The following is a 57,671-nucleotide window of genomic DNA, read 5'->3' on the forward strand; positions in this document are numbered from 1 at the left end:
AACAAGATTCAGGATCTGATCCAGGCAGGGATTGATGAGGGCGCGCTGTTGGTGACCGGCGGCGTTGGGCGTCCGGCGGGGTTGAATAAGGGGTATTATGTCCGCCCCACGGTGTTTGCTGATGTGACGCCTGAAATGCGCATTGCACGTGAGGAAATTTTCGGGCCGGTTCTCTCGATTCTGTTCTACGACAGTGAGGAGGAAGTGGTGCGGTTGGCAAATGACACGGTGTATGGGCTTGCCGCCTATATCCAGTCCGGTAACCAGGCGCGGGCGCAAAAACTTTCCCGCCGTTTGCGGGCGGGGAATGTATATATCAATAATCCCAAGCTCGACCTGAATGCGCCGTTTGGTGGCTATAAGCAATCCGGCAATGGCCGTGAATGGGGCGTTTGGGGGCTTGAGGAGTTCCTGGAAATCAAAGGCGTGGTTGGGTTCGAAGCCTGAGTTTCCGTAGCTAATCGCGCGGGCTTGTCGTGATACGTCACGATAGGCCCGCGCTGCGTTTGGGCGCTTCTTAAGCCGTTTGCGCGAGGGTTTTTTGCGCCAGGGCGATGGCGCCTTCGCGGGTTTTGGCGCCGCCGACGAAGCGGCGCACATGTACGAACACCGCATCTTCCACCCCGCTGGCGGCGGCGAGCTCGGTGCCTTGCAGCCCGGCCCAGCCTTCCGGCAATGGCAAGCGCTGGGCGAAGGAGCCGGGTTCCGGCGGCACGGTATCGACCATCCAGTTGCCGTTGGAGGCCGGGGAGATGGCGAGTAGTACCGGTAAGTCATGGCTGAACACCACGTTTTTCCAAGGCATGCCATTTTCCAGCACCAGCAGGCGTTTATCCTCGGCTGCCTCATGCGCGGCCAGAACCAATGCTTCCGCCTGGAGCTTGGAGCGTTGGATTTCTACTTGGCGGGCGAGCACACCGGAGACCATGGCAGTGGCATGCTCGAAGGCGGCGTCTCCGGCGGTAGGGCCAACGGCTTCCGGGCTGTCCCAGGGTGGGTTGAAGTCCCCCACCAGTCCGGCGAGGTCCAGAGAATTACGCATCACGGGGCCAGTGGCGGACACGCCGTTATCAATCTCATCGATGCGCTTCACCAGCTTGCCGTCCAGCACGGCGGCGATGGCAGGGGCGAATTCCACGGCTTCTGGCGAGAGCAGGGCGGCAACGGCGCGCGCGCCATAGACCTGCCAGACGAGTCCGGCAGAGGAGAAAGGCGTGCCGTCCTCCCGCGTGGGGGCGCCGATCTGGTGATGGTCAAAGCGGTTGTTCGCGGCATCTGACACTAGGCCGACATCGAAAACGATATCACCGGTTTCGATCAGGTCCGGCTTGCGGGTGCGCAGCAGGATATGGTCCTCGCCGGTTTTGGAGACGCCGAGGGCCAGGCGCAGTACGGCGTAGGCGAACACCTCGTCGCAATGGAACTTGCCGCTATGGGTGACGAGCAGCGGGATTTTCTTGTCGGTCATGGGTGTCCTTAGCTATGCAGGCCGGGCGCTTCCTGGCCCGTGCGTGCGACATATTCGGTATAGCCGCCATCATATTGATGGATGCCCTCGGGGGTGAGTTCCAGCACGCGGTTGGAGAGGGCAGCGAGGAAATGCCGGTCATGCGAGACGAACAGCATGGTGCCGTCGTAATTTGAAAGCGCTTTGATGAGCATTTCCTTTGTGGCGAGGTCGAGATGGTTGGTGGGTTCGTCCAGCACCAGGAAGTTTGGTGGGTCAAATAGCATCAAGGCCATCACCAACCTGGCCTTTTCGCCGCCGGAAAGCACGCGTACGCGCTTTTCCACCTCGTCGCTCGAGAAACCGAACGCGCCCGCGAGGTTGCGCAGCACGCCCTGGCCAGCGTGGGGGAAGGCGTTGTCCAGCGTTTCGAACACCGTGGCCTCGCCATCCAGCAGATCCATGGCGTGCTGGGCGAAATAGCCCAATTTCACGCTGCCGCCGAGTGTAACGGTACCAGAATCCGGCACGGCGGTACCGGTGACGAGCTTCAGCAATGTGGACTTGCCGGCTCCGTTGATGCCGAGCACACAGGCCCGCTCCTTACGGCGGATGAGAAGGTCCAGTTCGTCATAGATGGTTTTGCTGCCATAGGTTTTAGAAACGCCACGCAGATTTGCTACGTCATCACCCGAGCGTGGGGCGGGCTTGAAGTCGAATTCGATGGTCTGGCGTCGCTTGGGCGGTTCCAGGCGCTCGATCTTGTCCAGCTTTTTTACCCGGCTTTGCACTTGGGCGGCGTGGGAGGCGCGCGCTTTGAAGCGCTCGATAAAGGCGATTTCCTTGGCCAGCATGGCCTGCTGGCGCTCGAACTGAGCTTGTTGCTGCTTCTCGTTCAGAGCTGCCTGGCAGGCATAGAATTCGTAGTCGCCAGAATAGCTGTTGAGATTGCCTGCATCGATCTCAATCACTTTATTGATGATGCGGTTCATGAATTCACGGTCGTGCGAGGTCATCAATAGCGCACCATCGTACCCGGCCAGGAATTGCTCCAGCCAGATCAGGCTTTCGAGGTCGAGATGGTTGGAAGGTTCGTCCAGCAGCATTACATCCGGGCGCATAAGTAGGATGCGGGCCAGGGCAACACGCATTTTCCACCCCCCGGAGAGGCGCCCGACGTCGCTTTCCATCATTTCCTGGGAGAAGCCGAGCCCATGCAAAACCTCGCGGGCCTTGGCATCCAGCGCGTAGCCTCCCAGCTCCTCAAATCGGGCTTGGACTTCGCCGAAGCGTTCCAGGATGTCTTCCATCTGGTCGAATTTGTCGGGGTCGGCGAGGGCGGTTTCCAGCTGGGTCAGTTCGGCGGCGGTCTCGCTCACCGGCCCGGCGCCGTTCATGACCTCGGCTACGGCGTTATGGCCGGACATTTCACCCACATCCTGGCTAAACAGGCCAATGGTAATGCCTTTGTCGGTCAGGATCTGGCCTTCATCAGGTTCCTCCTGCCCGGTGATTAGGCGGAAAAGCGTGGATTTACCCGCGCCGTTAGGGCCGACCAAGCCGATTTTCTCGCCCTTCTGCAAGGCGGCCGATGCCTCGATGAAAATAAGGCGGGGACCGTTTTGCTTGCTGATATTGTCTAGGCGGATCACTTAAAAACCTCGGCGGTGGGAAACTGCGAGGGTCTTAGAGCAAGTTACGCGGTGCGTGAACCGGTGGAGCGCGCGGTTGAGTAGACATACGGCCTTCCATGGGGCAGGCTTCAGATTCCGGCGCCATTCAGCATAAAAAATGTGGCGCGGCTGCAGTTTTGGGGGAGTCCCCAGGTTGAGGGGAAAGGGCTGAGATTGTTACGATCGTTGCCGTGTTTGGAGGCCCTGGAAATATAATTTAATTGAGATCAAGGCGATTTTGCGGTCAAAAGTGGGGTTTGCTTCGCATCAGAACACCGTTCCTCTCATAGTCGATATGCAGATCGAAAATTCTAGTGAGGAGGCGATTGGCACCAGCGGTGTTGACCCTCAAGGCCAGCCTTGCCTTCATATCCTCCCAGATCTGGCGGATTGACCGGCTGGCACCCGGGGTTTTTGCTGCATATTAACGACCGTTCGGCGGATTTTAATGGCGGTATGCTAGCCGCGTTGAACGAGGCGCTGTGGGGCGCGAGATACGGTTCCCTCTTTCCGTGGCATGAGAGGGGGTGGCGGCTGCGAGTTTTGAGGTTGAGTGCCTGCCGCGGCTGCTGGAGGCGTTTTATATGCGAAATTGCCCAGCGATTGACCGGATTCTCAAGACTGCCTCGGAGATATTACGCACGGCGGGCAAGGTTTGTGAAATTAGCGGCTATAATCGTTCTCCTCAGGATGTCTGGGTGCTGGTCTCCGCCATTTGGGCCGCGATCTGTTGGTTGAATCTCAGCTATGCGCTTCCGCCGGCGAGTTTCGAGGTAGAGGGACAAAAAATCCATGCGTCGGAAGCAATTTGGGGGACCGGGGTAACGAACTGCTTGGATACATCCTTGCTATTCGTGACCTGTTTGGAGCAGGCGCAGTTGCATCCGGTTATTGCGCTGACGGAAAATCACGCGTTTTGTGGTATATGGCTGTGTAAGGTCACGCTGTCGGCTTTAATAGCCGAGGAAGCGGAACTGCTCCGTAAGCATGCGGTATTGAGTGATTTATGGGCTTCGCGCAAGACATGCGACGGCAAAAATAAAGAGACGGCGGATTAAGCCGCCATCTCTTTATAGGACTTCCTGAAAGGTTGGAATTATCGGGAATTAGAAAACCACACCGGCGGAGAGAATGCCCATGACCTGATTGCGGTCGGTACCGCTTGTACCGAAACCACCGCCAGTGGATGGTGTGCCAAGATCAGTCATATGCAGCATACCGACTTCACCGCGGGCAAAGATGTTTCCAACCATCCAGGACGGCGTTACGCCGAAGCCAACGCCTCCGGAGTTGGCGTTCAGATACCAAGCCTGGGGACCGATATTTTTGTAGTAGAACACCATACTACCCACGGACCAAGGCGAATTACCAAACTGATAATTGCCGATCAGTTCAGCGCCGAAATTGCTAGTAAACTTATCCAGCCCCATCGCATGGTTTGGCTTGGAGTAAACGTACTGGACTTCAGGAACGAGATTCAGGTTGCCATTTATGTAGTCGTAATAGGCGCCATACATATCGGAATTGACGTAAGCTGCGTAGTAGCTGGGATAGCCCGAGCCCGTGGTGCCGCCGCCATAAGCAAAGGTGTTGGGGCCAGTATGGCCAAGATTTTGTGTACCATAGACTGAAAGCGTGTTGTTCTTGTTGAAGCTGTAAGACACTAGCTCCTGCGTTACATTGAAGACGCCAGAGTCAAAACCATCGCCAAAGCTGACAGTTGCGGAGAAGTTTCCCTTTGAATAGGAGGCAGAAACGCTTCGGCTGGAGGAGTTCTGCACATAGTAAAGCGGCGAGTCGATGAGGTTGGCGTTTTTCCAATCGTCAGACGATTCCCAGCCTTCCAGTGAGTAGATCTGGCCTGCGGAAATGCTGAAATTCTTGGATGGGGCCAAGGTTATAAAAGCGGCATAAATTGGACCAAGTGTGAACTCGTTGGTGCTCATCTTGGAGGGTTGAACGCCGAAATAAACTGAGTCATAAGTTTTGAGTTCCAGCGTATATTGCAGCAGGCCAGTTGGTTTTTGAACCTTCAAATCAACAATGCGGACCTGGGAGCCGGCGGATTTATTGTCGCCCAATACGCTTTTCGTGCCGTTTCCGGATAGGGCGTACAGATATCCTTCAAAGCCACCACTTAAGGAAAGCTCGCCCAACGGTCCTGCATTGATCTTCTGAGATGAAGGCAGGTTCATTGCCGTTGCAGGTGTAATTCCAACCGCCAGGGCCAAGAAACTCAGCCCGAGGGCTCTCTTGGGGCGGGTGTTTTGTTTCATAAACAAAGAATTCTCCTGTTGACTTTTATGAATCTTGAAGTTCTCGGATTTTGTCAGAAAACTGTTTTCTCTAGTGCATCAAATCACGCGCATTTTGCATGATGACTTTTGCAATGTGCCAAGGCACGCAAAGGCAAAAGAGAGACAATCAGTTTTTTTGAAAGCTGAAGCTTGGCGAGATCAGAAGCAACCAAACACCAACATCCCGCTATTAAGCGGGATGCGACTTATGCGTGTCAAACTAAAAGGCGCTTAAAATAGCTTGCTTCTGTCAGCCCAAATGGCCGACCGAGAAAGTCTTGGCGTTTTGTAGAGCTTTTAGGCCGTCCATGCCGCAACTTCGGCCGAATGAGCTTTGATCCAGCCAGCGGTTACCTGGCTTAGTGCTTCCCCATTATTCAGCTTTACCATCATGGCTTCGATATCTTCCAGTGGCAGCTTGAAGTCGCGCAGGAAGGAAACAACCTTGGGCGCACGCTTTTGTAGCGACGGGTTTATAATTGTATCGATATGACCAGCCTTGCCATAGATATCCTTGGGATCTTCGAGAGTCTTCAGCTTGAAGCGTGACCATATGCCCAGGGGCTTCCACGCCGTGACGACAATCCACTCCTTGCGTTCCACAGCGCGCGTCAGCTGAGCTTGCATGGCGGCGGTTGAGCTAGTTAGAAGATGCATGTCATGCATATCGTAGGCTTTAATGGCCTTGCCCGTATTGAGCATGATGCCGGCCCCAGCTTCAATGCCGGTAATCTTGTTGTGAAACTTTGCGTGATTCGCTTCGATCTGGGTCAGCGAGTCGATGGTTACATAATCAGGCACCGCCAAGCCCAGCCATGTACCGGAGGTGACTTGGCCAAGGTCAATGACTTTTTGTTTGTAACGCTGCCAATAAATCTGATGGGTGTAGGGCAACCAAGCAGTCAGCAGGGCATCTGCGTGACCTTCCGCAACAGCAGCCCACATCGGCCCAGCCGAAGTGCTGATCAGTTCAACAGGCATATTCAGGCGGGTTTTAATAATCTCAGCAGCAATGTGCGTCGTCAGATTGCTGCTTGGCCAGGCTTGAACATAGGTAAGGCGCAGAGGTGTTGTTTCCGCCAAGGCGGGCATGGCAAGTGAGGAGGTTGCCAAAGCCGTACCCGCAATAAAGTGGCGTCTTTGCATTATCGTTTCTCCTTAATAGTTGGCCCCAGGGCTTGGGTCATGCGGTCCAACAGAACCGCTAGAATTACCACGCACAAACCGCCAACAAAGCCTTTGCCGACATCAAGTTGCGTGATTCCTTGTAACACGACATTTCCTAGACCGCCCGCACCGATCATCGCGGAGATAACAACCATCGAAAGGCCAAGCATGATCGATTGGTTGATGCCAGCCATAATCGATGGCAGAGCGCTGGGAAGCTGAACTTTTACCAGGAGCTGCCAAGATGTGGCACCAAATGAGTGCGTTGCTTCAACCAACTCTCCCGGCACTTGCCGGATGCCAAGAGCAGTCAGACGAATGAGCGGCGGCAGCGCGAAAATGGTGGTTGAGATAACACCAGGAACAAGCCCCAAGCCAAAGAAGATCACGGCCGGGACAAGATATACGAAGGCGGGCATGGTCTGCATGACGTCCAGAACAGGACGCAGCATCCGTTCGAACATCCGCGAGTTTGCGCTAGCGATGCCAAGCGGGATACCAATAATCAGCACCAGAAATTCAGCGGCAAGAACCAGCGCCAGCGTCTCAATCAGCGCATGCCAATAGCTGAGATTCCAGACCAGGGCCAAACCGATAATGGCGAATAGCGCCATCCCCCATCCCGATGCTTTACGCGGACTAAAGGCAAGCAAAGCCAGAAGAGCGACAATTACAATGAAAATGGCTGGTGGAATCCAAAGCAACCCAGATTGCAGCGCACCGATCAACTGCTGGATGGTATTGGAAATAGAGTCGAAAACACCGCCATAGCTCTGGGTCAGTGCGTTTACGCCGTTACTAACCCAATGCCCGATTGGTAATGGCTTGTCGAATTGCATCGCAGTCATCCTTTCGGCAGGCGCCTACCGCCTATAGAAAATATTTACCTCCACCGAAGCCGCATTATAGGGCTGAACGGTTGATCTACCTAATTATAATAGACACCTAATTGAATTTGCTTGAGATCTGCGAGGTAAAGCAAATGTGGCCAGATTGTTTTCGGCTTACCCAGGAGATGGTTCGCTGGATGAAAGATCGCTTGCTAATGCTGGTTCTGAATCAGCAATTTGCGCTTCACCCTGGGCCAGAACGGCGAGAACAGTGCTTTTATCAACCACGCCAGTGACGCGCTGTCGAGAATCGAGAATAACCAGCGGCGAGCCTTCTGCGTTGATACGTTGGATAACATCAGCCAAAGTCATATCTGGCGTGCCGGTTGGCAAAGGAATGAAGCTATTCGGATCAAGCTGATTATTATCGCGCTGCACGCTAATGTCAGCGAGGCGGACATAGCCGGACAAATGCCTGGCATTATCAACGACTAGCAGCCCACCAAAGCCGCTGCGTTCCATTTTACGCAGCACGGCGCGGGCGGAGTCCTTTGGATTTGCGGCGACACGCAAAGGCTGCATGATCTGTGCGGCCGTTAACACGCGGGTACGGTCAGCCCCTTCAACAAACGCGGAAACGTAGTCATCAGCCGGGTTTGCGAGAATTTCCTGAGGTGTACCGACCTGAACAAGGCGGCCGTCACGCAAAATAGCAATCCGCGTGCCAATTTTGATGGCTTCATCAAGGTCATGAGAGACAAAGACAATGGTTTTACCTAGCTTGTCTTGAATCTCAAGCAAATCATCCTGAAGCTGACTACGAATCAGCGGATCAAGCGCGCTGAATGCTTCGTCCATCAGCAGAATTTCCGGGTCTGCTGCCAATGCACGCGCCAAGCCGACGCGCTGCTGCATACCGCCTGACAACTCGAAAGCATGTTTTTGCTCGTAGCCAGATAAGCCAACCGTTTCAATGACTTGCATCGCACGGGCTTCTCGTTCCGATTTAGATACGCCTTGGATTTCAAGCCCGAATGCCACATTCCCAAGAACGGTGCGGTGGGGCAAGAGAGCGAAGCTTTGGAAAACCATACCGAACTTACGCCGCCGCAAGGAACGGAGCTGTCCCGCGCCCATTGCGGTAACATCTTCACCGTCGATAAAGACACGGCCGGAATTAGGTTCAAGCAAGCGATTAATCAGGCGCAGCAACGTGGACTTGCCGCTGCCTGACAGCCCCATAATGACAAAAATCTCACCAGCATGAATATCAAGCGACACGTCATGAACGCCGACGACAACGCCGGTGTCCTGCTGCACTTGTTGTTTGCCGATTCCGGCTTCAAGCTGCCTTAAAGCCTTGGTCGAATTTTTTCCAAAAATACGACTGACTTTTTCAAGGCGGATTCTGGGTGAGTTTTCGTTACTGCGATGCATCCTTGCTACTGCTAAAATTAAAAATTTTTTTATAATTATGATTTGTGATGCGACTTGTCAACCGCTGTTTAAAATTTTCTAAAAAAATTAAACGCTTTCTTTTGTTTTGTAGTATTTTTTGATTACTATTATGCACAGATCAAAAACGAACAACAATGATTTTATGGTAGGAAATTTCGATGTGAATATATAATGTATATTTTCGTCTGCTGGGCGCGCCAAATGTTGTTGCGTTGTGTTGTGTTAATGAAATGGCGAAAATTCTGGATAGCGAATTGTATGTTGTTTAAGTATGTCATGACAATTTCACATGGTGTTTGACTTCAGATTCGTGGAGCCATGATGAATCCAGGAGGGCCTGTTGGCATTTGTACTCGTGCTAGGATACTTTTGACTCTGTCTGGATAGTTGGAAGGTAAGCTATTGACGCGGAACTCGATCATACGAGAGTGTCGGTGACCTCTTTCATCGTTCAAGTGATTATCCTTAGGTCCGCCTTTTTTTCTTCCGGTGCATCCGCTTCTTGCAGTGTTTCATGCGATGGTACGCAAAATGGTCGCGCCTCTGCTAGCTACGATAAGGGGTATATTCGGGAGAATGTCGGTGAAGAACTTCGATAAATCGGTTTTACCGAGTCAAATTTCATAATTTACGGTGGTTTCCGGATCGGTTAGGAGACCGTCTCGCAAGTTTGGTTTTATCGCCATGACAGAAACCAAAACGCTCCAATCAAAAGAATAGTGGAATGTCTTTACTACGGTGTTGGCGTTTTCCAGCGTGCGAGAAGCTTTTTGGCGGAAGCAAGGCTTCCCGGATATTTGGAAGATTCCCGAGTTCAAAGAGGATATCGAGAGGTGATCGGCATTCCATGACAGCAGGAAAAATTGGAATTCTTGCCCCGTTTTTCGCTTGTTACGCCATATAGCGTGTCGTGTAGCTGGACACAGGACGAAGCCTGCCGACATTATAAGATAAGGCTCGCTTCTAGGTCGGGTTTTTAATCAGAGGTGCATTCTTGCCAACATAAGCGCCTTTTGAATCTCGGACGGCATCTGGATTAAGCCGAGGATCGTGGTGTACGATAACGATGCCACCAGCTGTGATGGCGATGTCAAATTCAACGCTTGTCAGACCAAGGTATTGCATGAAGGTAAAGGCTGGCAGCGTGCTCTCAGGCCGTCTTCCACGCGCGCCACGGTGTTCAAAGGCTGCGATCATAAAATATATTCCTGGATCTGCCTCTGATATAATATATCAGTGCCACAAGAAAACGGATATTCTATGGTTTCTATCTCGGTTTTGTAAGATAGTGTTCACCAAGAAAAACTGTCTTGGCGAGAGCGGCTTCCTTTCGGATAAAATTAAGTGCAAGCCGAACATTTCTGCTGGCGGCAATATCCGTATGCACGGCTGTCCAGTAGGTACGCCGCAGGGACAGGCTATGCGGCAAAATAGGCACAAGTTCTTTTCTATGACAGGCGATAAAAGCCGGGAGAATACATAATCCGTATCCGGCGCAAGCGGCTTCCATTTGTGCATGCAGGCTGGAACATTGCAGGCGGGCGCGCAGGTTTGGCTCCACTTCATTCAAATAGTCCAGCCCGCGCGTGAAAACGAGTTCGTCGATATAGCCGGTGAAATCGTGCTTCTTCAGGTCCTGAGCGGAATTTATAAGCGGCTTCGAGCGGAGATATGTTTCGGTACCGAACACGAAGAGTCGGTAGTCCGTTAGTTTTTCCAGCACGAGTTTCCGGGTGTCTGGTGGGGATAATGTAATGATGATGTCAGTGTCCCGTCGGGACATTGCAATCACCTGCTGAATGGTCAGCAATTCGACAGACAAGCGGGGGTGTTTGACAGCAAAATGGCTCAACCGCTTGGCTAGAAAAAAATTGCCAATTCCCTCCAGCGCGCTGATCTTAACAATGCCGCTGGCCCCTTGATTGCGGCCCCCGAGTTGTTCTTCCAGCTTCCCGGCCTCTGCTTCTATTCGTCCCGCATTTTCCAGCAGCCGCTCACCTTGGCGGGTGAGGCTGTAGCCGCGCGCGTTGCGGACAAAGAGCTGGGTATCCAAAGCCACCTCCAGGGCGCTGATGCGCCTTGCTACGGTTGCGTGATCGGCAGCCGTCATGCGTCCCGCCTGAGAGATGGTCCCAGCCCGCGCCACCGCCAGAAAATAGCGTAAGTCATTCCAATCAAAAGAATTTTTCATATGTGCAATCCTGCACAGAGTATGCTCGACATTTCCTGTACTCTCGCAAAGATGTTCGGGGTAAGACAAGGGCAACAAAACACTGAAAAAGGAGGAAAAATGTCAGCGCTTACCCTCCCTCGGATGATTCGTGTTGGCGGTGGCGTTCTTGCTGAGGCGGGACAGGCTGTTGCGTTGCTGTCAATCAAGCGTCTGGCGATTATTACGGACAAATATCTCTTAACCACCGGAGCCGTTGACCGGCTGCAAGGTGTGCTGGCGGCCCAGGGCATTGAAACACTTGTGTTTTCCGACACAGTACCGGACCCAACCAGCGATTGCGTGGATGCGGCGACCTGTTTTGTGCGCGCAGGCGGCTGTGATGGCGTGATTGGGTTTGGCGGCGGAAGTCCCATTGATACGGCCAAGGCAGCGGCGGTTTTGGCAGTGCGCCAAGGCAAAATGCGCGATTTAAAGGCGCCTCACCAAGAAGATAACCCGGCTTTGCCCATCATAGCGATTCCCACAACGGCGGGCACGGGCTCTGAAGCCACGCGCTTCACAATTGTCACGGATACTGAAACTGACGAAAAAATGCTTTGTGCCGGGCTGGCGTATCTGCCGGTTCTGTCGATTGTGGATTACGAACTGACTTTGACCATGCCCCCCCGCCTGACGGCTGACACGGGGATTGATGCGTTGACGCACGCAATCGAGGCTTATGTCTCCCGCTTAGCGAATCCTTTTTCAGACGCGATGGCTCTTTCGGCCATGCGGGCAATCTGGCCGTGGCTACCGAAAGCCTATCATGAGCCCGGAAACCGCACCGCGCGTGAACATGTTATGTTTGGCGCCCTGCAGGCCGGGATTGCTTTCTCCAATGCCTCGGTCGGTCTGGTGCATGGCATGAGCCGCCCAATTGGCGCGCATTTTCATGTTGCGCATGGGCTCTCCAATGCGATGCTGCTGCCGGCTGTCACGCGCTGGTCCATTAAAGGGCATGAGGCGCGCTATGCGGATTGTGCCAGGACCATGGGAATCGCCACTGCTGATGCTGAGAACGCTCAAGCGGCCGCATGGCTTGTGGAGGCCTTGCGGGCTTTGAACCAGGAGCTCGCCGTGCCGGGGCCGCGCCAATATGGCCTTGATGGGGAACGCTGGCGGAGCTTGCGGCCGTTAATGGCGGAACAGGCACTGGCTTCGGGCTCGCCGGGCAATAACCCTCGCGTGCCTGATGCGGCGCAAATTATTGCGATCTATGATGAGGTATGGGGGTAGAAACTGTCTCTCCGGCAAATGCCGGTAAATGGTCCTTTGAGGATGTTCACAAGGGTTTCATTAGTTGTTTCCTTTGTTTTGCTGGAGAGTTGTTGACAAGGCTGAGTGATCAGAAGAACATCTCACAGAGGGCCGACGACCAAAGATAACAATGGCTTGCAGAAAAATGGAGGACGAACCTTATGGTTTTCAAGAATACCGCGTCCCTGAATCGACGGAACCTTTTGCGCGCGGGGGCAGCTGCAGGGGTTTCCAGCCTAGCCATGCCGGAAGTGAGCTGGGCGCAAAGTGAAAAAACGGTTAAAATCGGCAACATAGACCCCCGTACCGGCACTTATGCCGCGTTGGGCGGCAACCAGATTCGCGGCGCCACTATGGCCGTTGATGAAATTAACAAGAAAGGCGGTATTCTCGGCCGCCCCGTGCAGCTTCTTGTTGAGGACTCGCAAGGTCTGCCGGGCCCGGCGGTTAGTAAGGCACAAAAGCTGGTCAATCAGGACAAGGTGAATTTCCTGATGGGGTCGGTGAGTTCCGCCGTTTCGGGGTCTCTCAGCCAGTTTGCCAATCAGCATGATCTGGTTTTTGTTGATTCGGGCGGACACGCTGATGCGATCACCGGCAAGAAATGCACCTGGAACACCTTCCGCACCTGCTCCACAACCTGGATGCTCACGGCAGGCGATTTTGAGCCGTTGTTCAAAAAATTCGGCAAGAAGTGGTTTTTTATCACGCCGGATTATGCGTTTGGCCACGCGCTCTACACTGACTATGTCGCGCAGCTTACCAAGGCGGGTGGCACGGCATTGGGCAATGCGCTGGCGCCGCTAGGCACTACGGACTTCTCCTCTTACCTGATCCAGGCGCGCGCCGCGAAACCTGACGTGCTGATCTGTTTGCAGGCGGGTGACGATCTCGTGAATCTGCTGAAGCAGACGGTACAGTTCGGCATGAATACGCAGATGACCGTCGCTGGCGCAATGCAGGAGATGGAAGTTCTGGAGGCTCTGCCGCCTGCCGCCTTGCTTGGCTGGTGGACGTTTGAGTGGTATTGGAACCAGCCCAACGTGCCGCATGTCGCGGATTTCGTGAAGGCTTACAAGTCGCGCTACAATAACAAGGTGCCGACGGCGCGGTCTTGGTTCGGCTACGCCACCGCTCATGCGCTGGCGCTTGCCGCCAATCAGGCGAAGTCGCTTGATGCCTTGAAGGTAGTGCGCGCGTTGGAAGGACTGGAGCTGCCGCCTGAAGTCGCGCTGCAGCCGGGCAAGTGCTATTACCGGGCGCAAGATCACCAGATGATTGCCAATATGTTCCCTGGCTATGTGCCCAAGGATGCATCTTACCCGAACCTCTTTGACGTATCCCAGACAATTCCGGGCGGTGACATCGCTAAATCGCCGGAAGAGGCAGGTTGTAAGATGGCCTATCCGAGCTGATCTGTTTGCTCCAACGGATGGAGCTGGCCGTGGCGAAGCCATTGCCAGCTCCATCCGTATCGCACGGTCCTATCGTAAACCAGCGCTGTGAGCGCTCAAGAAAAGTGAAGAAAAACCGTGGAATCCCTGCTTTTATACAGCGTGTTCAACGGGTTGGTTGTCGGCATTTTCTATGCGCTCATGGCGCTGGGGTTGTCGCTGATCCTCGGGTTGAATGGCGTCATCAATTTTGCCCATGGCACGTTCATGGCATTGGGCGGTTATATCGCTTTCACCATTGAGCCTTATGTCGGGTTTTGGGGAAGTCTTATTGTCGCGCCGCTCTTAACCGTTATCCTAGGGCTCGCGGTTGAGCGTGTGCTGATCCGGCCGCTTTATGGCCGTGACCCGCTTTTCTCATTGTTGCTGACATTTGGTCTGGCAATGATTATGGAAGATCTGATCCGCACCATCTGGGGCGCTGTTGGGCGGCCGTTTGTTTTGCCGGGCTATCTTAATGCGCCCTTGAGCAACACGTTCTTCTTTCTCACCGGTTATCGCGTGGTACTGATCCTGATCACCATTGTGGTCACCGGAGCTTTGTTCGCGGTATTGCGTTACAGCCGCATCGGCATCCGTATCCGCGCTGGCAATGCTGATCTTGAGACGATTTCTGCCATGGGCGTGAACATCTTCTTCTTGCGCGCGGCGAATTTCGGCATTGGCATCTTCCTGGCCGGTGTGGCGGGCATTCTGGCGGCGGGGCAGTTGGGTCTGTCGCCCTCCATCGGGTCTTCGCTGATCATGCCGTCTTTCGTGGCGATCATTGTGGGCGGTGTGGGCAGCTTGGTCGGCAGTGTGCTTGGCGGGCTGATCATCGGCATTGCTTCTGGCATCACCGCCGCGTTTTTCCCTGTCGCACAGGAGGTCGTGATTTATGTGATCATGGCGATTGTGCTGGTCATCCGGCCTCGCGGCCTGCTGGGTCAAGAAGGATTGTTTGAATGAGCACTTCAATTGACGCCAAGCTTGCCTTGAACCGAAAATCCGGCGGCCGTGTTGTCGCCGCCATGGTCATCTGGGTTGTGCTGCTGTTTGTGCCGTTCTGGCTGCCTATGATTGGTGGCTATACGGATCTGGCCACACGCGCTTTGATCTACGCCATTGCCGCCTCCGGGCTGAACTTGTTGCTGGGCTATACGGGCGGCCTGTCCTTTGGCCATGCGGCCTATTTCGGGTTGGGGGCGTATGGCGCGGGGCTCTGTCTTATCCACATCGCGCCCTCCGTGCCCCTGGCCATTCTTGGCGGCACGGTGCTGGGTGGCATTGCCGGCATTCTCGTCGGCCCGATGGCTATGAAGCGCAAGGGCATCTATTTCGCCATGATCACCATTGCATTTGGCCAGATGTTCTATTTCATCGCGGTCCGCTGGAACAGCCTAACCGGCGGTGAGGACGGCCTGACCGGCTTCTCCCGCGTGCCGCTGCATATTGGCGGCGAGGCCATCAAGCTTGGCCCGGAGCGGTTCTATTATCTGGTGCTGGTGCTGTTTGCACTGGTGATGGCGATTATCTGGCAGATTTTGCGCTCACCGCTGGGCCACAGCTTTGTGGCGGTGCGTGAAAACACAACCCGTCTGCGTTTTCTGGGCGTCGCGGTGGATAAGCAAATCTGGGTGGCCTTTGCCATCTCCACTTTTATTGTGGCGTTGGCAGGCACACTGAACGCGCTGCTCACGGGCTTTGCCTCGCCTGATAACCTCGGCTGGCAGCTTTCCGGGTCTTTCGTGGTGATTTGCGTGCTGGGGGGGATGCGCAGCTTCTGGGGACCGTTTCTGGGGGCGGTGATCTTCATTGTTGCGCAGGATTATCTCTCCAGCGTCACGCAGAACTGGATGAGCTTCATCGGACTTATCTTCGTGCTCGCGGTGCTGTTCTTCCCGCAAGGGCTGCTCGGCTTCATTAAGGGGAGGGGACGCTAATGAGCTTCCTGAAGCTGGACAATGTCGGCCGCCGCTTCGGCGCCTTGCAGGCGTTGAAGGATATCTCGATCTCAGTCGAGCAGGGTGAGTTGCGTGCGGTTATCGGTCCCAACGGGGCAGGCAAAACCACGCTGTTCAATCTAATCAGCGGGTTCTTCCCGCCCACTGAAGGGTCCATCAGCTTTGCCGGCCAGCCCATTACGGCCGTCAGCCCCAACGCGTTGGTCAGGCGCGGTATCATCCGGACCTTCCAGATCACGCAGGTTTTCCTCTCGCTCACGGTTTATGAAAATCTGCGCGTTGCGGTGGAAACAGCGATGGGGTTGCAGCTCCGCCCCTGGATCTCACGCGCAACACGTGCCCAGGTGGAAGCCAAGGTGGAGGAGTTGGCGGACATCATCCGCATCACCCCGAAGCTCGACCGCATTGTGGGGGAGATGTCACACGGGGATCAGCGCGTGGTGGAGGTGGGTATTGCTCTCTCCCGGCATCCCAAGCTTCTGCTGCTGGATGAACCCACGGCTGGTATGGGAGACCAGGAAACTCATCACATGACTGACCTGATCCGCCGCCTGAACAAGGAGCAGGGCATCACCATCCTGTTCGTGGAGCATGATATGGCGATCGTCTTCGGGATCGCAGATAAGATCACCGTGCTTGATAACGGCACCATGCTGGCGGAAGGCACTGCGGCTGAAATCTCAGCCAATCCGCGTGTTCAGTCCGCTTATCTTGGTAACGCGCTTGAGGAGACTGCCGTATGAGCGCTGTTCTCAATGTTGAAGGCCTCCATACCTACTATGGAAAGAGCCATATTCTGCATGGTGTTTCACTGAAGGTGGAGGAGGGCGAGTTGGTTGCCCTTCTAGGGCGTAACGGGGCGGGTAAAACCACCACCATGCGCAGCGTCATGAGCCTGACCCCTCCAAAATCCGGCAGTGTGAAGCTGTTTGGCAAGGATCTCACCCGCGCCTCGCCGCATAAAATCGCCGTGTCCGGAGTGGGGTATGTGCCGGAGGGGCGTAAGATTTTCGGCCACATGACCGTGCATGAAAATCTGCAGGTCCCGCCTGATACCAGCGGCCCGTGGACGATCGAGACGATCTACGAGCTGTTTCCCCGCTTGTATGAACGCCGCACCAGCAAAGGCGGGCGTCTTTCCGGCGGCGAGCAGGAGATGCTGGCGATCGCCCGCGCCCTGCTGCTGAACCCGAAGCTGCTGATCCTAGACGAACCTTCGCAAGGGCTTGCCCCGGTGATCGTGCAGGAGGTGATGCGCACCATTGCCCGCATGAAGAAAGAGGGCATGTCCGTGCTGTTGGTGGAGCAAAACGCCATGCTGGCGCTGCAACTTGCCGACCGTGCTTATGTGCTTTCCGATGGCGAAATGGTATATGATGGCTCTGCTGATGAACTGAGAGCTGACAAGGCGCGTATGGAGGCTTTGGCGGGCGTCAGTCACACCGCTTAGCCTTGGCTTTGGAGACGTTGGAATGTCCTTGAAAATGCCCCTGCCGGACCAGAGGGTGCTCGCCCGGCGGGATGAAATTATAACCACCCTGCGCCGGATCGTGCCGGGTGAAGGTGTTATCGATCAGCCGCATGAACTGCGGCCTTTTGAGTCAGACGGCCTCACCGCTTATCGCCAGCCGCCAATGGTGGTGGTGTTGCCTGAAACGGTGGAGCAGGTGGCGACGATTTTGGCGTATTGCCACAAAAACAACGTTAAGGTGGTGCCGCGCGGGTCCGGCACCTCGCTCTCCGGCGGGGCGCTGCCTTTGGCGGATGCCGTTTTGCTCGGAATGGGCAAGTTCAACCGTGTGCTGGAAGTTGATTATGAGGACCGGCTGGCCGTGGTGCAGCCGGGCGTGACCAACCTTGCCATCACCAAGGCTGTGGAGGGGGAGGGGTTTTATTACGCCCCTGACCCGTCTAGCCAGATTGCATGTTCCATCGGCGGCAATGTCGCGGAAAATTCCGGCGGGGTGCACTGCCTGAAATACGGCCTCACCACCAATAATGTCCTCGGCGTGGAGTTTGTGACGATGGAGGGCGAGATTCTGCGTATCGGTGGCAAGGCGCTGGATGCGCCGGGGCTGGACCTGCTGGGGATTATTGTCGGATCCGAGGGGCTGCTGGGCGTGGTAACAGAAGTCACCGTGCGGATTTTGCCCAAGCCCGAGACCGCGCGCGCCTTGCTCATCGGTTTTCCTACTGTGGAATCAGCAGGACAATGCGTGGCGGATACCATCGCGGCGGGCATCATTCCGGCGGGGATGGAGATGATGGACAGGCCCGCCATTCACGCGGCTGAAGCCTTCGTGAAAGTTGGCTACCCGCTGGATGTCGAGGCGCTGCTCATCGTTGAGCTGGACGGTCCAGGGGCGGAGTGCGATCATCTCATCGGAGAAGTTGAGGCCATTGCCCGCAAAAATGGCGCGGTCACGTTGCGCGCCTCGCGGGATGAGGCGGAGCGTCTTGCCTTCTGGGCCGGGCGTAAGGCGGCCTTCCCGGCGGTGGGGCGGCTTTCGCCAGATTATTACTGTATGGACGGCACAATCCCGCGCGGCAAATTGCCGCGTGTGCTGCAGCGTATGAATGAGCTGTCCGCGCACTATGGCCTCGGCGTGGCCAATGTGTTCCACGCAGGAGATGGCAATTTACACCCGTTGATTCTCTACGATGCCAATAAGCCCGGCGAGTTAGAACGTGCCGAGGATTTCGGCGCTGACATTCTGCGCCTTTGTGTGGAGGTGGGTGGCGTGCTCACCGGTGAACATGGGGTAGGGGTGGAGAAACGGGATCTGATGCCGGATATGTTTTCTGAAGGTGATTTACGTCAGCAGCAACGGTTGAAATGCGCGTTTGACCCTGAATTGCTGCTCAACCCCGGCAAGGTGTTCCCCAGCCTGCATCGCTGCGCCGAGCTTGGGCGCATGCATGTGCATCGCGGTCAGTTGCCGTTTCCTGAATTGCCGCGTTTCTAAGCCATGGCCCAGCATCAACCACAAAATACCGATGAGATCTGTGGCATTGTCTCCGACGCCCTGACAAGTGGGGGCAAGCTGGAAATTATTGGCGGCGGCACTCGCGTTGATTTCGGCGCGCCTGAGCGCATGGCGGATCATCTCAGCCTGCGGGCACTTTCCGGCATCCTGGAATATGACCCGGCGGAGCTGGTGGTCACGGCCCGCGCCGGTACGCCATTGGCTGAGTTGAACGAGGTTGTGGCGGCACGTGGCCAGGCTTTTGCGTTTGAACCCTGGGGTGATGCGACATCCACCATTGGCGGCGTAATCGCGGCGGGCGTGGCGGGCCCGCGTCGAGTGTCGGCCGGAAGCGTGCGCGATCATCTCTTGGGGTTCGAGGCTGTTTCCGGCCGGGGCGAAGCATTCCGGGCTGGGGCCAAGGTGGTGAAGAATGTCACCGGCTACGACCTGCCAAAATTGCTCTGCGGTTCCTGGGGGCGGTTGGCGGTGTTGACGGAAGTGACGTTGAAAGTCCTGCCGTGCCCGCCTGAGCGCCTAACCTTGCTCTGGCACGGGCTGGAGGACGAAGCGGCTTTCGCATTGATGCGTGAAGCCTTGCGTCAACCCGCTGATGTCGCGGCGGCCGCGCATCGCCCAGGCGAATATACGCTTATCCGTCTGGATGGCTTCGGCCCCTCCATTGCCGCGCGCAAGGCGCATCTCATCGCCGCACTGGCGCAGCATGGCCCGCCCGAAGCCTTGCATGAAGCTGATGCGGCAACGCTCTGGGCCAGCCTGCAAGCCGGTGGAGCTTTACCGCGGGATTTGCCCCTTTGGCGCCTCAGTCTGCCGCCGCGTCAGGCGTTTGCAGCCATCGCGCCCTTATGTGCCCTAGGCGGGCGTTACCTCGCGGATTGGGCGGGCGGTTTGGTTTGGCTGAGCCTCGCGGGCCATGATGCGGAAATACGCAAACAGGCGGCGGAGGCAGGCGGTCACGCAGCCTTGTTCCGGGCATCGGCTAATTTACGCGCCCGCATCCCCGCGCTGCACCCGCAATCGCCCGGTATTGAAGCGCTGTCCCGCCGTGTGCGCCGCGCCTTCGACCCTCTGGGGGTGTTCGAGACCAACCGCTTCTTGGACGAACCAAATGCAGACTGATTTCACTCCCGCCCAGCTTGCGGACCCGAATATGGCGGCCTCTGAGGCCGTTATCCGCAAATGTGTCCATTGTGGCTTCTGCACCGCCACTTGCCCGACCTACACGCTGTTGGGCAATGAGCTGGATTCCCCGCGCGGGCGCATCTACCTCATCAAGGACATGCTGGAGAATGAGCGCACCCCGAGTGAGGAGGTAGTGAAGCATATCGATCGTTGCCTCTCTTGCCTCTCCTGCATGACCACGTGTCCCTCCGGCGTAAACTATATGCATTTGGTGGACCATGCGCGTGCTTATATCGAGACACGTTACCGCCGCCCCTGGCCTGAGCGGGTTTTGCGCGCCACCGTAGCGGCGATCTTGCCGAAGCCTGAACGCTTCCGCGCAGCCCTGAAAGTGGCGCGTCTGGCGCAACCTGTCGCGCCACTTCTGCAAGGGGTGAAGCCCCTGCGCGCCGCTGCTGCCATGCTGAAGCTGGCGCCCGCCACTCTGCCCCCCAAGGCCGCGGTGACCACGGCCAACGCATCAGGAGAACGCGGGCGGGTGGTGCTAATGCAAGGCTGTGCCGAGCCGGTGCTACGCCCAGAGATCCGCGCCGCCACGGTGCGGCTGCTGGAGCGGTGCGGCTATCAGGTCAGCTTCGCGGCGGGTGAGGAATGTTGCGGCGCGTTAACGCATCATATGGGCAAGGAGAAAGCGGCACTTCAATCAGTCCGCCGCAATGTGGAAGCCTGGACGCGTGAGATTGAAAAGGGCCTTGAAGCCATTGTCATCACCGCATCCGGCTGTGGCACCACTGTCAAGGATTACGGCTACATGCTGCGGGACGATCCGACCTATGCTGACAAGGCCGCGAAAGTTTCCGCGCTCGCCAAGGACATAAGCGAAGTTCTGGAAGCCGCGGGCCTGCCGGAACGCGCAGGACATAAGACGCTTACTGTTGCGTATCATCCGCCTTGTTCCATCCAGCACGGGCAGAAACTCACCACCGGGCCGCAGAATTTGCTGCGCGCGGCTGGATTTAATGTGCGTTTGCCGATGGACGCGCATCTCTGCTGTGGGTCAGCAGGTACCTACAATATTTTCCAGCCTGAGATTGCCACCCAGCTCGGCACCCGCAAAGCGGAGACCTTGGCCAACTTGAGCCCGGATGTGATCGCCACCGGCAATATCGGCTGCGCGGTGCAGATCAGCCAGCATACGGGGGTGCCGGTGGTGCATATCGTTGAACTTTTGGATTGGGCGACCGGTGGCCCGGCTCCTGCGGCACTAGAGTCTCAGCCGGGATAACCGGCCCTGATTCCCGCTAATTTGCAGTGATGCTAAAATCGTCAGGCGTCGCCATACAGAAGTTTAGCAGGGGAAGCGCCCAAGTCTGAGGATGAAATGTCAGGCTTGGGCGGATGATTCAGAGCTTTATGAGCCGTGGTAAACGTTGCCGTAGCTGGTCATGCACTGCACATAATTGATATTATATTGCTGTTGCATGTTTTGTTCAGACTTGTTGCTTCCCAGAGCAGCGGCGCCGCCGCCCAGCAACAAGCCGGACCCAGCGCCAATGGCCGCGCCCATGCCTGCATTGCCCGCTGCTGCCCCCAGCAACGCTCCTGCCGCGGTGCCGATCACGGTGCCGCCAACCGCCTTGGTGGTGGCGGAGCTCTTGGCCTGCTGGGCCGCGCTGTTCAGGTTCTGGCTGGCGATCTGGCGGCAATAGGCATCCTGCTGCTGGAATTCGGCTGGCGTTACTTTCTTGCCGGGCGTGACAAGAACGGTCGGCCCGGTTGGAGTCGGTACAGCGCAACCCGCCAAGGCCAGGGAAGCAACCAGCGCGCTACCGATGGCCGTGCCACGTACAAAACGGCGCGACTTGTTCATGCTCATATCCATGATAACTCCTCCTTAAACCCCAAGGCGGGGTTAAAAAATTCTGCCAGACCGGTTCGTGTCCGGCAACAGGGGGTGCACGGTCTCCACGGGCTGTAAGGCGCGTGAAAGCGCCATGATAACAGCTTTCTGCGAGAAATGCTCGCGCAACAAGGCACGGCCCTCGGTCACATGAACAGCGCTTTGCGGGGTATTGTTGTAAAGGGCCAGAATTTTATCCGCGAATGAGCGGGCTTCTCCGCCGATGGCCTCAGCCAGAACGGGCGTACAGGGCAGCCCTTCCGCCGCAACTGGGCTCATCACGCAAGGCACCCCGTATGCCCACGCCTCAAGTACTTTCCCTTTGATGCCAGCGCCGAACCGTAGCGGCGCCACGGCCAGTCGGGCTTGGGTATAGAGCGGGTCAAGATCCGCGACATAGCCGCGCAAATCTACGCCGCGATCCTTCAAACGCGCGGTGATGCCGGACGGAATGCCTGCTCCCACCACAGTGAGTTGAATACCGGGCTGCTCTGCCTGGACAAGTGGCATGACCTGTTCCACCAGCCAGATCAGCCCGTCAAGATTTGGTTCATGCGCAAAATGTCCAACAAAGATTAGTCCGGACCTGCCGCGCGCCGGGGCTGCCTTCGATTGCACCCGCACCCCCCAGGGCGCCACATGGATCAAGTGTTCATTAAGCCCAGCTTGGGCCAGAAAGGCGGCCTCGGCGTTGGAATGGGTGATGACGGCGCTGGCCTGTGCCATTGCCGCTAGTTCCTGCTGGCGCATATGCCGTGCCGCGCGGCTGACCTCCGGCCTGTTTTGTACCTTGGCCTGCCGTGCCAGACGCAAATGGTGTAGGTCCGCGACGCTATAGAGAATTTTAGCGCGCGGCTGATAATGACCGGCCAGAGCAATATAAGGAGCCGCCACGGAGATGCGGTGCAGATAAATCAACTCGAACTGCCCGGCCTGACGGGCCAGCGCTTCTTCGATCGAGGTAATTGCGGGAGAGGTCAGGCAGGTAATGTCAAGCGCTTCCGGCTGGGCGATGGCGGCTGAATCTGTCATGGCGCCGGTTTTCGCGATGAAAGACACATGCCAGCCGAGCTTCTGCAAAGCCCGCATGTGCGAGACAATGGCCTGTGCGCCCGCATTGCGGTCTGGGCGTGGCCAGGCGTCGTCAATCACCAAAGCGCGCCGGGCTGGTTGTCTGGAGGTCTGGCCGCGCTGTTTACGCATGGGGCCGGCTTGTGCCAGCAGGCTGGCATGGCGTTGCTTGGTCTGCTCTGTTTCCTCTGTCAGCATGGCGAGCAGGTTCTGCGTCTGGGCCGCATTGCCAGCCCGGGAGGTGGCAATGCGTAATTGGGCCTGCAAGCTGTGTAAGGCGGCCTCATCCGCGCCAGTGACGGGCATGATACGCGAGGGCGCGCTGGAAAGCAGCATGCCGTTGCTTTTAGCGCGGACCGTGATGGCATGGGGCAGATGTGCCTCCAGCGGGCGGGCGAAAGGCAGATGGAAGCCGTGCCAGCCGTTGCCAATTCCCGCTTCAGCCAGATCCGCGCGGAATTCATTGGCCAGAACCGTGCCGATGAGCGCGCCGTTATCTAGTATCTCCAGCTCCACGGGCGTCTGGCTGTCACCTCTAATCCAGGCCCAGCCTCGAACTCCAACCAAAGAGGCGTCGTCGATCACGCCATGCATTTCAGCCATGGGAGACATAACGGCTTGCGGCGCACGCGCCAAAATGCGCCGTTGAATGGCGGTAAGGCGGCGTCCACCTTCAAGCATGGGGGCGCAGAACGCCCATTGTGCGCGCCTATCTTGCGGGTAAAGTGTCGAGAATTCCTCTGCGTTGTGGAACATGCTCCGGTTGCCGCAATCAACGAAGCTTTCAGTCGCGGTCCCCTCCGCGAAGATGATATCGTGGGTTTCGAGTTCGACATGGAAATAGTCGATCCGTTCCCGCCCTTCCACGACGGCGACATTGCGGCCATTGACCAGATGTTTCGCCTGAACCAGCCGCCGGTCGAGATACATGGCGTGTTCTGGCGACACATAAAGGTCGCGTTCCGGCATGTTCTCGCCCAGGGCTCCGGCGCTAATGCGGATGGGCCAGACATTACGGTTGACCGCCGCGAAGGCACCCAGATAGCTGCGTTTACCAATCCATTTAATAGGTCTGAACACGCCAGAAAGCGTCTTGACCCGGTCGCCGATCCGCAATGTTTCAACACGCATCGCGCCCGTATCAGTCAAAATGCGAGTGCCGGGGCAAAAGCAGGGTGTGCCGGTTTCTATCAGTGTCAGCACGTTACTTTGCTGGCTTAATTGAGCCCCAAGGCTGACCGTGCCGGCACTGGTATTCGTGACGGCCTGATAATCCTGCATCGTGATATTGTAGGTACCGGGATTTAGGTTGAGCGACGTATTGGTTTGCCATTCACCGTCGATGTTGGCCGTAGCGGTTGTGGTGGTTACCACCGTGTTGTTGCTGGAAATTGTAATGACAACAAAATCCTCGCCATTCACCAGATTGGTGTTGCTGGAAATCCAGGACGCTACGCTGGTTGTCGTGCTGTTTTCGCCTGTCCAGGCAAAGGCCAGATTTTCCGCAGAGGATGTAATGGTATTGGAGACTAGGCTGGTCTGGCCCGCCAGCGCGGAGAACGTACCGTTCATTATCGTTCCCGCCACGGGAGCTGTTAGCACAGCCGCGCTCGACAGGCCGCTTGAAGCGACATTCTCAACCATCAGGGCGGGGTTGCTGGCCATGCCGTCAGAGCCGGCCATGTTATAGGTCAGATAGCTCGTATATTGCGGCGCCGTTGTGCCACTTTCACCGTTCACTGTGCCCAGCCCATCAATCCCGGCAGCGTTTGACTGGTTGGTATAGCTGGGGTTTTCAATCAGCACCTGGCTGGTGGCGGTGCCGTATGAAACATCAGAGCCAGGCAAGGAAGAAATTGAAATATCGCCGCTGTTGACGGAGGCGCCTGTCACGATACCGCCTGTCAAGGTCACATCCGTCAGCGTCGCACCGACGATTGAGCTGCTTGAGACGGTTGTGCCGCCGGTAATCTGAGTCGAGCCATTGGTAACAATCATTCCTGCCGTGACAGTTCCAGTCGTGATGCTGCCCGAAGACAAGGAGAAGCCATCCAATGAAGAGCCGGAGATCGTGCCGTCGGTCAGTGTGCCGCCATTCACGGTCTGGTTATCGATCGTGAAATTATAGAGGGAACCGTCGATCAGGCCGGTAGTGGCTGAGGTGCCGCTGCTGAGCGTGACATCGTTGATTATGACGCCATTGACCTCGACGGAGCTGATAGTGCCGCCCAATACAGTCCAGGTGCCGCCGGAGCCGCCCGCCAGTGTCGCATTGGTGATGGTGCCGGTGATTGTTCCGCTTTCGACCGAGGCGTTGACACTTGTATTAATGAGAGTGGGGGCGTTGATGCTGGCGCCCGTATAGCTACTGATCGTGGTTGAGGAGACATAGTTCGAGGTCAGATACAGATTGTAGGTTTTACTGGCACCGCTTAGCTCTTCCGTGACCTTGTACCAGGAGACCGCGCTGTTGCCGGTGTCCGCGGCAATGGGCAGGCCGCTGATTGTCAGTTGCCCGGTGGCCCCGGCCGTGCCCGCGGCCGTTGCCTCGAAGGAGATTGTGCCGTTCGTGGTGGTTTTGCTAATGTCCCAAACATGCCAGAGGCCGCCGTTGCTGGCGCCGTCCAGCGTGACATTGGTGAAGGTTGGCGTACCGAGGCCATCCGAGGTCATGATGCCGAGCACGATGGTGGCGTCCGGGTTTAGCACCACGCCTGGATTTTTGCCGCCGCCAGTTACAAAATCCAATGCGATCGATGCGTTGCCGATCACCGTGTCCGATGCATAAGTCCCGCTGGCAGGCACCACAACATTGTTGATCGTGGGGGTGGTGTAGCCGGTTGGGGTATCACTCGCGCCAAAAACGGTCAGGCCAATCGTCGAGACATCAGTGCTGGTCCCTGGTTCCGCCAAAGAAAGGAGCGGTCCGCCAGCAGTATAGGCAGCGGTTTGGGCGTCGGAATAGCCGTAGCCGTAGGAGTTGGAGTTATTGCCTATGACCGCTGCGTAACCATTATAAGTGTAACCGCTCACCACTGTGCCAGTTAAATGCTGGCCAAAACCGTAAGTGGGATCCCAGTTATAGCTGTCGTTCAGATTAACGCTGGATGCGGTGATCTGATTGTTCACCGGCGTGCCGGAGGTGCCGTAATAACCGGCATTGAAACCAACGACCATTTGCCGCAGCACCGTTCCCCATTGGTCGTTTGCGCCGGTATTGATGGAGGTATAGATTGTGCCGTTTTCCCAGATCGTTGCGTTTCCGTTGGTCTGGTAAATGCTGTTTTCAAGGTCCGTGGCGCTGATCTCGATGGTGCCGCGAATTTGGCTGCTGGATACGGGGTCTAACCAGAATGTGCCGCCATTGGTGCCGGACGCCCAGTTGACCGTGTACGCAAAATAACCGGCATTATGATAAACGTTATTGGCGTCAGTGGCGCCATTGAAAAAACCAGAGATCTCGATGCTGCCTGAGAGAGAACTGACAGCGGCGACGTAAGAGTCCCAGTTGCTGGCGGAGGTGGGTGGCTCCACGCTGGAGATGGAGTTGGCTAGTGGCCCCGATGTGTAAGTGGTGATGGTGCCGCCGGCGGTGCTGAGCTGGCTGATCAGGCTGTCACCGCTGATATTATAACCAACCGAGGCGCTTGAGCCGTTGGCATAGGTCACCCCCATGCCCATGGTCAGCCCGTATTCAACCACTGAGGTCAGGTTACCCGCATCCGTTGCGGTACCGCTTAGATTCAACTCGGCGGAATCATACCCAAAATCATAGGTCGCGGCATTGGTGGCGTTAATATCGCTTTGGGTGCTGATAATGCTGGGCAATGATGTGGTGCTGCTGCCATTCGCCTCGCTCTGGACCAGAATATACACTTTGCCGCTGACCATTGTATCGGGCAATGTGATGGGAATGCTCTCTCCTCCCAACGAGGAGGATATGGTCACGGAGGCGCCGTTATTCACCGTGCCGTTGGCAAGCAGCGTGGTCCAGGTGCCGACGGTGGAAGCGCTGTCAAAATAAACCGCATAGACTGAGGACGCGGTATCTCCCCCCTGCGTTAAGCTGTCGATCAGCGTATTGCTGAGCGTGACATCCAACGTGGTGGCCATGAGCGTTTTCTCCTGGTTTTACCCGGTTTCCCAGATGAGACTTGGTTTGTATCTCTTAATGGAAAATTTCTTGTAATGTAATGGTTTGGAAAGCCTGAACGGTCAACGAATTTATCTGTTTGCCCGAAGCCTTGCGGTCAGGGTCGGATCAGGCAGCTTCCAGCGCGCGGCGGCGTTCCGCGGTTGCGATGGCCAGAGACATGGCCAGTCCCATGGTGCCTGAAAGTGTACGAAAAGCTCCCAGATCAGCCTCCACCACTTCCAGCCAGGCTTGCGAGACGCTGGCAATGGGTGAGAATGCGGAATCCGTAATGGCCACAATCGGCACGCCCCTGTCTGCCGCCTTGGTGGCGATTTGCACGGTGGCGGGGGCGTAGGGTGTGAAGGTAATGGCCAGCAACGCATCCTGCGGCCCGGCGCTGCTGGCCTGCACGTCGATCATTCCGCCGACATTGTCGAGCAGCAGGTGCGGCATTCCGAGATTTCCGAACATATAGGAAAGATATGCCGAAACCGGAAACGCGCGTCGTTGCGCTAGCAGATAAATCATTCGTGCGCCGGCCAGAGTTGTGACGGCGTGGTCAAAGGCCGCAGGGGTCACGCTGCTGGTCAGTCTTGTGAGAGAATGCACGGAGATTTCAATCAGCCGTGTCAGCACCGGGGTGGAATCAGCGCCCTGGCCGGTTTCATCCTGAACCTTGGCCAGCCGTTCCTGATAATCGGGCCAACGTTCCCGTAAGCGTGCCCGCAACACTTGTTGAAGCTCCGAAAAGCCTGAATAGCCGAAGGTCTGGGCAAAGCGGACCAGGGCGGATGGCTGCACCCCTGCGGCGGCGGCCAGTTCCGCGATCGTGCCCAGAGCCATTTCATCCGGCCGGTCGAGCGTGAACTTCGCCACCTGGGCGAGACGCTTAGGCAGGTTGGCTTGGCGTTCGATCAACAGATCACGCAGGGAAGCGAAGCTGCTGGGGGCTTGGGGGGCGGTCGAGGCGGCGGTTTGCATGAGCAAGAGTGTAGAGGAGTTATGCTGGAAATAATAGAATAAAATTTCTAATTTTAGAATAAAAAGATAAGTGATCGGATATAAAACAGAATTTAAATTCTGCTATTGCAGTTAAAATGGAATTGGTGTTTCGTGCTGCCGCCGAATACGAAGTTCAGGGCGGTGCTGGTTCGTACTGCCCATTCATGGCTTGTGAGGATAGGAACGCCGCATGGAAACTCTTGGTCATTTTATAAACGGCAAGGCCGTGCCGGGTGCCGGTACGCGCACATTGGCCGTGTTCAACCCCGCCACAGGTGCGCAGAGCAAGCAGGTGGCAGTTGCCACGGCGGATGAGGTGAACAGCGCCATTGAAGCCGCCGCCGCGGCTTTCCCGGACTGGGCCGCCACCCCGCCGCTGCGCCGTGCGCGCGTGATGTTCCGCTTCAAGGACCTGCTTGAGCAACATGCTGATGAACTCGCTTCGCTCATTTCCTCCGAGCATGGCAAAGTGCATTCCGATGCCAAGGGGGAGGTCACTCGTGGGCTTGAGGTGGTGGAATTTGCCTGCGGTATCCCTGAGCTATTGAAGGGTGAGTTCACTGAGAATGTCGGCACCAATATCGACAGCTACAGCGTCCGTCAGGCCCTGGGGGTGTGCGCGGGTATTACCCCGTTCAACTTTCCGGCCATGGTGCCGATGTGGATGTTTCCCATGGCCATCGCCTGCGGCAATACCTTCATTCTGAAAATTTCTGAGAAAGTGCCTTCCGCCGCGCTACGTATGGCCGAACTGTTGAAGCAGGCCGGGCTGCCTGATGGCGTGTTTAACGTCGTGAATGGCGACAAGGATGTTGTGGACCAACTGCTGCATGACCCGCGCATCGCCGCCGTCAGCTTCGTCGGTTCCACGCCGATTGCCGAGTATGTTTACTCCACCGGCACTAAGGCGGGTAAGCGCGTGCAGGCGCTGGGCGGAGCCAAGAACCATCTGGTGATCATGCCGGATGCGAATCTGGACCAAGCCGTGGATGCGCTGATGGGCGCCGCATACGGTTCCGCCGGTGAGCGTTGCATGGCCGTTTCCGTTGCCGTGCCCATCGGGCCGATCGCCGAGCCGCTGATCGAGCGCATTACCGAGCGCGCGCGCGCCCTGAAGATCGGCCCGGGCACGGACAAAGAAGCGGAAATGGGCCCGCTGGTCACCGCGCAGCATAAGGCGAAGGTGGAAGGCTATATTGCCAAGGGCGTTGAGGAAGGCGCCACGCTGGTGCTGGATGGGCGCGGGCTGAAGCTCCAGGGCAATGAAGATGGCTATTTCACTGGCCCGACCTTGTTCGACAATGTCACGCCGGACATGAGCATCTACAAAGAGGAAATCTTTGGCCCGGTGCTGAGCGTTGTCCGCCAGAACAGCTTTGATGACGCGCTGGCGCTGGTGAACAAGCATGAATTTGGTAATGGCGCGGTGATCTACACCTCCGATGGCGACACTGCCCGCGCTTTCTCCAACGGTGTGCTGGCTGGCATGGTGGGCGTGAACGTGCCTATTCCGGTGCCGATGGCGTTCCATTCCTTCGGCGGTTGGAAGCGTTCCATTTTTGGTGACCATGCCATCCATGGGCGCGAGGGGGTGCGCTTCTATACCCGCATCAAGACTATCACCTCCCGTTGGCCGACCGGCATCCGCAAGGGCGCCGAGTTCGCCATGCCGACGATGAAGTAAGCTGTAAGATTTTAAACGTTATAAGAGGCGGTGCCGTTGGCGCCGCCTCTTTCTTTTTGTAAGCAAATTTGCCACGAGAACAGGGCATACCCTTGGAGGAACAATGCGCCTGATTCTTGCCTTGCTGCTGCCCTGGCTTCAGTTTTTCACGATTGGCCGGCCTTTTGCCGGGCTGATCTGCCTCATCTTGCAGGTTACGCTAATCGGCTGGATTCCCGCGGCCATCTGGTCCGTCTATGCGCTCAGCCAATACAAGACGGATCAGAAGATCGAAAAAGCGTTCGGTGGGCGGTAAGGCCTTAGCCGCGTTCGGGAAGCATCCGCCGCAGCACTCCGTCTTTCAGGACATAATGGTGAAATAAGGCTGCGGCGGCATGCAGGCCCGCCAGTATGATAATCCCCCAGGCCACGAAGTCATGCACCTGGTCTGTGTAGTAGCCCGTCGCCTTGGAGAATGCTCCAAAGGGGGAAGGGATCGTGAGGCCAAAAAAGCTGAGAGCCTGATTGTCTGTCCAGCGCGTGAAGAAACCAAGCGGAATTTCAGCGGCCAGCAGCACATACAGTAAATGATGCATCATCTTTGCAATGCGGCTCATATACCCATCCCCGTCATCAAAATGCGTGCGGCCAGGGCGCATGCGCCAGAACAGCCGCAGCACCAGCACGGCTGCGAGAATCAGTCCAAAGGACATATGCGACACGATCATCAGATGGCGCGTCGGGCGGGGGAAAAACCCCCAGAATTCAGCCAGGAGAAATTGTACGACCACGAGAAGTGCGGTCGCCCAGTGCAGGATAATGGTCAGCCTGTCATGCTGGCTATCCAGGGCCGATATGTCAGGCGCGGTATTTTGCTGCAAAACCAAGTCTCCAAACCTCGTGTGATGAGCGGCTTTTAAACCGCAAGCTGTTTGACCGGAACATGACGGCATCCTTACATGCGGCGACTAAAGCGGCTTGAGTTGATTGATAACAAAAATTTAATGTTTTTGTGAGGACGATGTCGCTCCCAAAGGCCATATCAAAAAGATGGATCCTCATAAGCCTCTCCCCGCGTTAACGCGGGACTGTGCTCTGTTCCTTGATATAGATGGAACGTTGCTGGATTTTTCCTTGTCTCCCGACCGCGTTAGGATACCGGAAGGGTTGCCTGCTCTGTTGGCGGCTCTCAAATCCCGGTTGAATGGCGCCTTGGCGTTGCTATCGGGGCGGACCTTGCCGGATATCGAGCGGTTTTTCGGTTGTGGTCTAGCCACTGGCGCGGAGCATGGCGCCTTATTGCGCGCTGCTGATGGCCGCCTGATCTCCGTGATCACGCCGGACCCCGCTCTGAAAACGCTGATCCCCCTTCTGCGTGCCGCCACTGAGGCCCGCCCAGGCACATTGCTGGAGACAAAGAGCTTTGGCCTAGCCCTCCATTGGCGCATGGTACCGCAGATGGGCGCAGAACTGACCGCCCTGGCGGAAAAGCTGGCTGCGTCTCATTCAGGATTGATGCTGATGCCCGCGCATGAGGCGTTGGAGATTCGCCAACGCGGCACGGATAAAGGTGCAGCGCTTAGCCAGTTCATGGCGTTGCCACCTTTTGCCGGACGGCGGCCGATTTTCATCGGCGATGATGTAACGGATGAACCCGCGATTGCCCGTGCGCGTGAGATGGGCGGGGTGGGCCTGCATGTCGGGCGTGATTTTGGAGGGCGAACACAGGCGGTGCGCACTTGGCTGGCCACAGGATTGGAAGGAGACGATGTGAATGCAATCAAGGCCTGACTTGAATCTTGCCGTGATTGGCAACGGCGCCATTGCTTCATTGATCGATCGCCAGGGCACGCATGTCTGGTGCTGTTGGCCCCGGCTGGATGGTGACCCGGTCTTTCATGCCTTATTGGGCGATGGCGGCGGCAAGGGCGAGTTCAGCATTGAATTGGCGGGACAGACAGAAAGCAGCCAGGCATATCTGGGAAATAACGCGGTGCTGGAGACTATTCTGCGGGATGATCAAGGCAACGCCTTGCGGATTTTGGATTTTTGTCCACGCTTCAATCTTTATGGCCGAATTTTTCACCCGCCCATGCTGATCCGGCGGCTGGAGCCGCTCTCTGGCCGTCCCCGTGTCACCGTGCGGCTGCGCCCGGGTTTTTCTTATGGCGAGCAACATCCGGCCCCCGCGCTGGGCAGCAACCACCTGCGGTTTGCAGGGCCGGATTTTACCCTGCGCGCTACGACGGATATGCCGATTTCTCATATTTTATATGAGACCTCGTTTACACTGGGCCGTCCCGGCACGCTGGTTTTGAGCGCGGATGAGCCGCTGAACCAAGCGCCCGGCCCGCTTTCCACCCATTTTCTTGGAGAAACGCAGGGTTATTGGGAAAGTTGGGTCGCCAATCTCAACATTCCATTTGACTGGCAGGATGCCGTGATCCGCGCCGCGATCACGCTGAAACTTTGCTCTTTTGACGACACGGGCGGGATTGTCGCGGCGCTGACCACCTCCATCCCCGAGGCGCCGGGCTCGGGGCGCAACTGGGATTACCGTTTCTGCTGGCTGCGTGATTCAATGTTCACCATCGCTTCGCTCAACCAGCTCTGCGCGACCCGAACGATGGAGACCTATCTCAGCTTCGTGCTGGATAATGTCACTGCCGCCGGGCCGCGTGAGCTGCCGCCACTTTTCCCCATTGCACCGGGTATGTCGCTGGAGGAGCGGATCGCCAGCGGTTTGTCCGGTTACGGTGATGGCGATGGGCCGGTGCGTATCGGCAATGGCGCGGCCTCGCAGCGGCAGAATGACGCGTACGGTGCCATTATTCTCAGTCTGACGCAGCTTTTCTTTGACCGCCGTTTGCAGGTGCGCGGGGATGATTCGCTCTATGAGCAGCTTTGTCCACTGGGCGAAATGGCTGAGCGTGTGGCTCTGGAGCCTGACGCGGGGCCGTGGGAGTTCCGGGGCATGGCGCGGGTGCATAGTTTTTCCGCCGCCATGTGTTGGGCGGCTCTGTCGCGCCTGGCGATGATGGCCGGTGCGGTGGGCCGCGAGGCCGAGGCCGAACAATGGAGCATCCGCGCGCAAGCCTTACGCAATGAGATCATGCAACGGATCGTCACGCCGGAGGGATGGCTATCTGGTGTTTTGGATCAGGAGGTTGCGGACGCTTCAGTGCTGGTTTTCCCGAATATCGGCTTTATCGACGCGAAAGCGCCGGAATTCAGCGCCACGCTGGATATGGTGGAACGCAAGCTGCTGAATGGCGGCTTTGTGATGCGTTACGATGACCCGGACGATTTTGGCCTGCCGGAAACCGCCTTTCTACTATGCAGCTTCTGGTATGTCAGCGCCCTGGCACTGGCTGGGCGGAGGACGCAGGCGCTGGAGTTGTTTGAGCGGATTTTGGCGATCCGCAACCATGTCGGCCTGCTTTCAGAGGATGTAGAGCCCGCCCAGGACGGCACGCATGGCCGGTTGTGGGGCAATTTCCCGCAGACTTATTCTCACGTTGGTCTGATTTTATGCGCCATGCAGCTTTCGCGTGGCTGGGAGGAGGGGCTGTGGCGCGCCTCGTAATCGTTTCCAACCGTGTGCCAGATGTATCAGACGGCTCGGCGCCACGCGCGGGTGGATTAGTGGTGGGTTTGGCGGACGCGCTCAAGCCCGGCTCATTGTGGTTTGGGTGGTCAGGGCGGCAGAACCAGGGGCGTTCAGAGACGGTTCATAGCATGGAGGCTGCGGGCGTCACTTACGCCACCATCGATCTCGCTGAGCCAGATTATCGCGCTTACTATCTGGGGTTTTCCAACAGCACGCTCTGGCCGCTGTTCCACATGATGCCAAGTTACGTGACCTTCGACCGGGCGGAGTACGCCGCGTACAAGGCCGTGAATGAGCAGTTTGCCCAGGCCCTGACCTGCCTGTTGCAACCGGATGATTTAGTTTGGATTCACGACTACCAACTGCTGGGCGTCGCCGCCGCGTTGCGCAAGCTGGGGGTGCGTAACCGCATTGGCTTCTTTCTGCATATTCCTTTTCCGGCCCCGGCTTTATTCGCGCTGCTGCCCCCAGCCGATGAGCTTCTGGAGGCACTGCTGGCCCATGACCTTTTGGGCTTCCAGACGGCGCAGGACCAGGAGCATTTCCTGGCGGCTTTGCTGGCGCATGGCATTGCGGCGCAGGATGGTGAAGTGCGGCGTGGCGGGAGTGTGACCCGGTCCATCGTGGTGCCGGTGGGGATTGATGTGGAGGAATTTCGTCGCCTTGCTGGTCGCGCGGTGAGGCGTGTGGAGGCGCGGCGCATGGTAGAAAGCCTCGCCGGGCGCGCTTTAATGATCAGCGCCGACCGGGCGGATTATACCAAAGGCCTGCCCGCCCGGTTTGATGCTTATGAACGGTTCCTGGCCAGCTACCCAGAGCAAAGGCGGAGGATCAGCTTTTTACAGGTGGCCGCCCCCTCGCGTGAGGAAGTGGAGAAATACAAGATCCTGCGCGATGAGCTGGACTACAAGGCAGGCGCGATCAACGGAAAATTCTCGGATTTCGATTGGGTGCCGTTGCGTTACATCACCCGTGCGGCGGGGCGGGGGCTGTTGGCCGGGTTGTTCCGCGTTTCCCGTATCGGGCTGGTGACGCCGCTGCGGGACGGGATGAACCTTGTCGGCATGGAATATATCGCCGCGCAGGAGGAAGTAGACCCAGGCGTGCTGATTCTCTCGCGCTTCGCGGGGGCGGCGGGCTTGCTGCCGGAAGCTTTGCAGGTGAATCCCTATGACATCGACATGGTCGCCGCGGCCATCAATACAGCCATGTCGATGAGCCTTGAGGAGCGCAAAGAGCGCCACGCCGCGCTGCTGGCGCATGCCCGCACTCATGATGCCAGCGCCTATAGCCGCAGTTTCATCGCAGAGCTGAACCGGGCCTTGTAACCTCGACGCGCCTGGGCTGGGTTGATAAGCCCATACCGGCGGAAGGAGGCATAGACTCGGGCATGACGGTTGCGATTGAGATGGGGCATGGGCCGGGCGGCGGTCCGGAATCAATGGATCTGGAGGAGCTGCTGGCCACGCGTCTGCTGGTGCAGGGCAATTCCGGTTCGGGCAAATCCCATTTGCTTCGCCGGCTTCTGGAGCAAAGCGCACCTTGGGTGCAGCAGGCGATCATCGACCCCGAAGGTGATTTCGTAACCCTGGCCGAACGCTTTGGCCATCTTGTCATTGATGCCGAGGCGCATAGTGAGCAAGGGCTGCAACTGGCGGGGGAGCGTGCGCGCATCCATCGTGTTTCCACCGTGCTGAACCTCGAAGGGCTGGATGCCGAACACCAGATGCGCCGCGCGGCGGCCTTTCTGGGCGGCATGTTCGAAGTGTCGCGTGACCATTGGTACCCGGTGTTGGTGGTAGTGGATGAGGCGCAGCTTTTTGCTCCTGCGGCGGGTGGTGAGGTGCCAGACGAAGCCCGCAAACTCTCCCTGGGAGCCATGACCAACCTGATGTGCCGTGGGCGTAAGCGCGGTCTGGCGGGAGTAATTGCTACCCAGCGCCTGGCCAAGCTGGCTAAGAACGTCGCGGCGGAAGCCTCCAACTTTCTGATGGGCCGGACCTTTCTGGACATCGACATGATGCGCGCCGCTGAGTTGCTGGGCATGGAACGCCGTCAGGCGGAGTCCTTCCGGGACCTAGAGCGGGGTCACTTCATGGCGCTCGGCCCGGCTTTATCTCGCCGCCCGCTGAGCATCCGTATCGGCGTGACCGAAACGGCGCCGCGCACCGCTCCGCCTAAGCTGATGCCCTTGCCCGGTGCGCTGGAGGATGCGCAAGCGGTGATCCTGGCCGCTCCGCCGCCTGACACACCTCGGCCGGCTCGCCGCGCGCCCGCCCCGCCGCCGCCGGACCTGATCAGCCAACTCATGGCCGCCGCTCCGGTGGTTGAGGAAACGCCGGAGGAAGCTCCGGAGCCGCCGAGCCCCGAGAAGCTTGCTGAACGCCGCACCAAGCTGGATAAAATTCTCGCCGCTATTCTGGCTGATCCGGAAGCCGGATTCCGCACTGTCGGCGTATTATACCAAGACTTCCTTGTCCGTTGCCGGATTGAGGGCATGGGTACCGGCGCGCCGGACCTTGCCGCTTTCCGACGTATGCTCACCCGCGCGCGGGCTGGCATTTCCACGGACATGGCGGAAGAAGCGGTCTGGCAGGATATTGCCTCCCGCGCCGCTTTTCTGCCGGAAGATATGCAGGGGATTTATATGATGATCGCCCGCGCTGCGAAGGATGGCGCGCCGTGCCCCTCAGACCCCGCCATTGCCCGGGCTTATGGCACGCGCTCCATGGGCCGGGCGCGCCGCCTGCTCACTTATATGGAGGAGCAGGGGCTGGTTGTTTGCCAGCAGGACGGCGCCGGGCGGCGTATCGTCACGCTAGTGGAACTCGCCTGGGCCACCGCGCCGGGTGACCCAAATGAGGATGAAGCGAAACTGGCGGGTTAAGCCGCCAGTTTGGCCAGAGCCGTCAAGGTTTCCTCCGCCGCGCGCGAGCCGCTATCGTGTGCGCCGTGAGCGGTGGTGTAGTCCAGAGGGCTGGTGGCCTCACCTGCGAAGAAAATCCGGTCCTCGAAAGGCAGTGCCAGACGTTGCCGCGCGCTAGCCTGGCCGGGACGGGCGTAGCTGTAAGAGCCCTGAATATGGGTGGTGCGCGTCCAGCTTGAGGTGATCAGCGGCCGCAGGCAACGCCGCACATCCGTGCCGAACAGATTTGCCAGCCCGTCTATCACATGGGCAAAAGCCGCCGCCGGGCCTTGCTCGGACACAATCGCGGCGCTGTCATTGCCCAGATAACATTCGATCAAGGGCAGTCCCATTGAGCGGATATTGTAGCTGGCCGAAAGCAGGTCATGTGGATTGCCCATCACATGCGTTTCGGGCTCAAAGGGGCTGTTGCCGACAACTTCCAGAACCACCTTTTCATCCCGTCCCAGCGGCAGCTGTGCTGCGGCCTCTTGCCAGAGCTGCATCGACGCGGGCAGCTTGATCGCCCCTCTGGCCAAAATCGCGGTGGAAACGGTTAGAATCACCGCCCGGGCGCGTAATGTGCCGGACAGCGTTTCCAATGTCACCCCATTGCCTCTCAGGCTGATGGCGTTCACCGGGGTTGACAGGCGCAGGCTTGTTTCGGTGGGCAGGTGCGAGGTGATGAGGGTTCCATAACCTCCGGGCAGGCGCCAATTCTCGTCCGTGGCAGCGGTTTCGTAGGCTGCATAATCCTGGGCGGACATATCCTCCAGTACCCCGCCGCTGATATAGCCGACCTTGGTGCGGATGGAATTGTTCCATTCGTCCCCAGGCTTCAGTGCGTCGGCGGCAATGTCGCTCGCGGGGGGAGTATCGATCAACCTCTGGGTGAAATCTTCGAAGCTTTGCCGAGCAGCCTCCTGCTCCGCCTTGGTAAAACCAAGATCACGATGTTGGGTACGCCAGGCAGATTCCCGCCGGTCGATCTTTACCCCCGCTTTTTCAGCCAGCCCGGTCCAGACATTGCGGCTGGCCGAATGCAGCCACGCGCAGCCCATATCCACCGGAATGCCCGCTATATCCAATGTCCAGGCCCGCCCGCCAATGCGTGGCGCGGCCTCAAGCATCATAACTTTGAGCTTGCTGCCTTTGAGCCGCCTTGCCGCGCCAATCCCCGCAGCCCCAGCCCCTATAATTGCGACGTCCATATCCATGCGCACACTCCTTCCCGTCCTGATCATATTTAGGCGCGGGAGTAATTCGATTAATATGATAGAATTGAAACACGCTATTCGAATTTGGAGATATAATGCGTGGAAGTGAGTTTGCCCGGCTGCGTGCTTTTGCAGCGGTGGTAGAAGAGCAGAATTTCGCCCGTGCTGCGGCGCGTCTGCGGATTGCTCCGCCGACATTGAGCCAGATGATCCGTGAATTGGAAGAAGCGCTTGGTGTGCGTCTGCTCAACCGCACAACGCGCAGCCTCTCTTTAACCGCGCCCGGGCAGAAATTGCTGGTGCGACTTAAACCTGCGATGGCCGAGATGCAGGCTGCCATGGAGGATGCCGCCAGCCTGAGCGACAAACCGGCAGGGCTGGTCAAGCTGCATACGCCTGCCCAGCCCTGCGCCATGTTGATTGAACCGCTGCTGGGGGCGTTTCATGCGGCCTATCCGGATATCGTGCTAGATATCACCGTGGATGATGCGGTGACCAACATTGTCGAAGGCGGGTTTGATGCCGGGATCAGGATTGGTGAATTGCTGGAGCAGGATATGGTGGCCATTCGCCTGACCGGCGACATGCGCCAGATCGCCGTGGCGGCGCCTGCTTATCTCGCTCGCCATGGTGTGCCTGAAACGCCGGGTGATTTGCTCGCGCATCGTTGCATTAACTGGCGCCCGCCGGGGCGCAGCGGCATTTATAACTGGGAATTCGGTAAAGAGGGGCGCTGGTTTGCCGTGGCGGTGGGGGGACCCTTGCTGGTGTCTCACCGGGAGGTCGCATTGCAGGCCGCCCTGCAGGGGGTGGGCATCGCCTTCTGGAGCGAGCATATCTTGCGCCCGTATATTCAGGCGGGCCAGCTGGTACCCTTGCTGGAAGAGTTTTCCCCATCTTTTCCGGGGTGGCATTTATATTATCCCAGCCAGCGTTATTTACCTGGCGCGGTGCGGGCGTTTGTGGATTTTTGCCGGGATCATGCCGTCATCTGACCAAGGGCGTGCAAGATTGAAACGGGTGCCCCAAAAGAGTGACTACCTTGCCCTGCCGTGCCGGGTAACGTTCATCTGCTCGGGAGGCGGCTTATAAACAAAGCCCAAGAACGGGCCGAACCAGGGGATAGCCAAATGCGGTTGAATAGGGAAGGGCAGGGTGGCCATGGCTGATACGGGGCCCAAAAAAGCAATGAACCCGCTTATGAGGGAATGGAAGAGCCTGCTCAGGGTACTGCGCGAGGCCTCGCCTTTTGAGAGTTTCGAGCATGTCATTCTGCTGACCCTCTCCGTGCTGATCATCGTCATTACCTTCGTGGCGACGCTGACATTGGTGCGCGATGTATGGGACCTTGTCTGGACCAACCAGATCAACCCGAACGACCCCGCCGAATTTCAAAGCGTATTCGGCAACATCTTCACCGTCATCATCGCGCTGGAGTTTAAAAGCTCCCTGCGGCTGAGCTTTTTTGACCGCAAGGAGGTCGTGCGCGGCCGGACTATCATGCTAATCGCGCTGCTGGCGGTGGCGCGAAAATTCATCATTCTGGATTTACAGAAAACCGCCCCGCTAGAGCTGCTGGCGCTGTCTGGCGCGTCGCTGGCGTTGGGGGTGATTTATTGGCTGATCCGGGAGCAGGATTCGCATATCATGATGCGGAAAGCGATGTCGGAAAGTGTGGGCGCTAACGATTGAGAGGGCCGCCATTAGGTAGTCTGGTGCCGGCTGAGGGATTTGAACCCCCGACCTTCGGTTTACAAAACCGCTGCACTACCACTGTGCTAAGCCGGCCTGGGTTGCAGCCTGTACTGGAAAAAAACCAAGGCAGCAACCGTTTAGGCGTTATAGCTTGAGCCAATCCCTGAAACGGTACCACCAGGATCCGGCAACCGTGAGCGGCACCCGGAAATTACGGCCGCCAGGGAAGGGGAAATAAGGCAGCCCGGCGAAAACGTCGAAACGCTGCGTATCGCCGGTGACGGCTTCGGCTAGCAAACGGGCCAAAAGATGCGTCGTGGTCACGCCATGGCCGCTATCGCCATGCGAGAAAAACACGTTCGGGGCCAGCTTGCCGATTTGCGGGAAACGCGTGAGGGTGAGGGCAAAATTGCCGCTCCAGGCAAAGTCGATTCGCGCTTCCTTGAGGCTGGGAAAGGTCTTGTGCAACAGGGGCAGAATCTTCGCGCGCACGCTTTCCGGATCCTGTCCGCCATAGACAATCCCACCGCCATACAAAATGCGGTTATCCGCGGTGCGGCGGAAGTAATCGAGGATGTAGTTACAATCCTCCACGCACATATCGGTGGGCAGCAGGGCTGCGGCTTCTTCGCCCAACGGTTCGGTGGCCAGAACCTGGGTGGAGACGGGCATCACCCGTCCCTCAAGGTCCGGCAGCACATTATGCAGATAGGCATTGCCGCAGACCAGGACGTTTTTCGCCGTGACTTCGCCCTGAGCGGTTTTCACAGTGACTGTCTCACCGAATTTCACTTCGGTCACGGCTGATTCTTCGTAAATCACCCCGCCCAGTGCTTCAAAAGCAGCCGCTTCGCCTTGCACGAGGTTGAGCGGATGCAGATGCCCGCCATGGTGGTCGATCAGCCCGCCAACATAACGCTCTGTTTTTACGTGTTTTTGCAGGGCGGTTTTGTCCAACGGCTCAAACCCCTCGGAGAAACCGAATTCCCGCCAGACCTTCATGTGGTGCGTGAGGCCACGCATCTGGGAATGGGTGAGTGCTGCGAAAATGCCGCCCGGCTTCAGGTCGCACTGAATATTATAGTCCGCCACGCGCTCACGAATGATGTTTCCGCCTTCACGGGCCAGCCCACCGATCACCTGCCCGGCTGCTTTGCCGTAACGTGAGGCGATCACGTCGAGGTCCCTTGAATAGCCATTGACGATCTGTCCGCCATTACGGCCGGACGCGCCGAAGCCGATCTTCACGGCCTCTAGCAGCATCACCTGGCGGCCTCTTTGGGTCAGCTCCAGTGCCGCGTTCACGCCGGTAAACCCGCCGCCGATCACGCATACATCAGCTGTGACGCTGCCGCTGAGCGGGGGGCGTGCATCCTTTTTGTTGGCGGTTGCGGCGTAATAGGAATTGATATGATCAGTCATTTTTGTCCGGTCCCATCAACATGACGCCAAAAATTGCGCTGAGTATTGTCATGGTAATCACCATTAATCTGATTTTGTAAGCCTCCGCCCGTGCTTGTGCCACGGCCTCGTGCCGCATATTGCGGCTCGCCGCCGCCACCCTTTGGGCAAGTGGGGCCGTGCCGTTGATCACAAGGGCCGCCGTGTCCGCATCCACTCTTGCCGGCAATGCGGCCATGGCGGCTTGCCGTGCGGCTGGTGTGGGGGCGCTCAGCACCGCATCCAACGCATCTTGCTGGTGCATCGCATCCACCACTGGGGCGGGGATGGAGAAGCTGGCAAAGGTGCCAATTAGCCCCGGCAACAGGAAGCAGCACAGCATGAAGCCGATGCGGGAAGGTGAAACCTGACGAGGCATAGAGCCTCGCATCGGATTAAAATGGCTTCATGTCAAATGACGGACTCGTGGCGGCGTGTCAGGCCGCCGCAGCGGACTGCCTGGACGATGTGTCCAGGGGCGGCGGGTCCTCCAGATTTGCCTTCAGCGCTTCCAGCAGGGCGCGGCGGAGTTGGCTGAGCTTACGCTCATTTTCCACCTTCATGCCGAACACATCCTTTACATAGAACACGTCCACGGCGCGCACGCCGTATGTGGTGACGTGCGCGGAGGCAATTTGCAGCCCTTGCGCGGAGATGGCAGCGGTAACGTCATGCAGTAGGCCAGGACGGTCGCGCCCATTAACCTCGATAACGGTGTGGCGGTTGGAGGCGCGGTTATCCACCACCACGCGCGGTGGCACATGGATGGCACGTGTCCGGCCAGGGATCAGGCTCTTGGCCGCCTTACGGATTTCTGTCGCCAGCCTGATCCGCCCGGTCAGTGCTTGTTCAATCATGGCGGAGAGCCGCGCCAGACGGTGGGAGGATTCGAACGGCCCGCCATTGGCATCCTGAATCCAGAATGTATCCAGCGCCATGCCGTCGGTGAGGGTATGGATACGCGCATCCACGATCGAAGCGCCCGCGATGGCCAACGCCCCGGCGATCCGGCTGAACAGCCCGGCATGGTCGGCGGTATAAACTACCACTTCCGTGACCGAGCGGGCGGGCAGGGGTTCGGTCTGGATGGTTAAAGGCGCGTTGCGGGCCTTGGCATCGCGGATCATGCGTCCATGACGCTCAATGCTCTCTGGATCGAAGCCGAGCCAATAGCTGGGGTAACCGAGAGAGAGAAAATCCTCCCGTTCCTGCGCCGGCCAGTCCGTGATCAAAGTTGTCACGACTTCTTTCACCCTTGCGATACGCGTATCGCGCTCAGTAGTGGAAAGCCCGCCCTCAAGCACTTCTGCGACGCGGGTGTAAAGTTCGCGTAGCAGCGTGGCTTTCCAGCCGTTCCAGACTTTCGGGGAGACGGCCCGGATGTCTGACACGGTAAGTATTTGCAGCAATCGCAGCCGCTCAGGCGACTGGATGGAATCCGCCAGGTCGAGAATTGTCTTAGGGTCGTCGATATCGCGGGAGAACGCGGTCTGGCTGAGCAGCAGATGGTGCAACACCAGCCAGGAGACCATCTCGGTTTCTTCCTGGTCCAGCCCCAATGCGGGGCAAATGGTCAAGGCCAGCTCCGCCCCCAGCACGGAATGGTCTCCGCCACGGCCCTTGGCGATGTCATGCAGCAGCAGCGCCACATAAAGCGCGCGGCGGGACTGGATTTGGCCGACAAGCTCCGTCGAAAGCGGCGCGATGTCTTTCAGCTTGCCCGCTTCCAGGCTGTTGAGGTTACGGATTGCCTGTACGGTGTGAACATCGACCGTGTAAACATGGTAGGTGTCGAACTGCATCTGCCCGACAATGCGCCGCCAGTCCGGCAGATAGCGGCCGAGTATCCCGCTATCGTTGAGAATGGCCAGCCATTCGGCGGAATCGCATTCCTTGTCCGGTATTTCCTCACTGTCCCCGCAGAGCAGATTGAGAAACAGGCCAGCCGCCTTCTTGTTGCCGCGCAGCTTAGCCCCAAGCCCGGCATGGCGGATGAGGGTGCGTTTGGCTAGCGGGTGTAGCTTGAGCCCCCGGTCCCGCGCCGCGATGAGGATGCGGAAGATACTCGTCGGGTCCGTTGCCGGATCATGCCCGGGCGCAAACAGAATCTGCCCATCCGCCAGCACAAACCCCGCGGCGATCAGTGAGGCGTCCGTGGCGGGGGCGATGGCAGGCGGCCCGAGGGCGGTGCGGATGAGAGCGGGTTCCAGCACGCCGGTAACGCGTGCAACCTCACGCACCACCAGGAAGTAATGACGCATGAAACGCTCCACCCCGTCCTGGCGGCCATGGCGGGTATAGCCCATGCGCGCGCCCACCACGGGCTGCAGGTCGAAGGTCAGCCGTTCCTCAGCCCGGCCTGCGACGTAATGCAGATGGAAGCGCACCGTCCAGAGATATTCCCAGGCACGCTTGCAGGCACGGGCCTCAGTTTCGGTGAGGATACCGCCGCCGGGCGAGTCTTTGCCCACCAGTTCCGTCATGGCGAAGGTGTTGAAAACGTAGCGGGAGAGCCAATAAAGCGTCTGCAGGTCGCGTAGGCCGCCTTTGCCTTCCTTCACGTTAGGCTCGACCATGAAGGGCGTTTCGCCAAAACGTTTATGGCGTGCGGCGCGTTCGGCCTGTTTCTCCTGAATATAGCCGCTGGGTCCGGCGGCGGCGCAATCGGACCGGAACGCGGTCTGGAAATCCGCGAACAGACTACGGTCTCCCGCCAAGCAGCGTGCGTCCAGCATGGAGGTGCGAATGGTCACATCGCCTTTGGCCTCGCGCAAACATTCTGCCACGGTGCGGGTGGCGTGGCCAACTTTCAGCCCAAGATCCCACAACATGTAAAGGATAAACTCCACCGCTTTATTAAGCGCGGCGGAGGGAGAGGGGCCGGTGACGAACAGCAGGTCGATATCAGAGAATGGCGCCAGCGTGGCGCGGCCATAGCCACCCGTTGCCGCCATGGCCAGCTTGTCTTTCGGGCCTAGCGGAATCGCCCTTAAAGTAAACGTGAACAGCACACCGGCCAACTCATCCATGAGCCGCGCATGCAGCCGGGAGGCTTGCAGCCCGTTCAATCCGTCCTGCTCAAAGCAGGTCTGAACATGCGTTTGCAACCGTCCCAGTTGGCGGCGGAGGGCGGCCAGCGCCTCGTCCCGTGCTGGTGTGGCTTCGGCCTCGAGCAATTCAGCGAGGGCGGCGGCGATATCGGGCTGTTTCCTGGCGGCGGGCATGTCGGTCAAGCTAGATCAAACCCCTGGAAGTTGGAATTCATCAGACACGGATCAGGCCCCATTTTCCATGGAGCCGGTGCGAATTTGCCGCACTTGCTCACGCAACCGGTAGAGCTGGGCCAGAGCTTCTCGCGGAGAAAGTGTATCCGGGTCTAGCACGGCCAGATCGTCCAGTAGCGCTTCGTGCTCTGGCGCGTGCGCGGGCGGTGCCACGGCAGCGAACAAAGGCAAGGGTGCGGCGGCGTTTTGCTGACGTTCGGCGGCTTTCAGCAGAGCGTCCGCACGGCGCAGCACCGCCTCGGGCACCCCCGCCAGACGGGCCACATGCACCCCCCAACTTTTCTGAGCGGCACCCTGCACCACTTCATGCATAAACACGACCTCGCCCCGGAATTCCTTAACCCGCATCGTGTAAGCCTTGAGGCGCGGCAATGTTTCCGTGAGCTGCACTAACTCATGGAAATGTGTAGCAAATATGGCGCGGCAGCGGTTTTGGTTGTGCAAGCTCTCCAGCACTGCCTGGGCAATGGCCAGCCCATCCCTCGTGCCGGTGCCGCGCCCGATCTCATCCACAATAACAAAGCTTTTTGGCCCAGCCTGATGCAGGATGGCAGCGGTTTCAGTCATTTCTACCATGAAGGTGGAGCGGCCGGAGGCAAGATCGTCCGCCGCCCCCACGCGGGAGAACAGCCGGTCAACCAGTCCAAGTTGCATGTTTTCTGCCGGAACCGGCAGGCCCGCCTGGGCCAGCACCACCAAAAGCGCGTTTTGGCGCAGGAAGGTGGATTTGCCCGCCATGTTGGGGCCGGTGAGCAGCATCAGCCGTTGGCTGGGGGACAATTCGCCGCCGTTAGGAATGAAGCCGGTGCCCGGTGGCAAGGCCGCCTCCACCACCGGGTGGCGGCCGGCTGTGATCGAAAAAGCCTCGTCATCTGAAAGTTCAGGAGAGCAATAACGGCCAGACAACGAAAGATGTGCCGCGTTTTGCAACACATCCACTAGCGCCAGCGCGTCCGCGCAGGCTGCCAGCTGTTCGGCGATCTCTAAAACCTGCTTGACCAGCCAGGAGAAAACCAGCCTTTCTCGGGCGCTGGTGCGCGCGGCGGCCTCGGTGATGCGGCGGTCAAGATCCGAGAGCTCCGGGTGGGTAAAACGTGACCCGTTGGCCATGCCCTGGCGCAGCTGCAATTCAGGATAGGCGCGCAACCCTTCCACTGCCGTAGCGGGAGCCTCCAGCACGTAGCCAAGCTGGGCGTGGTGGCGGATTTTTAAGCTGGCGATGCCGTAACGCTGTGTAAGTTCGGTCTGAAACGCCGCAATCACCTGCCGGGTATCGTCACGCAGGGCGCGTTCGGCATCCAGCTCCGCATCGAAATCGGGGGCGATGGCGTTCCCCTCATCAAGCCGCAGCGGTGCAGGTTCGGCCAGGGCGTTCTGCAAGGTGACGAGCAAAGCTGGAGCCGGGGTGAGCGCGGTCGCTGCTTCATCCAGCAATTTCGCACCCGCTGGCAGTAGCGGCGCCAGCGCACTGCCCGCCTGCAGCCCGCCGCGTATGGCGGCAAGGTCGCGCGGGCTGGCGCGGCCAAGCGCGATACGGCCCAAGGCCCGGGCCATGTCAGGCGTGCCGCGCAAGGCGTCGCGGACGGCCTCCGCCTGGCCTGACTCGCATAACGCCATCCAGGCTTGCTGCCTGTCCTGCAATGGCGACAGCGTACAGAGCGGCGCGGTGATCCAGCTTGCCAGCTTCCGTGCTCCGGCGGGGCTGACTGTCCGCTTCACGGCTCCAAGCAGGCTGCCCGCTTCCATTCCGTCGCGCGCGCTGGCGAGTTCCAGGCTGGCGCGGGTGGCGGCATCCATGGCAAGCTGCCCGGCAAGGCCCGCGCTGGTTGGGCGTGAAAGCCGGGGCAGGGTGCCCATTTGCGTGGCCTCTATATAAGCCAACATAAAACACGCGGCAAACACCTCCGCCCCGGAGAAATCGCCAAAAGCCTCAAGGCTGGCGGCACCGAATCTTTGTGCCAGATCACGCCGCGCGCCTTCCGCGTTGGCGGGCAAAGACAGCGCCATGCGTTGTGTGTCCACCCGCCGGGCCGTGTATGTGCCGAGCGGGATTTCCGCCGAAGCGAGAATTTCTGATGGGTCGAGCCGCCCCAAAATCGCCGCCAGCCCGTCCAGGGCTGTCTGCTCCGTTTCAAACTGTCCGGTTGAGATATCTGCCCAGGCAAGGCCTAACTTGCCCTCATGCGCCGTGATGGCCAAGCAGAAATTGGCCCGTCCGGCCTCCAGCAGCGCTTCCTCGGTCAGTGTGCCGGGGGTTACAAGCCGCACTACGCCGCGCTTCAACGGACCTTTGGCGCCGCGTGCCTTGGCGGCGGCCGGGTCTTCAAGCTGCTCCACAATGGCCACCCGGAATCCGCGCCGGATCAGCCGGGCCAGATACATCTCCGCCTGGGAAACCGGGACGCCGCACATTGGGATGGGTTGGCCCTGATGCTGGCCGCGCGCGGTAAGCGCGATGTCCAGCGCCGCGCTGGCGGCCTGTGCATCGGCAAAAAATAGCTCGTAAAAATCGCCCATACGGAAGAAGAGGAGGGCATCCTCATGCTCTGCTTTGATGGCGAACCATTGCGCCATCGCCGGCGACGCACCTTTAGCTTCCTTCATAGGCGTCTATTAAGCCATCCTAGGCGCTTCAGGCCAAGAGGCGCCAGAGCAAAACAGATATCTACAGAACCCTGGGCAAAGCCCGCTCAGACCCGGCCTGTTGGGCCGTTAGCAATTTGGCGAGCTCTGTGCCCTCCATGGGCTCATGGAACAAGAAACCTTGGGCTTGTGGGCAGCCATAGGCCCGCAGCAGGTTGGCTTGTGTTTGCGTTTCAACACCTTCGGCCGTGACTTGCATGTTCATTGTCTCGGCAATGCCGATGATAGCGAGAATAATGGAACTGTCCGCCTTCTCGTACCCCAGATCGCAGACAAAAGAACGGTCGATCTTTACTTTGCTGAACGGAAAGCGGCGCAGATAGGAAAGGGAGGAGTAGCCGGTGCCGAAATCATCAAGCACGATTTTAACGCCCTGGCGGTGCAACTGCCACAGCACGTCCTCGGTCGGGCTGCCGGTTTCGAGCATCGTGGTTTCCACAATTTCCAGTTCCAGTCGGTCTGGCGGCAGTTCCGTGGTGGCCAGAATATCCGCGATGATGTGGACAAGCTGCGTGTCATTGCTCTGCTGGGGTGAAAGGTTGATGGCGATGCTGGTGTCGCCGGGCCAACTGGCGGCCTCTGCGCAGGCGGTACGCAGTACAAACGTCCCGATTTTTTCGATCAGTCCGCATTCCTCCGCAAGCGGGATGAATTGCGCGGGCGGGATAAAACCGTGTTCTGGGTGGCGCCAGCGCACAAGCGCCTCCGCCCCGATGATGTGCTGGCTGGTCAGGTTGACGATCGGCTGATAGGCGACGGATAGCTCTCCGCGTGTAATGGCTTGACGAAGAGCCGCCTGCAGGCTCCGCCGGGCTTGCATGGCCTCGTCCATCTCCTGATCATAAACGCGGACGATCCCGCGCCCGTCTGACTTGGCCCGGTAGAGGGCTAGGTCGGCGCTTTTCATGAGCTGGGCGGGGGTGTTGCCGTCCTCCGGCGCCATGGCGATGCCGATGGAAACACCAGTTTGCAGCATTTGTCCGTCAAACTGGAAAGGCCGCAGGATGCGGTCGACAATCCGCTTGGCAATCGCCTCCGCTTCCTTCCTTTCATTTGTAATGACGATGATTGCGAACTCATCCCCGCCCAGCCGCGCGGCAATATCAAATTCCCGGATGGAACCGCGCAGACGCTCCGCCACGGCCACCAGCACCGCATCTCCCGTGGCGTGGCCAAGTGTGTCGTTGATGATTTTGAAATTGTCCAAGTCAAGGCAGAGCAGGGCGAAGCCAGTTGACGCGGAATTATCGCAACATTGATGCAGCACTTCCGAGAACAGCATACGGTTGGCCAGCTTGGTCAGGCTGTCATGCCGCGCCAAGAACGAGATATGCTCCTGCTGGCGTCGCTGGCCGGTAATGTCTGAGCCAACACCATGATACCCGCTAAAATTGCCATGTTTATCCACAATGGGCTTGCCGGTAAGAGACCAGTACCGTTGCTCGCCTTCAATAACCAGCGGGATTACCAGATCCCGGAAGGGAGAACGCTCGGTGATGGCGCGTTGCAGCTTGTCGATCGTGGAGCCCGGCGGCGCGTTGTCTAAAGCCGTTTTGCCTAACAGAACTGCGGGAAATGGACCTTTCAGGCTTTCAGCCGGGCGCCGGGAGACCTGGGCCAAGCGTTGGCTGACCTGTTGCAGTTCCATGTCGGCATTGGTTTCCCACAACCAGTCTGACGCGTTCTCCTCAAAGTCGCGTAACAGCAGGCGGATCACCTCGGCAGTTTCTTCCAGCTTGATGGCATTGACGGCGCGCTCATTCATGCGGCGGTTGAGATAAAGAATGCAAAAGCCGGTGAGGCCGATGAACGAGAGCAGGTCCAACACCGCGAACAGGTCCGCCTGATGGGAGGCAATGACCGCCAAACAGATGCCTGCGGACACAGGCATCCAGAAGGCAAAGGCGCAGAGGGCTGGGGAGACCATCACCGGCGTCGCTAGGCAGCCGGCCATGATGCCGTAAAGCAGGTTGAGCTGCCCAGGATTAGCCTGTTTGACGGTGATGACCAGAAGGCAGGACCAGAAGATCCCGAGAAAGCTCAGGATGCGCGACATGGTGGCGATATAGGTTCGCGCTTCCTCCTGGGTGGAGACCGGACGACGCAGCCAACGGTAGGCGTTGAACAGGATGGCGAAATAGCAAAGACAGACGGCAAAAATTGCCGTCACACGCTCAGCGGGTGCGGGAGAGGATGAGAAGTCAAAAAAAATCAAAGCGATCGTGCTCATCCCCAGGACGGCGATGGCGCTGATAACGTAACTGAAGTCTGTCGCCTGATCGAGCAGTAGCCGCTCACTCAGGTCTGGCGGCATCTGTAAGGCCGTGCTGAGGCTATGAACCGCTTGGCGCAGCTTGGCGGTCAATCGTGACAGGTTTGGCTGGGGAGAGGTTGGTTCGGAAGAGGCGGGGTGCGAGTCGGTCATAACCGGAAAAGATTTGCCTTTCACATGGCGAAAAAAACAGAAAACGCCACCTCGGATGGATACAACCTTACGTACTTTCTTTTTTTAGAAAACGCTATCTTTAATTGATTGATAGGGTTGTTGACCAAAAGGCCATCGAAAAGTTTTAAAGAAACGACCAAAAATTGCAAAAATTCAAAAAATCAATCCTCAAGGTAGAATAGAAAAAATGCAATGAAATAACCATAACAGCCTAGTGTTTTAAAAAGTTAAGATTTTGAAAGAAGAGAACCAGAATGTCTACGCTTCTGGTCGTGAGTCAAAAAGTACGTGATTCTGACTTAGAAACGAATAATTGACCTACATCTTTGGGGGGATTTCGTTTCTAATCTTTCTTGTTTTGGTTGCAAATCAAGGAAGATTTACCATGAGCTCACTAAAATATCAGACAACTGGTCTTGTCCGCGGTCGGGTTCTCGACCATCCAAAAGGGCTAACCGCGAAGTTGGCCCTGGATGAGCAGACGAAGGCGGATGCTTTTTCTATCCGCCATGCCAGCTATCTTTCTGGTGGATATATCGATCCCATGCCTGGCGGGCAGTTTTCGGACACGGATGATCTTCTGCCCAACAGCCGGTCTGTGGTGATTTATAAGCATGGGCGGCCAGCGGCGTCCGTGCGGCTGTGCACACTGGTTAACGACCCCGCGCTGAGCGGATGGGGCGATATTCCGGCTAGGCGCATCTTTCCAGAAGAGGTGATGGCCCTGGCTGACGGGGTGCGGACCGGGCGCCCGGCGAAACTCACTGAGATCAACCGCCTCGTACGCCATCCCGATTATGCCAATGACTTCATGCTGGTGTTTGTTCTGTACCGCTTTGTCTCGTTCCTGGTGATTGAGGAGGGGGCGGACATGATGCTGAACTGCGTGCGCCGTAACCACACGACTTTCTATAAACGCATGCATTTTGAGTATGTCGCTGGACCGCGCCGCTATGCCGGCGTGAAGTTCGAGACGAATCTGATGTTCTGCCCCAACGCACGTTACGACAGACTGATGTCGGACATCCCTTTCGTCGCCACGGACGCGTCCACCAAGCAGGCCTATGGCAGCCTGCTTGAAGGTGAGGTTGTGAAGGTTTTCGCAGACTGATTCCTACCCAGCGTTCCACCATTCAAAAAATCCTGAAGGATTCTTCAAATGCACATCGTTTACAACGCCATTACCGGTTTTGACGCCACCATCTGCTTTGCCGCCTTCTCCTGGGGTGTGAAAAAGCATTTCCGCTCGACTGGCGCGATGCCACTGGGCATGAAGGTGACTAGCTTGCTCAGCCTAGTACTGTTTGCGGCTTTCGTATGGCGTATCGCGCAGGGGACGTCTGGGTTGTGGCTGGTTGCGCTGGGGCTGTTCACCGCCTCGCTCGCCGTGTTCGCCGCGGCCGTGGCCGCCAGCCATCGCACCCCGCCAACCCTGGCCTTCGATACGGATGCCCCGAACTTCCTGCTCCAGGACGGCCCGTACCGCTATGTGCGTCACCCGTTCTATCTGGCTTATGTGCTGTTCTGGCTGGGAACTGCCGTGGCCGTGCAGGGGATGCTAGGCTGGATCGCCCCGGCGGTGATGATGGCACTCTATATCGAGGCGGCTTCCCGCGAAGAACGTAAATTTGCCAATTCCAGCCTAGCGGATGCCTATAAAGCCTACCGTGCGCGCGCCGGGATGTTCTGGCCCCGCCCGATTGCTTTGCTAGTTGGTTAAGTAGGGCCGATAAACAGACAGTCAGGGGCTTATGGGTTCCTGACTGCCGGATAGGGGCGGGTGCAAAGCAAAAAGCCCGGCAAATTGCCGGGCTGCTTGCCGTCGCATAAAAGCGAAAGCTTTTAGCCCTGGCGGGCCTTCATGCGCGGGTTCTTTTTATTGATCACGTATACCCGGCCGTGGCGGCGGACAACGCGGCAGTTCTTGTCGCGAAGCTTCGCGGACTTAAGGGAATTGCGGATCTTCATCACATATCTCGGCTAGAAATGGAACAATTGGAGGCGCGATATGCCGTCCTGACACGCAGATGTCAACCGTTACTGGCTGATACCGGTGCCGCCAGCCCGGCAAGAGGCCGAAAATTGATGAAAAAGGCCGTTCATTCCGGGTTTCATCAAAAGGTCATTCGCCTTTGCCGACGCTCCTCTGTTGATAGAGGTTTAAGGTGCCCCGTGCCCCCGAGTCTCAGGAGCTTTTGCGTAATGAAGATCAGTTTCGTTGTTCCGGCCTATAATGAGCAAACATTGCTCATCGGCTCCCTGACCGCAATCCGCGAGGAAATCGACCGCACGGGGCTGAAATTGGGTGAGGAAGCGGAGATTATCGTCGTGAATAATGCCAGCACGGATAATACCCGCCAAGTGGCGCTCGCGGTTGAAGGGGTGAGAGTAGTCGATGAACCGCGCAAGGGGCTGGTACAGGCCAGATGGAGCGGCTTTGAAAACTCAACTGGAGCGTTGATTGCCAATATCGATGCTGACACAGTGATTCCGCCAGGCTGGCTGGCGGAGGTGCTGCGGCAGTTCGGCCGGTCAACGGCGTTGGTCGGGCTATCTGGGCCTTATGTTTATTATGGCGTACCGAAGAAAGTGAATGTTGTCGTTGCCTGCTATTATCGGCTGGCTTGGTTGGCTTACGTCTTCAACCATTACGTCCTGAATGTAGGGGCGATGCTCCAGGGCGGTAATTTCGTCGTCAAGAGATCGGCAATGCTCAAGCTCGGCAACCCAGATCTGCGGTTCTCTTTCTATGGCGAGGATACGGATATGGCGAACAGGCTTGCCAAGGTCGGTAAGGTAAAATTCACCTTCCGTTTGCCCGCACGTTCCTCGGGGCGCAGGCTGGTGGGGGAAGGGGTGTTCACCATCGGGGTGCGATATACAATGAATTTCTTTTGGGCGACCTTCCGCAAGAAGCCCTTTACCGAAGACTGGCAGGACATACGCGAGGCCTGACAGGTGGTCAGCCTTTTGTGTCCTGGTAGCTGCGCGCGGCGGGGAGGGATGGAAACACCCGGCTAACCGCCGGCTGCACGCCCATGAAGCCCCGATTGGTCAAAAACCAATAGCGAAAGAGAAGATTCTCCAGGGCAGTCCGACGACGGAAGCGCTGGCACCGCAAGGCGGCGAAGCGCTGGATCAGCCGGCCCTGCAGGCCCCGGCGCACCAACTCTAAGTCTTGCCGGGCCTGAGGTGTCAGGCGGGCGCTTTGGAGCGCAAGCGCTTCCGCGTGGCGGCGCATCATGGTCATATATACTACAGGCCCGCGCCGCAGCGCGGCCAGGGCACGGCCATAAAGCGGCTGAGCGCGGCCGATCAGGTTTTTTTGATGCAGCCGGTAGAGCACCTGCGGCCTGTCATCGAAGAAGATTTTTCCACCGAAGGCAGAGACAACGATATAGCTCCACCAGTCATGTACCGTCCCCTCCGGCTCGCGTGTGCTGGCGATAAGTGCCACCGCCGCCGCGTTGAGGACCAGCGTATTCCCATTGGCGATATTTTGGGTAAGGCTGGCCGGAAAGCCGATATTGCTTCGGTGCCGAATGGAGAGTGTGGCGTTTTGCAGAGATTCATCGACCAGATATTGCCGAGCGCAATAGAGGGCGGGGGCTTCTTCCGCTTCAGCGAGGGCTTTCAGCGCGCAATCCAGCTTCTCCGGCAGCCAGACATCGTCCTGGTCCGCGAAAGCAATTGCCATGGCCCCGAGATTTTCACGCAGTAAGGCCAGGAAGCTCGCCGATGCGCCGAGATGCGGCCCGGAAGTGGTAGACTCCACGCATTGTTCTGGGCCGACGAGTGCTGCGAACGCCCGCATGATGGCCACGGTTTCGTCTGTGGAGCCGTCATCCCGCCAGTGCAGGACCCAGCGTTCATGTGTTTGCGCCAGAAAGCTGTTTAACTGCTCACGCAGAAAGCTTGCTCCATTAAAGGTGGAAAGCAGTATGGTGACGCTTGTATGCGTGGTATTTTCTGACAACGCGGGGCTCATCGGGCCTAGGCTTCCCTTCAACGCCCAAGTACAGAGTTGGGATCCATGATCTGCTCACAGATCAAAAAAAACATCCCTATAAAAGTAAATATACATTTACAATCCGCTAATTAACAAATGAATTACACTCATAAAGTGCATAGAGTTGTTTTTTTTAAAAAATCAACTCTATATTGTGCTCATGTATCCATAAGGTCAGATACAATTAAGGGGAGCGTTGCGCGCCACTCTGGAAGCGACACCCCAAAGACCTGCTTCAGCTTGGTGCAATCCAATCGGGAATCCGACGGGCGGCGGGTTGGGGTTGGCCAGTCGGCGGTTGAGATGGGCTGCACCTCCGGCGCCGGATAGCCTAGCTTAGCTGCATTCTCGAAAATGGCGGTGGCAAAACCGTGCCAAGTGGTCTCACCGCTGCCGGTGGCGTGGTATATGCCACGATAAGCCGCTTGCCATCCCGTGGCCTCAATTTTGTCCGCGATGGCGAGAATGGCATCCGCCAGATCGCCTGCTGCCGTGGGGGTGCCGTGCTGGTCAGCAACCACGCGCAGGACGGGCATCTTGCGTCCGGCATTGATCATGGTGCGGGCGAAGTTCTTGCCGTGGGCGGAGTAAACCCAGGCGGTACGTAGAATGATGGCCTTGGCGCTGGTGGCCAGAATCGCTTCCTCGCCATCGCGTTTGGTGGCACCGTACACGCCGGTGGGGCCGGTAGGATCGCTTTCCAAATAAGGCGCGCCCTTGTCGCCGTCGAACACATAGTCGGTCGAGACGTGGATGAAAGGAATGTCCGCCGCTTCGCATAGCTTAGCCAGCGCCAATGGGCCGGTGTGATTACAGGCTTTTGCGGCCGCTTGGTCGGTCTCGGCCTTGTCCACAGCCGTATAGGCGGCGGCGTTGATCACCAGAGTTGGCCTTGCGTCTTCAAAGCTAGTGGTGAGTGTTTCCGGCTTCTCGAAATCAAAAGCCGGGCGCTGCACGGCGGTGAAGGGAGTGTCGCGCGCGGTAAGGCGCCGGGAGAGAGCATCTCCTAATTGCCCGGAGGCACCGGTGACGAGGATCATCAGTAGGTGAACCAGTGGTCTGTTGCATTGAACGGGGGGGCAGCTTGATCCTTTTCAGATAACAGGGCCTCATCGGGGGCTATCGGCCAGGGCAGGGCCAGCGTCGGATCGTTCCAGCGTACGGCACGTTCGCAGTCCTTTGCGTAATCGCCCGTGACTTTATAAATCACCTCGGTATCCGGAAGGAGAGTGCAGAAGCCGTGCAGAAAGCCGCCTGGCACCCAAAGCTGCGCCCATTTCTCAGTTGAAAGCTCTGCCGCTACCCATTTACCGTAGGTGGGCGACCCCTGGCGGATATCCACCGCCACATCCCAGATGGCGCCTTTGATAACACGCACCAGCTTACCCTGCACATGCGGGGCCACCTGACAATGGAGGCCGCGAATGGTTCCTTTTTGGGCGGAGAAACTCTGATTGTCCTGCACGAAATGCTCGTCGAAGCCTTGGGCCTTAAGCTTGGACGCACTCCAGGTTTCGGAGAAGAAACCCCGACTATCGCTGAATTTCGGCGGGGTGATGAGTTTGACCTCAGGGATAGCGAGAGCTTCAACCTTCATCAGTGATGCACCCCATCCGCGATATTGTTGAGAATCCGGCCTAGTTCGGTTTTGGAGATCAGCTTGGCGCGTTCGCGAAGTTGGTCCGCGTCAATGAAGCCCATCCTATACGCTACCTCTTCCGGGCTGCCGACGAGATTACCTTGCCGGTCCTGGATAGTCTGTACGAAATTGGCGGATTGCAGCAGGCTATCCGGCGTACCGGCATCCAGCCAAGCGGTGCCGCGCCCCAGCCGTTCCACCTTCAGCGTGCCTTCTTGCAGATATATATTGTTGAGGTCGGTGATCTCCAGCTCTCCACGGGCCGAGGGGTTCACTTTTTTGGCGAATTCGGTCACGCGATGATCGTAGAAATAAAGCCCGGTAACCGCCCAGTTGGAGCTTGGCTCCTTGGGCTTTTCTATAATGTTCACGGCCCGGCCATCCGCATCGAACCAGACGACGCCGTAGCGCTCCGGGTCACGCACCTGATAGGCGAACACGGTTGCCCCTTCGGGCCGCGCGCCGGCGGCACGCAGTAGGGTGGAGAGATGATCGCCATGGATGAGGTTATCCCCCAGTGCCAGGGCGCAGGCATCGCCGTCGATCCATTCTTCGCCGATTAGAAAGGCCTGGGCGAGACCGTCCGGACTTGGTTGTTCAGCGTAAGAGATGCGGATGCCAAGATGTGACCCGTCGTGGAACAAGCGCTGAAATTGCGGCAGGTCCTGCGGGGTAGAGATAATCAGCACTTCCCGAATGCCCGCCAGCATCAGCGTACAGAGTGGGTAGTAGATCATTGGCTTGTCGAACACTGGGAGCAGTTGCTTCGAGCTGGCTTGAGTTATGGGATGCAGCCGTGTCCCAGACCCGCCCGCGAGAATGATGCCTTTGGTGATCATGCCCCGGCCCCCAGACGTTGCCCGGAATATTTTTTCGACCGGATACCCTCCCACCACGGACGATGATCCAGATACCAGCCAATCGTTACCGCCAGTCCGCGTTCAAAATCATGCGCGGCGGTCCAGTCCAGAGCAGTCTCGGCGGAGGATGGATCAATTTCGTAACGGTGGTCGTGGCCAGGACGGTCGGTGACATAGGTTATCAGCCGTTCACGCGCGCCGTTTTCGCTCGGCAGCTTCCGGTCCAGAATGGAGCAGATGGCTTTCACCACGTCGATATTTTTCTGGGGCTGGCGGGCGCCAATGCAATAGGTCTCGCCGGGCACGCCTTGCGTGACAACCTTCAAGAGCGCCTCGGCATGATCGTCGACAAACAGCCAGTCACGCGTGTTCTTACCGTCGCCATAGACGGGGAGTGGCTTTTCCTCGATAGCGTTGATCAGCATCAACGGAATCAGCTTCTCGGGGAATTGCCATTTGCCGTAATTGTTAGTGGTGTTGGAAACGATCACCGGCAAGTTATAAGTGTGCATCCAGGCGCGGGCCAGATGGTCGGACGCGGCCTTGGAGGAGGAGTACGGGCTACGCGGGTCGTAAGGAGTATGTTCGTTAAACGGCGGCTCTTCATCCGCCAGCGCACCAAACACTTCGTCTGTCGAAATGTGATGGAACCGGAATTTTTCTTTCTTCTCACCGGAGAGTGTCGCGAAATATTCACGCGCGGCTTCCAGCATCACGAAGGTGCCGGTGATATTTGTGTGAACAAACGCGGCCGGACCGTCTATGGAGCGGTCCACATGGCTTTCAGCGGCCAGATGCATCACCACGTCTGGCTGGTGCGTGGCAAAGGCCACGCGGATGCCCGCCAGATCACAAATATCCTGCTTCAGCAGTGCATGATTCGGGTGGTGCAGCGCATCCTCAAGCGCATCTTCGGAAGCGGCATAGGTCATCTTGTCGATATTGATGATCTGATGCCCTGCCTGCCGGACCGCACGCCTGACAACGGCGGAACCGATAAAGCCGCAACCGCCGGTCAATAGGATCTTCATGGACACTCCAATCGTTTCGCAAGGATCTGAGGTCAGTACAATCAGACCTTTTTGCGTCTGGCAACACGTGAAACCACTTTCTTTTTTGCACGTGCGAACTGGTTTGAAAGTTGGGCACGATACGCCGCCTGGGAGGCGATATCCGCCTCATCCAACGCCAACAAATCAGCCGCCACGTCATGCAGCCGTTCCACTTCCGCGAGATGAGACGCTGCGTCCAGCCGCTTTGTGACGCCGCCTTCATGCCGCCTGTGGGTATTTAGCGGTTCGGCCAGAAAAGCTACCTGGCCCACCTGTGCAGTCAACGCCGCAAGATAAATCCGCCAATCCCCTGCCAGCTTCCAGCTTTCCAGATCCGGCAGAGCCGCCAAAGCCCGCAATAACGCCTCACGGCGCCAGAGCACGGCACTGACATTCGGGATGAGATTGCGAATTTTCAAGAATTTGTTAGCAAAATCCTTGGCATCCCAACTGCCGGAGGCGGCTAGGTTGCGTATACCCGATTGGAAATAATAGCCTTGATAGCTGGGCATGACTTCCAACCCTTGCGCATCCACCGCGCGGCTGTCGGCAAAGGCGAAGAGCGGCGCGTCCTCGTGCTCCATCGCTTCGACCAGCCGGGCCAGAAAGGTAGGGTGGGCAGCGTCGTCGGCCTCGCAGAGCCATACATAATCACCCCGCGCGGCCTCGGCGGCCCGGCGCCACTGCGCGAAAACCGAGCCTGAGTTTGAGGCGTTGAGATGCACTTGAATATCCCGCCCGGCGGCTTCGGCATGCTGCCGCGCAACCTGCAGGCTGTCATCCGTTGAGGCGTCGTCAAGCAGGAGGATGTCCTGCACTGGATAACTCTGCTCGAAAATGCTGGAGAGTCGCTCAGGCAGATAGGCGGCATAATTATAGTTGAGTATAGCGGCAGTGACGCGCTTGAGGCCCGGCACGGCAAGGCGCAGGAGTTCATCCACATAATGCTGGAAATCAAAACGCTGTTCAGCCGCTTGCATCAGGCGGGGGCGTTGTCTCTTCAGGGCCTTGTGGTCCAGCAGCGCTTCCAGACCGGCCTGATAATCATCCAAATCAGCCCGCCGGGCCACATAGCCTCCCTGGTCGGCACGCAGCAATTCGGGTATTCCGCCGCTTTCGTCAAAGGCGACGCACGGTACGCCGCAAGCGAGGGCCTCTATGACCACGGTTGGCAGAGGGTCCTCGCGTGAGGTTAGTGCCAATATGTCCGCGGCGGAGAAATAAGCCGAGATCTCCTGGGTAAAGGGGATATG

Annotated in this window: 47 protein-coding genes and 1 tRNA gene (2 of these 48 cut by a window edge); 22 read left to right on the forward strand and 26 right to left on the reverse strand. The window is 57.9% G+C overall.

Annotated features, from left to right (window positions below; translation table 11 throughout):
• Window positions 1-447, forward strand: partial view of an aldehyde dehydrogenase family protein gene (locus BUB54_RS00525; RefSeq protein WP_048879262.1) — the 3' portion only. 981 nt of this gene lie to the left of the window's left edge; 447 of the gene's 1,428 nt are visible here — the last part of the coding sequence; its start codon lies off the left edge, out of view; it ends in the stop codon at window positions 445-447.
• Between the two features lie 70 nt (window positions 448-517).
• On the opposite strand, the gene BUB54_RS00530 is transcribed toward BUB54_RS00525, so the two are convergent.
• On the reverse strand, window positions 518-1,468 hold the full coding sequence (locus tag BUB54_RS00530; protein ID WP_048879261.1) for an MYG1 family protein: 951 nt from the start codon (window positions 1,466-1,468) through the stop codon (window positions 518-520).
• Window positions 1,469-1,476: 8 nt separating this feature from the next.
• Complete coding sequence (locus tag BUB54_RS00535; protein ID WP_048879260.1) at window positions 1,477-3,099, reverse strand: ABC-F family ATP-binding cassette domain-containing protein; 1,623 nt, start codon at window positions 3,097-3,099, stop codon at window positions 1,477-1,479.
• 605 nt (window positions 3,100-3,704) lie between these two features.
• Between BUB54_RS00535 and BUB54_RS00540 the strand changes: the two genes are divergently transcribed.
• Window positions 3,705-4,178 (forward strand): hypothetical protein, encoded by a 474-nt coding sequence (locus BUB54_RS00540; RefSeq protein ID WP_139284735.1) that lies wholly within the window; start codon window positions 3,705-3,707, stop codon window positions 4,176-4,178.
• 48 nt (window positions 4,179-4,226) lie between these two features.
• On the opposite strand, the gene BUB54_RS00545 is transcribed toward BUB54_RS00540, so the two are convergent.
• The 6 genes from BUB54_RS00545 to BUB54_RS00570 all read right to left on the reverse strand — a co-directional run bounded on the left by BUB54_RS00545 (window position 4,227) and on the right by BUB54_RS00570 (window position 11,063).
• On the reverse strand, window positions 4,227-5,396 hold the full coding sequence (locus BUB54_RS00545; RefSeq protein WP_048879258.1) for a porin family protein: 1,170 nt from the start codon (window positions 5,394-5,396) through the stop codon (window positions 4,227-4,229).
• Between the two features lie 318 nt (window positions 5,397-5,714).
• A complete protein-coding gene (locus BUB54_RS00550; protein ID WP_199444705.1) occupies window positions 5,715-6,509 on the reverse strand; it encodes a glycine betaine ABC transporter substrate-binding protein in 795 nt (264 codons plus the stop codon).
• A gap of 53 nt (window positions 6,510-6,562) precedes the next feature.
• Window positions 6,563-7,423 carry an ABC transporter permease gene (locus BUB54_RS00555; RefSeq protein ID WP_048879256.1) on the reverse strand — a complete coding sequence of 287 codons (861 nt, stop codon included), beginning with the start codon at window positions 7,421-7,423 and terminating at the stop codon, window positions 6,563-6,565.
• A 165-nt stretch (window positions 7,424-7,588) separates the two neighbouring features.
• Window positions 7,589-8,851, reverse strand: coding sequence for a quaternary amine ABC transporter ATP-binding protein (locus BUB54_RS00560; protein WP_048879255.1), 1,263 nt, complete (start codon window positions 8,849-8,851; stop codon window positions 7,589-7,591).
• 984 nt (window positions 8,852-9,835) lie between these two features.
• On the reverse strand, window positions 9,836-10,069 hold the full coding sequence (locus tag BUB54_RS00565) for a glycerophosphodiester phosphodiesterase family protein (RefSeq protein WP_048879254.1): 234 nt from the start codon (window positions 10,067-10,069) through the stop codon (window positions 9,836-9,838).
• A gap of 70 nt (window positions 10,070-10,139) precedes the next feature.
• The gene (locus BUB54_RS00570; protein WP_048879253.1) at window positions 10,140-11,063 is read right to left on the reverse strand and encodes a LysR family transcriptional regulator; all 924 of its coding nucleotides are present in this window, start codon (window positions 11,061-11,063) and stop codon (window positions 10,140-10,142) included.
• A gap of 99 nt (window positions 11,064-11,162) precedes the next feature.
• Between BUB54_RS00570 and BUB54_RS00575 the strand changes: the two genes are divergently transcribed.
• The 9 genes from BUB54_RS00575 (at window position 11,163) to glcF (ending at window position 21,132) form a co-directional block, all read left to right on the forward strand.
• Window positions 11,163-12,320: an iron-containing alcohol dehydrogenase gene (locus tag BUB54_RS00575; protein ID WP_048879252.1), complete on the forward strand. Its 1,158-nt coding sequence runs from the start codon at window positions 11,163-11,165 to the stop codon at window positions 12,318-12,320.
• Between the two features lie 182 nt (window positions 12,321-12,502).
• Entirely contained in the window at window positions 12,503-13,756 is a 1,254-nt protein-coding gene (locus BUB54_RS00580) for an ABC transporter substrate-binding protein (protein ID WP_048879251.1), read from the forward strand.
• A 117-nt stretch (window positions 13,757-13,873) separates the two neighbouring features.
• Window positions 13,874-14,743 (forward strand): branched-chain amino acid ABC transporter permease, encoded by an 870-nt coding sequence (locus BUB54_RS00585; protein ID WP_048879250.1) that lies wholly within the window; start codon window positions 13,874-13,876, stop codon window positions 14,741-14,743.
• On the forward strand, window positions 14,740-15,717 hold the full coding sequence (locus tag BUB54_RS00590) for a branched-chain amino acid ABC transporter permease (protein ID WP_048879249.1): 978 nt from the start codon (window positions 14,740-14,742) through the stop codon (window positions 15,715-15,717). The genes BUB54_RS00585 and BUB54_RS00590 overlap by 4 nt, the downstream gene beginning before the upstream one ends.
• Window positions 15,717-16,481 carry an ABC transporter ATP-binding protein gene (locus BUB54_RS00595; RefSeq protein WP_048879248.1) on the forward strand — a complete coding sequence of 255 codons (765 nt, stop codon included), beginning with the start codon at window positions 15,717-15,719 and terminating at the stop codon, window positions 16,479-16,481. The genes BUB54_RS00590 and BUB54_RS00595 overlap by 1 nt, the downstream gene beginning before the upstream one ends.
• Window positions 16,478-17,188: an ABC transporter ATP-binding protein gene (locus tag BUB54_RS00600; protein WP_048879247.1), complete on the forward strand. Its 711-nt coding sequence runs from the start codon at window positions 16,478-16,480 to the stop codon at window positions 17,186-17,188. Before BUB54_RS00595 ends, BUB54_RS00600 begins: the two co-directional genes overlap by 4 nt.
• Window positions 17,189-17,210: 22 nt before the next feature.
• Window positions 17,211-18,704: an FAD-linked oxidase C-terminal domain-containing protein gene (locus BUB54_RS00605; protein ID WP_048879246.1), complete on the forward strand. Its 1,494-nt coding sequence runs from the start codon at window positions 17,211-17,213 to the stop codon at window positions 18,702-18,704.
• Window positions 18,705-18,707: 3 nt separating this feature from the next.
• On the forward strand, window positions 18,708-19,844 hold the full coding sequence (glcE, locus tag BUB54_RS00610) for a glycolate oxidase subunit GlcE (protein ID WP_048879245.1): 1,137 nt from the start codon (window positions 18,708-18,710) through the stop codon (window positions 19,842-19,844).
• Complete coding sequence (glcF, locus tag BUB54_RS00615) at window positions 19,834-21,132, forward strand: glycolate oxidase subunit GlcF (RefSeq protein WP_048879244.1); 1,299 nt, start codon at window positions 19,834-19,836, stop codon at window positions 21,130-21,132. The genes glcE and glcF overlap by 11 nt, the downstream gene beginning before the upstream one ends.
• A 126-nt stretch (window positions 21,133-21,258) precedes the next feature.
• On the opposite strand, the gene BUB54_RS00620 is transcribed toward glcF, so the two are convergent.
• From BUB54_RS00620 to BUB54_RS00630, 3 genes are all read right to left on the reverse strand, one after another.
• Window positions 21,259-21,729 (reverse strand): YMGG-like glycine zipper-containing protein, encoded by a 471-nt coding sequence (locus BUB54_RS00620; RefSeq protein WP_052948383.1) that lies wholly within the window; start codon window positions 21,727-21,729, stop codon window positions 21,259-21,261.
• 30 nt (window positions 21,730-21,759) lie between these two features.
• Window positions 21,760-26,931, reverse strand: a complete 5,172-nt coding sequence (locus tag BUB54_RS00625; protein WP_048879243.1) for a Hint domain-containing protein — start codon at window positions 26,929-26,931, stop codon at window positions 21,760-21,762.
• A gap of 148 nt (window positions 26,932-27,079) precedes the next feature.
• Window positions 27,080-27,934, reverse strand: a complete 855-nt coding sequence (locus BUB54_RS00630; RefSeq protein ID WP_048879242.1) for a MurR/RpiR family transcriptional regulator — start codon at window positions 27,932-27,934, stop codon at window positions 27,080-27,082.
• 211 nt (window positions 27,935-28,145) lie between these two features.
• On the opposite strand from BUB54_RS00630, the gene BUB54_RS00635 reads away from it, so the two are divergent.
• Complete coding sequence (locus BUB54_RS00635) at window positions 28,146-29,639, forward strand: CoA-acylating methylmalonate-semialdehyde dehydrogenase (protein ID WP_048879241.1); 1,494 nt, start codon at window positions 28,146-28,148, stop codon at window positions 29,637-29,639.
• Window positions 29,640-29,742: 103 nt separating this feature from the next.
• The gene (locus BUB54_RS00640; RefSeq protein ID WP_048879240.1) at window positions 29,743-29,934 is read left to right on the forward strand and encodes a YqaE/Pmp3 family membrane protein; all 192 of its coding nucleotides are present in this window, start codon (window positions 29,743-29,745) and stop codon (window positions 29,932-29,934) included.
• Between the two features lie 4 nt (window positions 29,935-29,938).
• On the opposite strand, the gene BUB54_RS00645 is transcribed toward BUB54_RS00640, so the two are convergent.
• On the reverse strand, window positions 29,939-30,499 hold the full coding sequence (locus BUB54_RS00645; RefSeq protein WP_048879239.1) for a cytochrome b: 561 nt from the start codon (window positions 30,497-30,499) through the stop codon (window positions 29,939-29,941).
• Window positions 30,500-30,668: 169 nt separating this feature from the next.
• Here BUB54_RS00645 and otsB point away from each other — a divergent pair, with 169 nt between their 5' ends.
• The 4 genes from otsB (at window position 30,669) to BUB54_RS00665 (ending at window position 36,115) form a co-directional block, all read left to right on the forward strand.
• A complete protein-coding gene (otsB, locus tag BUB54_RS00650) occupies window positions 30,669-31,409 on the forward strand; it encodes a trehalose-phosphatase (protein WP_073211072.1) in 741 nt (246 codons plus the stop codon).
• Window positions 31,393-33,204, forward strand: coding sequence for a glycoside hydrolase family 15 protein (locus BUB54_RS00655; protein ID WP_048879237.1), 1,812 nt, complete (start codon window positions 31,393-31,395; stop codon window positions 33,202-33,204). Before otsB ends, BUB54_RS00655 begins: the two co-directional genes overlap by 17 nt.
• Window positions 33,189-34,556, forward strand: a complete 1,368-nt coding sequence (locus tag BUB54_RS00660) for an alpha,alpha-trehalose-phosphate synthase (UDP-forming) (RefSeq protein ID WP_048879236.1) — start codon at window positions 33,189-33,191, stop codon at window positions 34,554-34,556. Before BUB54_RS00655 ends, BUB54_RS00660 begins: the two co-directional genes overlap by 16 nt.
• A gap of 62 nt (window positions 34,557-34,618) precedes the next feature.
• Complete coding sequence (locus tag BUB54_RS00665; protein ID WP_048879235.1) at window positions 34,619-36,115, forward strand: ATP-binding protein; 1,497 nt, start codon at window positions 34,619-34,621, stop codon at window positions 36,113-36,115.
• Here BUB54_RS00665 and BUB54_RS00670 read toward each other — a convergent pair.
• Window positions 36,112-37,350, reverse strand: a complete 1,239-nt coding sequence (locus BUB54_RS00670; RefSeq protein WP_048879234.1) for a flavin monoamine oxidase family protein — start codon at window positions 37,348-37,350, stop codon at window positions 36,112-36,114. The genes BUB54_RS00665 and BUB54_RS00670 overlap by 4 nt on opposite strands.
• Window positions 37,351-37,445: 95 nt before the next feature.
• Here BUB54_RS00670 and BUB54_RS00675 point away from each other — a divergent pair, with 95 nt between their 5' ends.
• Together BUB54_RS00675 and BUB54_RS00680 are read left to right on the forward strand one after the other, a co-directional pair.
• Window positions 37,446-38,345, forward strand: a complete 900-nt coding sequence (locus tag BUB54_RS00675) for a LysR family transcriptional regulator (protein ID WP_048879233.1) — start codon at window positions 37,446-37,448, stop codon at window positions 38,343-38,345.
• 166 nt (window positions 38,346-38,511) lie between these two features.
• Entirely contained in the window at window positions 38,512-39,042 is a 531-nt protein-coding gene (locus BUB54_RS00680) for a phosphate-starvation-inducible PsiE family protein (protein WP_048879232.1), read from the forward strand.
• A gap of 21 nt (window positions 39,043-39,063) precedes the next feature.
• On the opposite strand, the gene BUB54_RS00685 is transcribed toward BUB54_RS00680, so the two are convergent.
• The 6 genes from BUB54_RS00685 to BUB54_RS00710 all read right to left on the reverse strand — a co-directional run bounded on the left by BUB54_RS00685 (window position 39,064) and on the right by BUB54_RS00710 (window position 48,837).
• Window positions 39,064-39,138, reverse strand: a tRNA-Thr gene (locus tag BUB54_RS00685).
• A 51-nt stretch (window positions 39,139-39,189) separates the two neighbouring features.
• Window positions 39,190-40,467, reverse strand: a complete 1,278-nt coding sequence (locus BUB54_RS00690) for an NAD(P)/FAD-dependent oxidoreductase (RefSeq protein WP_048879231.1) — start codon at window positions 40,465-40,467, stop codon at window positions 39,190-39,192.
• Entirely contained in the window at window positions 40,460-40,864 is a 405-nt protein-coding gene (locus tag BUB54_RS00695) for a hypothetical protein (RefSeq protein ID WP_048879230.1), read from the reverse strand. The genes BUB54_RS00690 and BUB54_RS00695 overlap by 8 nt, the downstream gene beginning before the upstream one ends.
• 58 nt (window positions 40,865-40,922) lie before the next feature.
• On the reverse strand, window positions 40,923-43,709 hold the full coding sequence (locus tag BUB54_RS00700; RefSeq protein ID WP_048879229.1) for a [protein-PII] uridylyltransferase: 2,787 nt from the start codon (window positions 43,707-43,709) through the stop codon (window positions 40,923-40,925).
• Window positions 43,710-43,760: 51 nt separating this feature from the next.
• Window positions 43,761-46,373: a DNA mismatch repair protein MutS gene (mutS, locus tag BUB54_RS00705; protein ID WP_048879228.1), complete on the reverse strand. Its 2,613-nt coding sequence runs from the start codon at window positions 46,371-46,373 to the stop codon at window positions 43,761-43,763.
• A 61-nt stretch (window positions 46,374-46,434) separates the two neighbouring features.
• The gene (locus BUB54_RS00710; protein WP_073211075.1) at window positions 46,435-48,837 is read right to left on the reverse strand and encodes a putative bifunctional diguanylate cyclase/phosphodiesterase; all 2,403 of its coding nucleotides are present in this window, start codon (window positions 48,835-48,837) and stop codon (window positions 46,435-46,437) included.
• A gap of 406 nt (window positions 48,838-49,243) precedes the next feature.
• Between BUB54_RS00710 and BUB54_RS00715 the strand changes: the two genes are divergently transcribed.
• The gene (locus BUB54_RS00715; RefSeq protein ID WP_048879226.1) at window positions 49,244-49,969 is read left to right on the forward strand and encodes an N-acyl amino acid synthase FeeM domain-containing protein; all 726 of its coding nucleotides are present in this window, start codon (window positions 49,244-49,246) and stop codon (window positions 49,967-49,969) included.
• 48 nt (window positions 49,970-50,017) lie between these two features.
• The gene (locus BUB54_RS00720; protein WP_048879225.1) at window positions 50,018-50,578 is read left to right on the forward strand and encodes a methyltransferase family protein; all 561 of its coding nucleotides are present in this window, start codon (window positions 50,018-50,020) and stop codon (window positions 50,576-50,578) included.
• A 122-nt stretch (window positions 50,579-50,700) separates the two neighbouring features.
• On the opposite strand, the gene ykgO is transcribed toward BUB54_RS00720, so the two are convergent.
• Window positions 50,701-50,826, reverse strand: a complete 126-nt coding sequence (gene ykgO, locus BUB54_RS00725; RefSeq protein WP_008492157.1) for a type B 50S ribosomal protein L36 — start codon at window positions 50,824-50,826, stop codon at window positions 50,701-50,703.
• A 234-nt stretch (window positions 50,827-51,060) separates the two neighbouring features.
• Here ykgO and BUB54_RS00730 point away from each other — a divergent pair, with 234 nt between their 5' ends.
• Entirely contained in the window at window positions 51,061-51,813 is a 753-nt protein-coding gene (locus BUB54_RS00730; protein ID WP_048879224.1) for a glycosyltransferase family 2 protein, read from the forward strand.
• Between the two features lie 7 nt (window positions 51,814-51,820).
• Here the strand turns inward: BUB54_RS00730 and BUB54_RS00735 are convergent, their stop codons facing one another.
• From BUB54_RS00735 to BUB54_RS00760, 6 genes are all read right to left on the reverse strand, one after another.
• A complete protein-coding gene (locus tag BUB54_RS00735; protein ID WP_048879223.1) occupies window positions 51,821-52,846 on the reverse strand; it encodes a glycosyltransferase in 1,026 nt (341 codons plus the stop codon).
• A 179-nt stretch (window positions 52,847-53,025) separates the two neighbouring features.
• Window positions 53,026-53,907: a dTDP-4-dehydrorhamnose reductase gene (gene rfbD / locus BUB54_RS00740; protein ID WP_048879222.1), complete on the reverse strand. Its 882-nt coding sequence runs from the start codon at window positions 53,905-53,907 to the stop codon at window positions 53,026-53,028.
• Window positions 53,907-54,464 carry a dTDP-4-dehydrorhamnose 3,5-epimerase gene (gene rfbC, locus BUB54_RS00745; protein ID WP_048879221.1) on the reverse strand — a complete coding sequence of 186 codons (558 nt, stop codon included), beginning with the start codon at window positions 54,462-54,464 and terminating at the stop codon, window positions 53,907-53,909. The genes rfbD and rfbC overlap by 1 nt, the downstream gene beginning before the upstream one ends.
• The gene (gene rfbA / locus BUB54_RS00750) at window positions 54,464-55,345 is read right to left on the reverse strand and encodes a glucose-1-phosphate thymidylyltransferase RfbA (protein WP_048879220.1); all 882 of its coding nucleotides are present in this window, start codon (window positions 55,343-55,345) and stop codon (window positions 54,464-54,466) included. The genes rfbC and rfbA overlap by 1 nt, the downstream gene beginning before the upstream one ends.
• A complete protein-coding gene (rfbB, locus tag BUB54_RS00755; protein ID WP_048879219.1) occupies window positions 55,342-56,397 on the reverse strand; it encodes a dTDP-glucose 4,6-dehydratase in 1,056 nt (351 codons plus the stop codon). Before rfbB ends, rfbA begins: the two co-directional genes overlap by 4 nt.
• Before the next feature lie 41 nt (window positions 56,398-56,438).
• A protein-coding gene (locus BUB54_RS00760; RefSeq protein WP_048879218.1) for a glycoside hydrolase family 99-like domain-containing protein crosses the window boundary here: on the reverse strand, window positions 56,439-57,671 show its end. It continues 2,511 nt past the right edge of the window; only the last 1,233 of its 3,744 coding nucleotides appear in the window; its start codon lies beyond the right edge, outside the window; it ends in the stop codon at window positions 56,439-56,441.

This window comes from Acidocella aminolytica 101 = DSM 11237 (assembly GCF_900129125.1).
GTDB classification, from domain to species: domain Bacteria; phylum Pseudomonadota; class Alphaproteobacteria; order Acetobacterales; family Acetobacteraceae; genus Acidocella; species Acidocella aminolytica.

Coding starts and splice junctions, on each gene's coding strand:
- rfbD (WP_048879222.1), bottom strand. CDS start 53,907: ATGATCCTCGTCACCGGTGCCTCCGGGCAATTAGGAGATGCTCTCTCC.
- BUB54_RS00675 (WP_048879233.1), top strand. CDS start 37,446: ATGCGTGGAAGTGAGTTTGCCCGGCTGCGTGCTTTTGCAGCGGTGGTA.
- BUB54_RS00590 (WP_048879249.1), top strand. CDS start 14,740: ATGAGCACTTCAATTGACGCCAAGCTTGCCTTGAACCGAAAATCCGGC.
- BUB54_RS00720 (WP_048879225.1), top strand. CDS start 50,018: ATGCACATCGTTTACAACGCCATTACCGGTTTTGACGCCACCATCTGC.
- otsB (WP_073211072.1), top strand. CDS start 30,669: ATGGATCCTCATAAGCCTCTCCCCGCGTTAACGCGGGACTGTGCTCTG.
- BUB54_RS00570 (WP_048879253.1), bottom strand. CDS start 11,063: ATGAAAAATTCTTTTGATTGGAATGACTTACGCTATTTTCTGGCGGTG.
- glcF (WP_048879244.1), top strand. CDS start 19,834: ATGCAGACTGATTTCACTCCCGCCCAGCTTGCGGACCCGAATATGGCG.
- BUB54_RS00730 (WP_048879224.1), top strand. CDS start 51,061: ATGAAGATCAGTTTCGTTGTTCCGGCCTATAATGAGCAAACATTGCTC.
- mutS (WP_048879228.1), bottom strand. CDS start 46,373: ATGAAGGAAGCTAAAGGTGCGTCGCCGGCGATGGCGCAATGGTTCGCC.
- BUB54_RS00710 (WP_073211075.1), bottom strand. CDS start 48,837: ATGACCGACTCGCACCCCGCCTCTTCCGAACCAACCTCTCCCCAGCCA.
- ykgO (WP_008492157.1), bottom strand. CDS start 50,826: ATGAAGATCCGCAATTCCCTTAAGTCCGCGAAGCTTCGCGACAAGAAC.
- BUB54_RS00540 (WP_139284735.1), top strand. CDS start 3,705: ATGCGAAATTGCCCAGCGATTGACCGGATTCTCAAGACTGCCTCGGAG.
- BUB54_RS00595 (WP_048879248.1), top strand. CDS start 15,717: ATGAGCTTCCTGAAGCTGGACAATGTCGGCCGCCGCTTCGGCGCCTTG.
- BUB54_RS00625 (WP_048879243.1), bottom strand. CDS start 26,931: ATGGCCACCACGTTGGATGTCACGCTCAGCAATACGCTGATCGACAGC.
- rfbB (WP_048879219.1), bottom strand. CDS start 56,397: ATGAAGATCCTATTGACCGGCGGTTGCGGCTTTATCGGTTCCGCCGTT.
- BUB54_RS00575 (WP_048879252.1), top strand. CDS start 11,163: ATGTCAGCGCTTACCCTCCCTCGGATGATTCGTGTTGGCGGTGGCGTT.
- rfbA (WP_048879220.1), bottom strand. CDS start 55,345: ATGATCACCAAAGGCATCATTCTCGCGGGCGGGTCTGGGACACGGCTG.
- BUB54_RS00635 (WP_048879241.1), top strand. CDS start 28,146: ATGGAAACTCTTGGTCATTTTATAAACGGCAAGGCCGTGCCGGGTGCC.
- glcE (WP_048879245.1), top strand. CDS start 18,708: ATGGCCCAGCATCAACCACAAAATACCGATGAGATCTGTGGCATTGTC.
- BUB54_RS00715 (WP_048879226.1), top strand. CDS start 49,244: ATGAGCTCACTAAAATATCAGACAACTGGTCTTGTCCGCGGTCGGGTT.
- BUB54_RS00550 (WP_199444705.1), bottom strand. CDS start 6,509: ATGCCCGCCTTGGCGGAAACAACACCTCTGCGCCTTACCTATGTTCAA.
- BUB54_RS00600 (WP_048879247.1), top strand. CDS start 16,478: ATGAGCGCTGTTCTCAATGTTGAAGGCCTCCATACCTACTATGGAAAG.
- BUB54_RS00560 (WP_048879255.1), bottom strand. CDS start 8,851: ATGCATCGCAGTAACGAAAACTCACCCAGAATCCGCCTTGAAAAAGTC.
- BUB54_RS00700 (WP_048879229.1), bottom strand. CDS start 43,709: ATGCCCGCCGCCAGGAAACAGCCCGATATCGCCGCCGCCCTCGCTGAA.
- BUB54_RS00695 (WP_048879230.1), bottom strand. CDS start 40,864: ATGCCTCGTCAGGTTTCACCTTCCCGCATCGGCTTCATGCTGTGCTGC.
- BUB54_RS00620 (WP_052948383.1), bottom strand. CDS start 21,729: ATGGATATGAGCATGAACAAGTCGCGCCGTTTTGTACGTGGCACGGCC.
- BUB54_RS00655 (WP_048879237.1), top strand. CDS start 31,393: ATGCAATCAAGGCCTGACTTGAATCTTGCCGTGATTGGCAACGGCGCC.
- BUB54_RS00665 (WP_048879235.1), top strand. CDS start 34,619: ATGACGGTTGCGATTGAGATGGGGCATGGGCCGGGCGGCGGTCCGGAA.
- BUB54_RS00680 (WP_048879232.1), top strand. CDS start 38,512: ATGGCTGATACGGGGCCCAAAAAAGCAATGAACCCGCTTATGAGGGAA.
- BUB54_RS00630 (WP_048879242.1), bottom strand. CDS start 27,934: ATGCAAACCGCCGCCTCGACCGCCCCCCAAGCCCCCAGCAGCTTCGCT.
- BUB54_RS00670 (WP_048879234.1), bottom strand. CDS start 37,350: ATGGATATGGACGTCGCAATTATAGGGGCTGGGGCTGCGGGGATTGGC.
- BUB54_RS00735 (WP_048879223.1), bottom strand. CDS start 52,846: ATGAGCCCCGCGTTGTCAGAAAATACCACGCATACAAGCGTCACCATA.
- rfbC (WP_048879221.1), bottom strand. CDS start 54,464: ATGAAGGTTGAAGCTCTCGCTATCCCTGAGGTCAAACTCATCACCCCG.
- BUB54_RS00605 (WP_048879246.1), top strand. CDS start 17,211: ATGTCCTTGAAAATGCCCCTGCCGGACCAGAGGGTGCTCGCCCGGCGG.
- BUB54_RS00565 (WP_048879254.1), bottom strand. CDS start 10,069: ATGATCGCAGCCTTTGAACACCGTGGCGCGCGTGGAAGACGGCCTGAG.
- BUB54_RS00580 (WP_048879251.1), top strand. CDS start 12,503: ATGGTTTTCAAGAATACCGCGTCCCTGAATCGACGGAACCTTTTGCGC.
- BUB54_RS00545 (WP_048879258.1), bottom strand. CDS start 5,396: ATGAAACAAAACACCCGCCCCAAGAGAGCCCTCGGGCTGAGTTTCTTG.
- BUB54_RS00555 (WP_048879256.1), bottom strand. CDS start 7,423: ATGCAATTCGACAAGCCATTACCAATCGGGCATTGGGTTAGTAACGGC.
- BUB54_RS00690 (WP_048879231.1), bottom strand. CDS start 40,467: ATGACTGATCATATCAATTCCTATTACGCCGCAACCGCCAACAAAAAG.
- BUB54_RS00640 (WP_048879240.1), top strand. CDS start 29,743: ATGCGCCTGATTCTTGCCTTGCTGCTGCCCTGGCTTCAGTTTTTCACG.
- BUB54_RS00530 (WP_048879261.1), bottom strand. CDS start 1,468: ATGACCGACAAGAAAATCCCGCTGCTCGTCACCCATAGCGGCAAGTTC.